This window comes from Alkalihalobacterium elongatum (genome assembly GCF_019024285.1).
GTDB classification, from domain to species: Bacteria; Bacillota; Bacilli; order Bacillales; family Bacillaceae_F; genus Alkalihalobacterium; species Alkalihalobacterium elongatum.
Genome location: NZ_WMKZ01000022.1, coordinates 1 through 57671, shown reverse-complemented (window position 1 = coordinate 57671; position 57671 = coordinate 1). Strand labels below are relative to the sequence as shown.

The 57671-nt window shown below is 34.3% G+C and carries 44 protein-coding genes, 4 tRNA genes and 1 pseudogene (1 of these 49 running past the window's edge); 14 read left to right on the top strand and 35 right to left on the bottom strand.

Annotated features, from left to right (window positions below; translation table 11 throughout):
- Positions 1 to 811, bottom strand: partial view of a PrkA family serine protein kinase gene (locus GKP30_RS17555; RefSeq protein ID WP_216830769.1) — the 5' end (the start) only. It extends 1085 nt beyond the left edge of the window; only the first 811 of its 1896 coding nucleotides appear in the window; it begins with the start codon at positions 809 to 811; its stop codon lies beyond the left edge, outside the window.
- Between the two features lie 410 nt (positions 812 to 1221).
- Between GKP30_RS17555 and GKP30_RS17550 the strand changes: the two genes are divergently transcribed.
- Positions 1222 to 3084: a transglycosylase domain-containing protein gene (locus tag GKP30_RS17550; RefSeq protein WP_216830768.1), complete on the top strand. Its 1863-nt coding sequence runs from the start codon at positions 1222 to 1224 to the stop codon at positions 3082 to 3084.
- Between the two features lie 136 nt (positions 3085 to 3220).
- On the opposite strand, the gene GKP30_RS17545 is transcribed toward GKP30_RS17550, so the two are convergent.
- From GKP30_RS17545 to queG, 6 genes are all read right to left on the bottom strand, one after another.
- Positions 3221 to 3778: a DUF5366 family protein gene (locus tag GKP30_RS17545; RefSeq protein WP_216830767.1), complete on the bottom strand. Its 558-nt coding sequence runs from the start codon at positions 3776 to 3778 to the stop codon at positions 3221 to 3223.
- Between the two features lie 111 nt (positions 3779 to 3889).
- Positions 3890 to 4195 (bottom strand): antibiotic biosynthesis monooxygenase family protein, encoded by a 306-nt coding sequence (locus GKP30_RS17540; protein WP_216830766.1) that lies wholly within the window; start codon positions 4193 to 4195, stop codon positions 3890 to 3892.
- 364 nt (positions 4196 to 4559) lie between these two features.
- Positions 4560 to 5033, bottom strand: a complete 474-nt coding sequence (gene trmL, locus GKP30_RS17535) for a tRNA (uridine(34)/cytosine(34)/5-carboxymethylaminomethyluridine(34)-2'-O)-methyltransferase TrmL (RefSeq protein ID WP_216830765.1) — start codon at positions 5031 to 5033, stop codon at positions 4560 to 4562.
- Positions 5034 to 5219: 186 nt separating this feature from the next.
- Positions 5220 to 6110, bottom strand: a complete 891-nt coding sequence (locus GKP30_RS17530) for an amidase domain-containing protein (protein WP_216830764.1) — start codon at positions 6108 to 6110, stop codon at positions 5220 to 5222.
- Between the two features lie 170 nt (positions 6111 to 6280).
- Positions 6281 to 6811 carry a methylated-DNA--[protein]-cysteine S-methyltransferase gene (locus GKP30_RS17525; RefSeq protein WP_216830763.1) on the bottom strand — a complete coding sequence of 177 codons (531 nt, stop codon included), beginning with the start codon at positions 6809 to 6811 and terminating at the stop codon, positions 6281 to 6283.
- A 69-nt stretch (positions 6812 to 6880) separates the two neighbouring features.
- A complete protein-coding gene (queG, locus tag GKP30_RS17520) occupies positions 6881 to 8020 on the bottom strand; it encodes a tRNA epoxyqueuosine(34) reductase QueG (protein ID WP_216830762.1) in 1140 nt (379 codons plus the stop codon).
- 86 nt (positions 8021 to 8106) lie between these two features.
- Here queG and GKP30_RS17515 point away from each other — a divergent pair, with 86 nt between their 5' ends.
- Positions 8107 to 8775 carry a B3/B4 domain-containing protein gene (locus tag GKP30_RS17515; RefSeq protein WP_216830784.1) on the top strand — a complete coding sequence of 223 codons (669 nt, stop codon included), beginning with the start codon at positions 8107 to 8109 and terminating at the stop codon, positions 8773 to 8775.
- Between the two features lie 98 nt (positions 8776 to 8873).
- Positions 8874 to 9314 carry a Dps family protein gene (locus GKP30_RS17510; RefSeq protein ID WP_216830761.1) on the top strand — a complete coding sequence of 147 codons (441 nt, stop codon included), beginning with the start codon at positions 8874 to 8876 and terminating at the stop codon, positions 9312 to 9314.
- Between the two features lie 161 nt (positions 9315 to 9475).
- Here the strand turns inward: GKP30_RS17510 and GKP30_RS17505 are convergent, their stop codons facing one another.
- A complete protein-coding gene (locus GKP30_RS17505) occupies positions 9476 to 10579 on the bottom strand; it encodes an alpha/beta hydrolase (protein ID WP_216830760.1) in 1104 nt (367 codons plus the stop codon).
- A 333-nt stretch (positions 10580 to 10912) separates the two neighbouring features.
- On the opposite strand from GKP30_RS17505, the pseudogene GKP30_RS17500 reads away from it, so the two are divergent.
- Positions 10913 to 11829 (top strand): annotated as a pseudogene (locus GKP30_RS17500) (LysM peptidoglycan-binding domain-containing protein).
- Between the two features lie 432 nt (positions 11830 to 12261).
- Here the strand turns inward: GKP30_RS17500 and GKP30_RS17490 are convergent.
- Together GKP30_RS17490 and GKP30_RS17485 are read right to left on the bottom strand one after the other, a co-directional pair.
- Complete coding sequence (locus tag GKP30_RS17490; protein WP_216830757.1) at positions 12262 to 13866, bottom strand: ABC transporter permease; 1605 nt, start codon at positions 13864 to 13866, stop codon at positions 12262 to 12264.
- A 1-nt stretch (position 13867) separates the two neighbouring features.
- Complete coding sequence (locus tag GKP30_RS17485) at positions 13868 to 14782, bottom strand: ABC transporter ATP-binding protein (protein ID WP_216830756.1); 915 nt, start codon at positions 14780 to 14782, stop codon at positions 13868 to 13870.
- A gap of 180 nt (positions 14783 to 14962) precedes the next feature.
- Here GKP30_RS17485 and GKP30_RS17480 point away from each other — a divergent pair, with 180 nt between their 5' ends.
- Entirely contained in the window at positions 14963 to 15550 is a 588-nt protein-coding gene (locus tag GKP30_RS17480) for a TetR/AcrR family transcriptional regulator (protein WP_216830755.1), read from the top strand.
- A gap of 191 nt (positions 15551 to 15741) precedes the next feature.
- On the opposite strand, the gene GKP30_RS17475 is transcribed toward GKP30_RS17480, so the two are convergent.
- Entirely contained in the window at positions 15742 to 15921 is a 180-nt protein-coding gene (locus GKP30_RS17475) for a hypothetical protein (protein WP_216830754.1), read from the bottom strand.
- A 495-nt stretch (positions 15922 to 16416) separates the two neighbouring features.
- On the opposite strand from GKP30_RS17475, the gene GKP30_RS17470 reads away from it, so the two are divergent.
- Positions 16417 to 16950 (top strand): DUF6241 domain-containing protein, encoded by a 534-nt coding sequence (locus tag GKP30_RS17470; protein ID WP_216830753.1) that lies wholly within the window; start codon positions 16417 to 16419, stop codon positions 16948 to 16950.
- A 586-nt stretch (positions 16951 to 17536) separates the two neighbouring features.
- On the opposite strand, the gene GKP30_RS17465 is transcribed toward GKP30_RS17470, so the two are convergent.
- The 6 genes from GKP30_RS17465 to GKP30_RS17440 all read right to left on the bottom strand — a co-directional run bounded on the left by GKP30_RS17465 (position 17537) and on the right by GKP30_RS17440 (position 22293).
- Positions 17537 to 17833 carry a helix-turn-helix domain-containing protein gene (locus GKP30_RS17465; RefSeq protein WP_216830752.1) on the bottom strand — a complete coding sequence of 99 codons (297 nt, stop codon included), beginning with the start codon at positions 17831 to 17833 and terminating at the stop codon, positions 17537 to 17539.
- Between the two features lie 2 nt (positions 17834 to 17835).
- A complete protein-coding gene (locus GKP30_RS17460; RefSeq protein ID WP_216830751.1) occupies positions 17836 to 18201 on the bottom strand; it encodes a type II toxin-antitoxin system RelE/ParE family toxin in 366 nt (121 codons plus the stop codon).
- Between the two features lie 344 nt (positions 18202 to 18545).
- Positions 18546 to 20285 carry a DUF2326 domain-containing protein gene (locus GKP30_RS23910; RefSeq protein ID WP_216830750.1) on the bottom strand — a complete coding sequence of 580 codons (1740 nt, stop codon included), beginning with the start codon at positions 20283 to 20285 and terminating at the stop codon, positions 18546 to 18548.
- Positions 20276 to 20518, bottom strand: a complete 243-nt coding sequence (locus tag GKP30_RS17450) for an ABC-three component system middle component 6 (protein WP_216830749.1) — start codon at positions 20516 to 20518, stop codon at positions 20276 to 20278. Before GKP30_RS17450 ends, GKP30_RS23910 begins: the two co-directional genes overlap by 10 nt.
- Positions 20515 to 21426, bottom strand: a complete 912-nt coding sequence (locus tag GKP30_RS17445) for an ABC-three component system protein (protein ID WP_216830748.1) — start codon at positions 21424 to 21426, stop codon at positions 20515 to 20517. Before GKP30_RS17445 ends, GKP30_RS17450 begins: the two co-directional genes overlap by 4 nt.
- A 567-nt stretch (positions 21427 to 21993) precedes the next feature.
- The gene (locus GKP30_RS17440; protein ID WP_216830747.1) at positions 21994 to 22293 is read right to left on the bottom strand and encodes a hypothetical protein; all 300 of its coding nucleotides are present in this window, start codon (positions 22291 to 22293) and stop codon (positions 21994 to 21996) included.
- 475 nt (positions 22294 to 22768) lie between these two features.
- Between GKP30_RS17440 and GKP30_RS17435 the strand changes: the two genes are divergently transcribed.
- On the top strand, positions 22769 to 23407 hold the full coding sequence (locus tag GKP30_RS17435; protein WP_216830746.1) for a site-specific integrase: 639 nt from the start codon (positions 22769 to 22771) through the stop codon (positions 23405 to 23407).
- Positions 23408 to 23643: 236 nt separating this feature from the next.
- Here GKP30_RS17435 and GKP30_RS17430 read toward each other — a convergent pair whose 3' ends face one another.
- From GKP30_RS17430 to GKP30_RS17415, 4 genes are all read right to left on the bottom strand, one after another.
- Complete coding sequence (locus tag GKP30_RS17430; protein ID WP_216830745.1) at positions 23644 to 24051, bottom strand: DUF3970 family protein; 408 nt, start codon at positions 24049 to 24051, stop codon at positions 23644 to 23646.
- 248 nt (positions 24052 to 24299) lie between these two features.
- Positions 24300 to 29069: a DUF3883 domain-containing protein gene (locus GKP30_RS17425; RefSeq protein ID WP_216830744.1), complete on the bottom strand. Its 4770-nt coding sequence runs from the start codon at positions 29067 to 29069 to the stop codon at positions 24300 to 24302.
- 904 nt (positions 29070 to 29973) lie between these two features.
- Positions 29974 to 30540 carry a hypothetical protein gene (locus GKP30_RS17420; protein ID WP_216830743.1) on the bottom strand — a complete coding sequence of 189 codons (567 nt, stop codon included), beginning with the start codon at positions 30538 to 30540 and terminating at the stop codon, positions 29974 to 29976.
- A gap of 690 nt (positions 30541 to 31230) precedes the next feature.
- A complete protein-coding gene (locus GKP30_RS17415; RefSeq protein WP_216830742.1) occupies positions 31231 to 31527 on the bottom strand; it encodes a hypothetical protein in 297 nt (98 codons plus the stop codon).
- Positions 31528 to 31860: 333 nt separating this feature from the next.
- Between GKP30_RS17415 and GKP30_RS17410 the strand changes: the two genes are divergently transcribed.
- On the top strand, positions 31861 to 32829 hold the full coding sequence (locus GKP30_RS17410) for a site-specific integrase (RefSeq protein ID WP_216830741.1): 969 nt from the start codon (positions 31861 to 31863) through the stop codon (positions 32827 to 32829).
- A gap of 162 nt (positions 32830 to 32991) precedes the next feature.
- Here the strand turns inward: GKP30_RS17410 and GKP30_RS17405 are convergent, their stop codons facing one another.
- The 7 genes from GKP30_RS17405 to GKP30_RS17375 form a co-directional block, all read right to left on the bottom strand.
- The gene (locus GKP30_RS17405) at positions 32992 to 34017 is read right to left on the bottom strand and encodes a restriction endonuclease (RefSeq protein WP_216830740.1); all 1026 of its coding nucleotides are present in this window, start codon (positions 34015 to 34017) and stop codon (positions 32992 to 32994) included.
- A gap of 400 nt (positions 34018 to 34417) precedes the next feature.
- Positions 34418 to 37024 carry a TnsA endonuclease N-terminal domain-containing protein gene (locus tag GKP30_RS17400; protein WP_216830739.1) on the bottom strand — a complete coding sequence of 869 codons (2607 nt, stop codon included), beginning with the start codon at positions 37022 to 37024 and terminating at the stop codon, positions 34418 to 34420.
- Complete coding sequence (locus tag GKP30_RS17395) at positions 37017 to 38894, bottom strand: site-specific DNA-methyltransferase (protein WP_236035167.1); 1878 nt, start codon at positions 38892 to 38894, stop codon at positions 37017 to 37019. The genes GKP30_RS17400 and GKP30_RS17395 overlap by 8 nt, the downstream gene beginning before the upstream one ends.
- A 16-nt stretch (positions 38895 to 38910) precedes the next feature.
- The gene (locus tag GKP30_RS17390; protein WP_216830738.1) at positions 38911 to 41775 is read right to left on the bottom strand and encodes an ATP-dependent helicase; all 2865 of its coding nucleotides are present in this window, start codon (positions 41773 to 41775) and stop codon (positions 38911 to 38913) included.
- 144 nt (positions 41776 to 41919) lie between these two features.
- On the bottom strand, positions 41920 to 43749 hold the full coding sequence (locus tag GKP30_RS17385; protein ID WP_216830737.1) for a competence protein CoiA family protein: 1830 nt from the start codon (positions 43747 to 43749) through the stop codon (positions 41920 to 41922).
- Positions 43750 to 43865: 116 nt separating this feature from the next.
- The gene (locus GKP30_RS17380; RefSeq protein WP_216830736.1) at positions 43866 to 44849 is read right to left on the bottom strand and encodes a helix-turn-helix transcriptional regulator; all 984 of its coding nucleotides are present in this window, start codon (positions 44847 to 44849) and stop codon (positions 43866 to 43868) included.
- A 498-nt stretch (positions 44850 to 45347) separates the two neighbouring features.
- Entirely contained in the window at positions 45348 to 45665 is a 318-nt protein-coding gene (locus tag GKP30_RS17375) for a nucleotidyltransferase family protein (protein WP_236035169.1), read from the bottom strand.
- 123 nt (positions 45666 to 45788) lie between these two features.
- Here GKP30_RS17375 and GKP30_RS17370 point away from each other — a divergent pair, with 123 nt between their 5' ends.
- From GKP30_RS17370 to GKP30_RS17360, 3 genes are all read left to right on the top strand, one after another.
- Positions 45789 to 46001 (top strand): hypothetical protein, encoded by a 213-nt coding sequence (locus tag GKP30_RS17370; RefSeq protein ID WP_216830734.1) that lies wholly within the window; start codon positions 45789 to 45791, stop codon positions 45999 to 46001.
- Between the two features lie 260 nt (positions 46002 to 46261).
- Positions 46262 to 46633 carry a hypothetical protein gene (locus GKP30_RS17365; RefSeq protein ID WP_216830733.1) on the top strand — a complete coding sequence of 124 codons (372 nt, stop codon included), beginning with the start codon at positions 46262 to 46264 and terminating at the stop codon, positions 46631 to 46633.
- Complete coding sequence (locus GKP30_RS17360; RefSeq protein WP_216830732.1) at positions 46626 to 46820, top strand: hypothetical protein; 195 nt, start codon at positions 46626 to 46628, stop codon at positions 46818 to 46820. Before GKP30_RS17365 ends, GKP30_RS17360 begins: the two co-directional genes overlap by 8 nt.
- Before the next feature lie 1730 nt (positions 46821 to 48550).
- Here the strand turns inward: GKP30_RS17360 and GKP30_RS17355 are convergent.
- Positions 48551 to 50917: a phage NrS-1 polymerase family protein gene (locus GKP30_RS17355; protein WP_216830731.1), complete on the bottom strand. Its 2367-nt coding sequence runs from the start codon at positions 50915 to 50917 to the stop codon at positions 48551 to 48553.
- A gap of 897 nt (positions 50918 to 51814) precedes the next feature.
- Here GKP30_RS17355 and GKP30_RS17350 point away from each other — a divergent pair.
- Complete coding sequence (locus tag GKP30_RS17350; RefSeq protein ID WP_216830730.1) at positions 51815 to 52147, top strand: hypothetical protein; 333 nt, start codon at positions 51815 to 51817, stop codon at positions 52145 to 52147.
- 1387 nt (positions 52148 to 53534) lie between these two features.
- On the opposite strand, the gene GKP30_RS17345 is transcribed toward GKP30_RS17350, so the two are convergent.
- Both GKP30_RS17345 and GKP30_RS17340 read right to left on the bottom strand, forming a co-directional pair.
- Positions 53535 to 53702: a hypothetical protein gene (locus tag GKP30_RS17345; RefSeq protein ID WP_216830729.1), complete on the bottom strand. Its 168-nt coding sequence runs from the start codon at positions 53700 to 53702 to the stop codon at positions 53535 to 53537.
- Positions 53703 to 53889: 187 nt separating this feature from the next.
- Complete coding sequence (locus GKP30_RS17340) at positions 53890 to 54078, bottom strand: hypothetical protein (RefSeq protein WP_216830728.1); 189 nt, start codon at positions 54076 to 54078, stop codon at positions 53890 to 53892.
- A 682-nt stretch (positions 54079 to 54760) separates the two neighbouring features.
- On the opposite strand from GKP30_RS17340, the gene GKP30_RS17335 reads away from it, so the two are divergent.
- Positions 54761 to 55081, top strand: coding sequence for a DUF771 domain-containing protein (locus GKP30_RS17335; RefSeq protein WP_216830727.1), 321 nt, complete (start codon positions 54761 to 54763; stop codon positions 55079 to 55081).
- 622 nt (positions 55082 to 55703) lie between these two features.
- Positions 55704 to 56831, top strand: coding sequence for a tyrosine-type recombinase/integrase (locus GKP30_RS17330; RefSeq protein ID WP_216830726.1), 1128 nt, complete (start codon positions 55704 to 55706; stop codon positions 56829 to 56831).
- Positions 56832 to 57189: 358 nt separating this feature from the next.
- On the opposite strand, the gene GKP30_RS17325 is transcribed toward GKP30_RS17330, so the two are convergent.
- From GKP30_RS17325 to GKP30_RS17310, 4 genes are all read right to left on the bottom strand, one after another.
- Positions 57190 to 57274 (bottom strand) — tRNA-Leu (locus tag GKP30_RS17325).
- A 47-nt stretch (positions 57275 to 57321) separates the two neighbouring features.
- Positions 57322 to 57410 (bottom strand) — tRNA-Leu (locus tag GKP30_RS17320).
- 25 nt (positions 57411 to 57435) lie between these two features.
- Positions 57436 to 57510: transfer RNA gene (locus tag GKP30_RS17315), tRNA-Cys, on the bottom strand.
- Between the two features lie 8 nt (positions 57511 to 57518).
- Positions 57519 to 57593 (bottom strand) — tRNA-Gly (locus tag GKP30_RS17310).
- Positions 57594 to 57671: the final 78 nt, after the last annotated feature.

The following is a 57671-nucleotide window of genomic DNA, read 5'->3' as shown; positions in this document are numbered from 1 at the left end:
TAAGAGATAGTAAGTGCCATAAGAACTTTTCATCACACTTTAACATCTCCTGGAACTCCATTATCCCTCGGTTCGCCTTATTTAATTCCCCGTCAAACCGATAGGCACGAGGATCAGATTCCGATCCATATTCAGCAATCGTTGAAAAGTCAATACTTCCTGTTAGATCTGCAATATCCTGTGATTTTGGATCTGAAGGACTAAACGTTCCAACACCAACACGTCTATCTTCTGATAAGAAAATTCTTTCAATTAGAACATCCTCAATTCGGCCACCGTATTCTTTTTCAACCCTCATCATATTAAGAGGAGATAGATTCCCTTCTATTTTAATTCCATACTCTTCATAGAAATCCCCTCTTAGATGCTGTGGAATTAAATGAAGCGGATCCTCATGCATTGGACAACCAGCAATGGCATAGACAGCGCCTGCATCTGTACGTGTATATTGTTCTAACCCACGTTTTAGCATTGTAACTAGCGTCGATTTACCACCACTTACAGGTCCCATTAATAGCAAAATACGCTTTCTTACATCTAAACGCTTAGCGGCGGAATGAAAATATTCCTCTACAAGCTTTTCAATCGACTCTTCTACCCCATAAATTTGATCACTAAAAAAGTTATACTTTTTCTTGCCGTTTTCTTCTTCAACACCTGCATCTTTAATCATATTGTAAACACGAGAATGTGCAGTTTGAGCAACCTGTGGATTTTCCTTAATGATCTGTAAGTACTCAGCAAATGTACCGCGCCAATGTAGTTTCTCTTCTTCTTCCCGGTGGTACCTAATTCTACCTAAAATATCCATATATTTGGTCCTCCTCTCAAGTCTAAACATTTGCCGTTGTTAATTCATCCTATGCACGCAATAACATAATCATGCCCTTGATTCTAGATTCATTGACAAGTAGGATACTTTTTACAAGATAGATAAAGTGAAAATTTTTAGTGGGCGGTTTCTCACTCCTCAATGAAAATTATTTGAACCAATTGGGTTGTTACTGTGCCCTACGTAGGTCACACACGTCGCTACAGGAAGTGGCGATTTTAGTGAGTGTTCCATCGTCTACCACTTAGTCGCTTCCCCAAGGCTTGAAGTGGGAGTCTTAGTACAAGCTAAACAGAATAAACTGTCGGATTGCGTTAAAAGAACTAGTTTCATAGTCCTAAATCATATAAAATATGAAAGATAAAACACTAAAGAGAAGAGTGAACAACATGCGTATCGGAACTGGTTTATTTCTAACCGCAGTCCTTTTAGTTATCTTCTCATTCATGACGATTAACACTGTGAATGAAATGTCCAATATACAGTCAATCCAATCCGTTTTAGATGAACACATTAAAATAAAAGAAGTTCAATTATCAACTAATAGCTACATGTATGATCGCCATGGAAATTTAATTTCAGAAGTATATCAAGCTGTAAATCGTATTTACTTACCTTTTGAAGACATCCCCCAAACCGTTATTAATGCATTTATTGCAACAGAAGACAGGCGATTTCTTGAGCATAGAGGATATGACCCTGCATCGATCGTAAGGGCTTTTATAACAAATTATAAGAATAATAGTATTGAAGAAGGCGCAAGTACTATTACGCAACAGCTTGTTCGAAATTTATTTCTATCCCATGACCAAACTTATGACAGAAAACTTAGTGAACTATTATATGCTTACAAACTTGAGCAATTGTATACTAAAGAAAAAATTATTGAGCTTTATATTAACACCATCTTTTTTCACAATGGTGTATACGGTTTTGAAGCTGCCAGCCACTATTATTTTAGTAAACCGAGTAATGAATTAACTCTAGCTGAAATTTCATTTTTATGTGCGATACCGAATAACCCATCTCACTACAATCCAGTCAAAAACAGCCAAAATACTAAACTACGGCAACAATGGATTTTAGAAAAAATGTTAGAAGCAGAAGCCATTGGTCAAAAAGAGTATGAAAAAGCAATTGATGAACCAATTCAATTAGCATTATCGAAGAAAGTTGATCTCTATCCTGACTATGTCACGTATATACACTATGAACTAACCCAGCTTATTGCCTATAAAGAAGGGTACAAACAGCAACTAGAAAATGCTACTTCCGAAAGTAAACGAGCTGTACAACAAAAGTTGGACGAACGAGTCCAAAAGATGTACGAGAAAGGTATTCGAATTGAAACCGCTTTGGACCCTGATCTTCAGCGCAAATCAATTGAAGCGACCGAAAGAAATTTGCCAAATAACGATATACAGAGTTCAGCTGTCATCATTCACCACCCAACAAAAGAGATTGTTGCCATCACTGGCGGCCGAAATTATAAAAAGTTTGATTTCCACCGTGGTTATCAAGCATTTAGACAACCTGGCTCAACAATAAAGCCTTTGCTCGTTTACGCTCCTTATATTGCTGAACATAGCGTTTCTAATCAAAGTTCAGTGAATGCTGATAACTTTTGTAAGAAAGATTATTGTCCGAAAAATTTTGGTGGGGCTCAGTACGGTATTGTTTCGCTTGAAACTGCCTTTAAGCATTCCTATAATACTCCTGCTGTTCGAATTCTTGATAGAACTGGAGTTGATACATCTTTTCGCTATTTAGATAAATTCAGTTTCAGTCGTTTAATTCCTAATGATTATCGTTTATCTGCTGCGCTCGGTGGATTTACAAACGGGATGTCACCTCTTGAGTTAACGAAAGCGTATACGACTTTTGCGAATGATGGAATATACCAAAGTTCTTATGGCATACGAAGAGTTACAGACCTTAAAGGAAATGTTCTATATGAATGGAATGAAACTCCGCAGCATTTATGGAACTCGAGTGTCAATCAACAAATGAAGGTTCTCCTTAATAAAGTAGTAACTGAAGGTACTGGTAAAAGAGCAAATCAACCAAGCACATATATCGGTGGAAAAACGGGGACTACAAATTCATTTCATGACATTTGGTTTGTCGGCATCAAAGACGATTACACTGCGGGTGTGTGGGTAGGAAAAGATCAGCCTTCCTCCCTTCAATCGATTTATAGTAGGGGTCCACACATAGTAATTTGGAGAGATATTATGCGTAATATAAAGTGAAACTTTTTTTGAGTGGGGGTTTTCCTTCATCCCCCACTATCAAAGTAAGTTTTTCCGTTCCGATTTCGTGGAGAAACGGCTGTTTAATTTAATAATCTCGACGTTATGGAACTGCTTTTTATTTTAACTCGAATTTTTATAAGGGTAAACTGGCAATAAAGCTGTTATAAAGCTTTAACGTTGCATAAGCAACACTAATAATAAAAGTAAACCAAAATAGTAAGTGAAACATAATCAACCCAAACATATGTAGTGGTGTTAAGGAATGACTTAATTTATATAAAAAGAATACAAAATAGAAAAAGGTAGCTGTAACAAAAACTATAATAATTACTACGATAGAATGAAAAAAGATAAGTGCAATCAGACTAGATATTAAGTATATCCAAGTACCCGAACGGATTTTGTTTAGTTCATCACCTTTTTCATCCTGAGAAAAAAATAACAAAGACAGCTGAACTACTGTATCAGCAATCAATTTTAAAGCCGAAAATACCATAAAGAAAAATAGTAATAATAAAAATAATAACGTTATTTTAATTCCACTCTCAGAGAAAAATTGCATCATCCCATCATATATACCTAATATCTCAAGTTGATTAACAATAAATCCTTCCGTAAAAAGGGCGATCGAAGTACTATAAATTAAGATTGAAAACAAGGGAAAGTGGCTCGTAATATACTTATTTTTCATAAAAAATAACTCTCCTAATCTTTTGCTGCCTTGACTCTCTAATGAATGATCACCAATAAACAAAATGTCAGGCTACCAGATAAACTGGTGCCTGACTAAAACATTGTACCTTTATGTGTGGTGAATAACACGATATGCGTTTAATTCATTTCCTGTAGCTGGGCCTTTTTCTTTTGATTCACGCTTTTCCTGATGAGCACGTTTAAATGCATCACTATGTAACCATGCCTCATAATCTTCTTTTGATTCCCACTTCGTAAACACAACTTGTTTACCTTCTTCTGTTTCATTGTCTAAAAATAAAAATTCTAAACAGCCAGGAACATTTTTCATATTCTCAGAACTTTTTCCAAAACGATCTGCTAAATGTTGCTTTGCTTCTTTCGGTACGTGAAGCTCATTCATTACTACATACATATTGGTCCCTCCTTTATTTTTACTCTCCTATTATACACAAAAGTATGTCAATTATAGAAATTAATGGACAGTTCATAGAAAAATCATATTTCTTTCGAAGAAAACTTAGCTACATACATTCACAACACGATTATGATACATTATAATAAGGAAATAGGTTTGATTGCTTTTAAGGAGGAAAATCTACAATGGGCTTACTACTTATTCTAGGCGTTTGTGTAGCATTTCTTTCAGCTATCTTCACTGCTGGTTACGAAGAAAAGCCTCACAAAAATTAATACTTACCTAAGATAGACCTATTCTCATTTTGAGGATAGGTCTATTTTTGGTCTATGTTATATTCACTTATTATTGAAGTTATAAATTACACTAACCCACGAAACCCTTGCTGGCGGATCGCTTCATATATAACGATAGCTGCAGTATTCGAAAGATTTAAAGAACGTATTTTTTCATTTTGTGGAATACGTAGACAATAATCCTTTCGTTCCTCTAATAATTCTTTTGGCAATCCAGTCGTTTCACGACCAAAAACAAAAAAGATGTCTTTGCTTTCATCGCTATAGTCAAATTCACTATAATTTTTTGTTCCAACAGTTTCAATAAAATAAAAAAGACCTGCTGGGAATGTATTAAATAATTCATCCATAGAGTCATAATAATTTATTTTTACATTAGGCCAGTAATCGCATCCTGCTCGTTTTAGCATTTTATCATCGGTTGAGAAACCTAATGGACGAATTAAATGTAAGGAAGTATCTGTTCCCGCACATGTTCTAGCAATATTCCCAGTATTTGCTGGAATTTCAGGCTGATATAATACAATATGTAATCCCAATTTATGTACACCTCAATTAAATTTAATTTGCTATGAATTATTATACCATTTAGTTTGGGGAAGAAAAGAATTAGGATACTTATTATATTCCCATACCCCATTGCAAACACCACTATTGAGAAAAATACTCAGACAAAAAAAAGATACCCCAAAAGTTTTCTTGAGGTACCTAGTTCATTCATATGACTAAGTAATTCTGAAAAATTTATATTTGATGTTAGGCGTCCAGGCTGTTGAATCCTCGTATTTCCAATAGCGCATTCGACTATTTGTAGTTTGTGCATTGACAAGTGGTTCACCATTCTCGTCTCTAGCAACAACAATTGTAGTATGTTGCCATCTACCATCACCATTAAAATCATAACAAATCACATCACCTGGAGACAGTTCACTAGCTGACGGCATTTCTTTTCCCCTTAAGCCAGATTTTGCACCACTTAAATGCCAGCGCATGGAATGAGCAACAGACCAACTGTAGCTCCAGTTCTTGTTTTGATACCACCATCCTCTTGACCGATTAGGGTTCCCAACCATAGGGGCGCCTCCAGCTCTTAAGCATTGTGAGATAAAATTTGTACAGTTATCCGTAAACTTACGAAATTCTGGGTTGTAATCGTTCCACCATCGTTCAGCATAACGTACTGCTTCTCTCCTGTCATAGTTCCAGCGCTCTTCTGATTCCTCAACATCTGGTATCCGCTCAAGATTCGGGGTTGTTTCTTCTACATTAGAGGGTATTATTTCAACGTCATCCATTAATTCATTGCCATTAAAAGTGGCAATTCGGTGTTGAATAGATTCCTCTATATAAAAATTCCTTCGTTGTTTAATCGATTGTTGATAGTGTAGAGCATATTCTACTTTAGTTTCGTGATCGTAAGTTTGTTGCCCAAGTACCTGTGCATTGACGGTTGAATTAACTAGTTCACTATCTCTTGAATGTAAGCTAGTTAATTTTCGATCTAGACACTTCTTGTCAATTTCTGAGATGATTACATCCTCATTTCGTTTACTATCTACAAACATGTAATTTCTTTTCTCAATCAAGTGTTTCAGCTGTTCATAGTGATCTGTCATTAGGAGCAGTCCCTCCTTAAATCATTTTTCCTTACAGAAGATCCATATTCATTACTAAGAAAAGAAAGAACACTTGAAGTGGATAGCCTTGAAATCCTTTAGGAATTAAACGGTTGACCAATACCTATAAAAGACAAAAAAGACAGGATCATCTCCTGTCTCCCTAGGCTTTATGAAATTTTTTCAATTGCACCTTCCATTTGTAGGAGAATTTCTTTTTTATCTAGTCCTCCACCGTACCCTACCATAGCTCCGTTGCTACCGATTACACGGTGGCATGGAATAATGATTGGAATAGGGTTTTGGTTATTTGCTCCCCCAATTGCTCGAACTGCTTTAGGAGCGCCAATTTCTTGTGCAATCTGCTTATATGATCGTGTCTCTCCATACCCTATGTTTCTAAGTGCTTCCCAAACTTTCTTTTGAAAACCAGTTCCATAAAGATCGATCGGAAGTTGAAAGTCGTGACGTTCACCTACAAAGTACTGAGTTAGCTGTTCAATAATTGGAGAAATCTTTTCTTTATTTTGTTCAAGTTCTCCTTTAATTCCTTGCTTTTTCATCCACGCTTTAAGGGTCGGTATACTATGTTCCGATGTACCAAAGTGGATATGACATACGCCTCGTTCAGTTGCAGAAATTGTTAGCGTCCCAATTGGACTTTCCATTTCATCATAATACACCGTTGACTGAGCCGACATGTTATCCCTTCCTTCCAACTCCAGTCTTGTACCTATCTTACTGAATAAACAAAATCTTTTCCACGAACGTCAGAGCTCTTGAGAGATGATATTTAGCCCTCTATTTATCTCATCTATAACATCCGTGTCTTTTTCTTGGTCTTTCGCCTGTTTCAGCTGTTTTTCTACAGATTTGCCTCCAATAACTGCTAGTGCCCAGGCTGCAGTTCCACGAATTACAGGGCGAGGATCTTTCTTCATTAATTCAGTTAAAGGGTCAATTGCTTCAGTTTCTTTAAAGTGTGCTAATGCGATAATAGCATTTCTTTGAATTGGCTTTTTACCTCTCCATGCTCCTGATACATGACCAAACCGTTCTTTAAATTCTCGGTTACTCATCGATAACAACGGTAAAAGAAGCGGTTTTGCAATTTCTGGATCAGGCTCCATTTCTCCATGAATATGAAAATCTTTTCCTTTATTTTCTGGACAAACTTGTTGACACGTATCACACCCATATAAACGATTTCCTAATTTAGTTCGAAACCGTTCAGGTAAAAAGTCTTTTGTTTGTGTAAGGTACGCAATACATTTTTGAGAATTAAGCTGCCCACCTTGAACGAGTGCACCTGTTGGGCAAGCATCTATACATCGAGTACATGAACCACATTGCTCCTCAAGTGGTGTATCAGGTAAAAATGGAATAGATGTAATTAACTCCCCTAGGTATACATAGCTACCAAACTCTGGGGTAATAATGGCACAATTTTTTCCGCTCCATCCAATGCCCGCTCTTTCAGCTACTGCTCGATCTGAAAGTTCTCCTGTGTCTACCATGGATGTAATGTGAGCATTAGGTACTTTTTTTAAAATAAACTGTTCTAATAGTTGAAGCTTTTCTCTTAAGATATGATGATAATCTTTCCCCCACGATGCTCTACAAAAAACTCCTCGCCTCTCCCCTTTCTTACTTTTAGGGGGATCCTTCATTTTTGAAGGGTACGCTAATGCAATTGAAATAATAGACCTAGCTTCAGACATAATATTTTTTGGGTCAACTCTTTTATCTAGGTCAGGCTCTTCAAATCCAGATTCGTACCCTGATTCACGATGGGTTGTTAGTCTTTCTCTCAATGTTAAAAATGGATTAGCACTAGTGAAGCCAATTTTATCTATGTCAATACTTTTACTATATGCAATAATTTCATCTTTTAACTGGGCATATGCCATATAAAAAACCCTTTCTTTCTAAGTTACATCAATTATATGCTACACTAAATGAAAACTAAAAATAAAGAGGTGTTCTTTTGGAAGATATGGTGCAGCTTACAATAAACGAGGAAGTTAAAAGCCTTATACCTCAATTCAGTATCGGGGCTATTACCTATCATTCAATTGTCGTTTCTGATACTCCGCAAATGTTAAAAGGGCGAATACGCTTTTTTCAAGAAGAATTAGCTATTCAGCTGGAAAATAAGGAGTTAAGCGACTTTCAAGGTATTTCTGAATGGAGACGCACTTTTAAAACCCTAGGTATTGATCCTGGCCGTTACCGACCGTCATTCGAAGCTCTTTTACGAAGAATTAAAAAGAACGATTTCTTACCTTCCGTTAATTCTGCTGTTGATCTCAATAATTTTCTCTCCTTACGTCATCAAATTCCTTTTGGTATATATGATTTAAGTGCAATAGGTAATCCTGTTTTTATCCGTATAGGTACTCAAGAAGATCGTTACCTAGGAATTAATGGACGTGAGAATAATATGGAAGGGAAACTTCTATCAGCTGATGAGAAAGGTGCTTTTGGCAGTCCCATTGTCGATTCAAAACGCTCGATTGTATCTGAAGCGACCACCGCTGCCCTTCATCTCGTCTATCTCCAGCCATCGATGGATCAGGATGAATGCGAACAATTGCTTCAATCGGTTGGAAATATGTTTACTCAAGTTCATGGTGGCAGCTTTCAATGTTCAATCGTCACATAATTGGAAAATAATTCACAGAAACATTGTAGAATTTGGTTTATTTATTCGCTAAGATGGGAAATAGTAAGGTGTGACGACAATTGAAAGGATGATAGACCATGACACAAGAAAAAGTATCCGCAATATTAAATAAGCAAATTGCAAACTGGAGTGTATTATTCGTTAAGCTTCATAATTATCACTGGTATGTTAAAGGGCCTCAGTTCTTTACATTACATGACAAGTTCGAAGAGTTTTATAATGAGGCTGCTCTACATATCGATGAATTAGCAGAAAGATTATTAGCACTAAAAGGACAACCTGTTGCTACGATGAAAGAATACTTAGAAACAGCATCTGTTTCAGAAGCAACTGGTAATGAAACGGCTGACGATATGGTATCATCGATCATTCAAGATTTTGATACATTAATTGATGAATTAAAAGAAGGAATGGAAGCAGCTGACACACTTGGCGACGAAACAACAGCTGACATGCTTCTTGCCGTTCATCAGTCATTAGAAAAGCATAACTGGATGCTCCGTTCTTTCTTAAAGTAATAAAATAAGTGATTAAAATCTGGTCTCTTAATCGAGAGACCAGATTTTTTATATTCGTTAACCCTTGTTCCCTTCTTTTGTTACTTAGTGGGTTTAATTTCATAAAAAAGCTAGAACTCCCCTTGTTATTCACAGGAGTTCTAGACAATTAAAAGTTAACTCTATTTATTCTTACTTTTATTTTGAAATGAAGAAACCTCAACTAACTTATTAATTATTAATTGGAAATCATCACGGTTCGGATAATGCGCAGACTGCTCTAAAGTAATAAATGCCTTTCCTGTTGGTACTTCAATATGGTCGTAAAATTGCTTCGCTAGCTGATAGTTTGTTGTTTTATCGTGTTTTCCTTGGATGATGTAGATGGGAATATCGAATGTTGTGATTGTTTTCAAGTAATTTTTTTTACAAATCTCTGCTTGTAATGCTTTACTTTCAACTAAACTAAATTTAGCCCCAGAGATAAGTGCTTTCCAAATATCGGCTAGAGTATAGTCGGGGGATATAAAAGCTCCCCTTACAAGGTTAAAGAGATTAGGCCTCTTTATATTTTTATCCTCATAAAGATCACCTTTGTACTTAGAAATTAATTTATCAAGCTGTTCATCCTGCTCTCCCAAAAACGGCGCGTCTCCAATTTCGTCAATTACCTTTAGTGCCTTAAGATCTCCTGCATATTTAGCCAATTCTATTAACCAAGATTTAGCTAGCTTTTGAGACTCTGTGTCATGAACAACTTGAGATATTCCAACATACGCGTGAATTTTTTCTGGATGCCGCTGGGCTAATTCCGTGCCAAGTACAGTCCCCCATGACATACCTACTAAAAAAACTTTATTTTGATTAAATTTTCCTCTTAAATAATCAACGATTTCAATGATGTCAGCTAAAAATTGTTCTATTTTCATTGAAACAGGGTCTATGTCTTTAGAATAAGTCTTTCCCGCTCCCCTTTGATCATAGTAAACTGCTAAAAAACTTTCAGTTACTTCAGGAAACAAGCTTCGCGAACTAACACCAAAAGGAAAGGGAGCTCCAGGTCCACCATGCAAAAATAAACATAACGGTAAATCCTTTCTCTTTCCTTCTATTAAAATATACTGTTTAGTCCCACCAATATATAATTTTTCTAACTGACTAACTCCACCACCATCTACAAGCTGTTTACTTCTATTAACGATTCTTCTTTGAAAATAAACTCTTAAAATAAGTAAACTACTAAACACCATGAAAAGGCTGAGACAAACCGCAAGAATTATTCCCAAAACTATCTCCCACCTTACCCGTTTTGTCTATTGATCTTGTTTATTGCTCTTGTTTTCCTAAGAATAATTAAGCTATTCCTATAATAATCGACCATTCCCTTCCAATATAGAAGATATTTCATTGAAGAGAAAAAAGAACAATCAGTGTAAATTTCATACCTTTTACACAACATTTTACTTTTTTAGAGGAGTTTACGATATCAAGTAATCGTTTGTTCATACGACCGTTATTCGTGTAAAGGAATTGTTATTAGCTTGTTCTTTGTCCTAGATTTTTTTGTGCTATCATAAAAACCACCAAAGGTAGTAACAACAAATATTTGGAGGTAGCATATGAAAAAGAGTATTGTTTCTTTAGTTACAGCAGCTGCAATCTATGGCACTTTTAGTTTCGGAGCTAGTACATCAGCTAAAGAAGTTATCATTGAAAAAGGTGATACGTTGTGGGGAATTGCCAAAGCAAATGATATATTAGTAGAAGATTTAAAAGAATGGAATGGACTTACTAGTGACATTATCTATCCAGAGGATCGTTTAAAAGTAGCCCTGACCGAAGAATATCTTATTGAAAGAGGCGACACATTATCTGAAATTGCCACACAGTATGAAGGAATCTCTTATCATGCTTTACAAGAATGGAATCAAATTAAAGATGCCGATTTCATCTTAGCTGGCGATACTCTAACCGTGTATTTAAAAGGAAATCCACAACAACGAAGTACACAAAGGACTTCTACCAATGAAGCTCAACCAGAAAGTACATCTGTAAATGAAACTGCGAATGTTAATGAAAATACCGTCAATCTAAATAAAGAAATCGCAACTGCTCAAGATAAAAAAGCTGAAGAGCCAGTTAGTCAAGAGCAAGAGCCAGCCCAAGAAGCTGCAGCAGAGGTGGACGAGCCTGTAAAAGAAGAAGAAGAAGCACCTAGTAATACAATACCACAGAAGATGGTGTAGCTATGGAGCTTACGATGACAGCAACTGCTTATACTGCATCTTGTGAGGGTTGCTCTGGAATAACATCGACTGGAATAAATTTAAAAGATAACCCAGATAAAAAAGTAATTTCGGTTGATCCAAATGTAATCCCATTAGGATCAAGAGTATACGTGGAAGGTTACGGAGAAGCGATCGCTGGCGATACTGGTGGTGCTATCCAAGGAAACAAAATTGATATTTTCATCCCAGATAAGCAAGATGCCATCAACTATGGTGTTCAAGAAGTTAACGTAAAAGTTTATAAATAACGAAGTGAAGCTACCATATTAAAACGATATGGTAGTTTTTATTTTTTATAGACTAGCTTTCTTTTCATCAAAAAACCTTTCCTTACTTTTTTGCATACAATAATGAACAATAAAAGTAGCTGTTCTTTATGATCAGTTCAAAGCGTATTTATGATTAATAAGAAAGGCTGGTGAGCGATAAAATGATGAATTCACCCTTTTTTTGCAGTCAATGTGGAAGAGACTTAATAGTCCAACCTAACAAAGATCAAACGAAATATTGTTCAGAATGTATGCCAAAAATGGAAAAAGTTGAAAGTAACACTTATAAAGGTTTATTAGGAGAATCCACATGGTGGCAGGGGCGCAAATAAAGCGCTTTTTTTCTTGACCGCTTCTCCATAAACGAAGAGCCTCCCAATGTAACAATACCCGAAAGACTCTCCTATCTTTTTATCCTTCTATATCTCGTTTGTTATATCCAAACAGCCCTAAGACAAAAAGAACTCCAGCTAAAAATCCCATAATAACTATAGGTAAAATCTCCATGTCTTCTACTGGAATTTGTGGAACATGAGCAAAAGGTGATATTTTCTCCATCCACTCTGGAAATTGAAGTAAAGCTCCTAAATAAACGACAAAGAACGAATACCCTAAATACAACCATGTTATACTAGTGAGTCTTGGGAAAAAGCCTATTAACAGTACGGCAAGCCCAATCATAACGTACATCGCAGGTAAATAAACGATACCTGCATTAAAGACCGAAGAAAACAATATCGTTTCCTCCATTACCGAATCCCCAGCAAACCATAAACCAAGGATAGCAAGAAATACGACCATTGTTCCAAAAATAAGCGAAACTAACAAATAGCTCCCCATTAATTTCGTACGTGATACAGCTCTAGCTAAAATATGTTCGGTCATATCCTTTTTTTCTTCGTTTCTAAGCTTTAGTATAAAAAGAAGGGCTGGAACAGTACATATAATTGATATAATTAACATTAACATCGGTAAAAATTGGTCAATTAATGAAAACCCTTCAACTGGATTTAAAAACTCTGCCATCATTTCATTACTTTCAAAGAAATATTCTAAATCCCCAAATACCGAACCATACGAAGCGCCTAAAATAAACATCCCAATTGCCCAAGCTATTATACTCGTACGCTGTAATCTAACAGCCAAACCAAATGGACTTTGCAAAAAACGTGATGCATGTTTATTACCTGGCTTAGAATGGATGAACCCTGCTCCTAAATCACGGATCGTATTTAAATATAATGTAATGAACAGCAGTACCGTGGCCACACCCAAAGTTAAAATAATCGGCCACCAATAATTGTTCACATAGGCTTGCGTTCCTACAATCCATCCGAGTGGTGAAAACCAAGAAAGAACCTCATTACTAACATCACCTACTGCACGTAATAAGTAAGCACCACCTAATACCGCAAAAGATAGACCAATCGCTCCTCTTGAATTTTCCGAAAGCTGTGCAAACACTCCAGTAACACTGGCAAAAAAGATACCAGTGGCCCCTAATGCAGCTCCATAAAGGAGAGAACCTTGTAAATCGATGCTTTCAATTTGCAAGGCAAACAACCCAAAACCCGTTAGTAAAGCTAAAATAACATTAGCACCCGATACCACAAGTACTGAAGAAGTAATATTTGATAATTTACCAACAGGCAATGATCGAATAAGCTCAATACGCCCCTCTTCTTCATCGGCACGTGTATGCCTTGTAACAAGTAAAATACTCATAATGGCTACAACGATTGCCGTAAATAATAACATCTGATGGGCTAACATGGCTCCTAAAGTGTAATTGTCTAATCCATAACCTGGACCAACCATGGCAATCATCGCAGGGTTTTTCATTGTTTCTGCAATCACTTGTCGCTCTTGTTCAGTTTGATATAAACCAGTAAAGGACGAAGTTGTAATAACCGTAATAAAACTGATTGCAATTAACCAAATAGGAAGTCGTACCCGATCCCTTTTAATAACGAGACGAGTAAGTACTCCTGTTTGATTGAATAGATCCTTCCACATTCTAGACACCTCCCACTCCATTGTTTGAAGCGGTCCCTGATCCTTCATAATGACGCATGAATAAATCTTCTAAAGTCGGAGGTGAGCTTTCTAGTTTAATTAAACCAAACTGACTAACATGCTTCATAACGGAATCTAATTCTTCCCCATCAACTTGAAAAGAAAGCCCCTCCCCTTTCTTTTCAATGTCATAGACACCTTTTAATTCATTTAATGACAAGATAGGTTGTTTCGTTTCGACAAGTAATTGCGTTCTTGTTAAGTGACGGAGTTCTTTTAATGTACCTGTCTCAATAATCCTTCCTTCTCGAATAATGCCCACTTTATCACATAACTTCTCGACTTCTGATAAAATATGACTCGACAGTAGTACACTTTTCCCTTCTCTTTTCGCCTCATTCACACGGTTTTGGAATATATTCTCCATTAACGGATCAAGTCCAGAGGTTGGTTCATCAAAGATATATAAATCCGCATCAGAGGCAAAGGCAGCAACTAGCGCCACTTTCTGCCGATTACCTTTGGAATACGTTCTACATTTTTTCGTAGGATCCAATTTAAATAGCTCGATTAATTCTTCACGGCGATTTTTATTTGTTGTTCCGCGAAGCTTCATAAATAAATCAATGACTTCACCACCAGTAAGGTTAGGCCATAAGTTTACATCACCTGGTACATACGCTACTCGCTTATGAATTTCAACTGCATCCTTCCAAGCATCCAAGCCAAAGATCTTTGCCTCTCCCTCTGTTGCTTTCAAGACACCTAGCAAAACACGAATAGTAGTGGATTTTCCAGCTCCATTTGGACCAATGAAACCGTAAATTTCGCCTTCATTCACTTCCATATTTACACCATCTAAAGCTTTGAAATTCCCAAACTTCTTCGTTAAATCCGTTGTTCTTAATATCGTCATGGGCGATGCCTCCTCTTACCTTCCTGGAATACGTTGGTTCATATTATTTAGCTAGTTATGAAATTTTTTAACTTATATAGTTCATAATATATATATTTTGTTTACTTTACAATATACTTATGAAATATTTCATTTGTTTTATTTCAAAATTTTTATTACACTTACATTGAGGTGACATAAATGGATGGGTTTCAACGACGTAGGGAATTAAAAAAGAATAATATTTTAGAGGCAGCCCTCGCCTTATTTATGGAATATGGCATTCAAAAAGTCTCCATATCTGAAATTGCCAAGAAAGCAAACGTTTCGCAAGTTACAATCTATAACTACTTTGAAAGCAAGCATAAGCTAATCCAAGATGTCTTTATTTATTATGTCGACAAAGCAGCGACTGATTTTGAACAAATCATATATAGTGACTTACCTTTTCCGGAGAAAATTAATAAACTAATCTTTGCGAAAAAAGAGGTTAGCACTCAAATCCATCAAGAATTCTATCAGTTTATGATGAAAGAATATACAACAGAGGGTAATTATATAGAAAAGATATATATTGAAAAGACGATCCCTTATTTTAAGGAATTAATTGAAGATGGCAAGAAACAGGGCTATATAGATCAAAACCTATCCCACGAAGCCATTTTGTTTTATATAAAAATGTTAAAAGATTATATGCAACAGGAAGAGGTATACCAAAAAATCTTACCGCTAACCGAAGATATTACAAACATCTTTTTTTATGGGATCTGTGGGAAAAAGGAAACATAGGCTTGTCTTACCTTTTTTTCCACGCCTGTATCTTGTACTTTATCTGTGTTAAATGCCATTCAGGAACTGAAAAAATCAAAAAATGGAATGAATGGAACGAGCAAATAGACTCTCTTATAAAATTCATTCCACCCTCTATTTTTGGCCCGAAATTAACCATCAATCTTTATCAGCACCTCTACACTAAGTCCTTACTCATGCTCATTTTCCACCAAATGAGTGTACCATTCATGAGCTCCCTCTGTGTCTTCAACAGTCTTTGTCAAAATCATATAACTCATTTCTCTTAGTAACAGTCTCACTTGTGATTTAGAATAACCTAACTCTTTACATGCTAATAACATGTAACCTAGCGCTTCTCTATTATCCAAACACTTTTCCCCCTCATTTATTATTTCACCTCTATCTTTTCCTTCTCCCTAGCATTTCCCTTTAGAAAAATTAAATTTGACAAAGATAATTATAAACTCAACCTTCCCCTTCAGTTTATTAGACAAAGTTGGGATCAGTTCCTTTACGTTTCAGTTGTTATATTTGAAAACTTTTTTACATTTATCTCTTTTCTATGCTGGTGTTCTCGAGTGCTTGTACGTCAGTTTGTTAGAGACAATAGATTGGGGCGTTTGGCGAAGGCAATTACTAAATGACTTACATAAAATTCAACAAATTTTTAAATTCGTGACTCCTTTTGCTTTCAGTTACGTCTATACCAATATGTAGAAGAATCAGATTATTGGGATAATCCTACTAGACTTAAAGACTCATTATAAAATTATTAATAATTTGTAAATAGATTTTTAAAAGAATAATTACAAGAATTATGTGGAAGTTTCAGTTAAAATAACAATATATAGGGGGAAAGATCTATGAAAACAAATAGAATCGTATTAATTGCCATCGCTTTACTTATAGCTGTAGGACTTTATGCTTTTACCTCACTATCAAACGAAGCATCGACCGAAGACATAGGATCAACGGGGACAACTGAGTCACCCGAGGAAAGTGAACAAGTCGAACAAGATAACGAAGAACCGATAGTAGGGGATATTCCATCTGCTGAAGAAGTAGCTGAAGAATTTCCTTTAGACTTATCAGAATATGAAGTTCAAAAAGCCATTCATCACATGTCTCATCAAAAAGTCGCAGCTAATAAGAAATGGGGACATAAGCGTATAACCGAAGAGAGGATTGAAAGGTTAATAGAAGTAGTCGAAGCAAACAACTATACCTATAGGAATACTTATCTAGACATACTCAAAAGATGGAAAGCTGGAGACTTTCGTCAAGCCGTCGAAGATCATAATCGCATCTGGAGGATCCAAGGTGGAACTGTCGGAGAAGCGACAAGATTATTTACAGAAAAGGAAGAAGCAGAATACATTAAAAAGCATTTTAAATAGTAGATGTCTTAAAACCATGGGCTCGATTGAGTTGATGGTTTTAATTATGTTCTGAGAAGATTGAGGGGAAAAAGAAAAAGGTTTCTGCAACTTCGCAAGAAACCTTGGTTAAATTCGTGTTTGTGTAAAAGTTAAATATGGTACCGGTGGTCGGTCTAGAGATAGCCATGAAAACCCTTATTTACCAAGGGTTTATAGAAGCTTTGTGTAAAAATTGTGTATTGGAAATTTTAGGGTTACAGAACTTAATTTTCCTATGTGAAGTTCCCGCAACTAAATTGACTGGAATATGTAAAATTGGTAACTCCATTCTTATAATGAGATATTATACAGTGTTCTCCTATAGATTTAGTGAAAGATTGTCTTTTTTTACCCCTTACATCAAGCGCCCATTACTATAGGCTCTTTACTTAAATTGCTATTTATGAAGTGTCGAGTTATTCATCGAGGTCCAAAATTATAGAAACTGGACTTATTCTACATTCATTTGTTATTTTTTCTATAACATCTATAAACAAAAAAGACCTTCATTAACAAAGGCCTTTTTTATTAAACATTGTTATTCAGATTCCTCTTTTTGATCTTTTCAACTAGTTACAGGTTCCTTTAATGTCAAATCAATCTTTACACTCGCTCCAGCTTTTCTTGCAATATCTTGCAAGGTTTGAATTGAAATATTCTCGTTGCCATTTTCTAAACGTGATAAATAAGGTTGTTTCACGCCGATTATTTTAGCAAATTGGCTTTGATTTAAACCAAGGCTTAATCTTAATTCAATTAATTGAGCAGATAATTCACGTTGCAAACGACCTTTTTCCCATTCCTTTTCGAATTCATTATCAAATGACGAACGATGTTTCATGTAACGTTCTGCAAAACCCATATTTACACACCCTTCCCGTGTCTTTCTATCCAATCGTCACGATAAGATTTGGCTCTTTTAAATTCCCTCGGATCCATCTTTTGCCCCTTTTTATAGTACCCGTTGGTTAGAACAAGTACAGTATGATGCCATATAAAAAAGAAGGTTCTAAAAATATCGCTACCATGTTTAGTTCGTAATTCGTAAATGTTTTCTTCGATGTGATCCACATGTGGCATTCCCCACCTTGGGCCAAACCGTTCCAGTTTCTCAATATCCTCAGTGACTTTATTGGCTTTTTTCGTAGGTAAGGTATCCAAAAACTCGTATACGGGAACTACTCCATCTTCTTTTGTATATTCTATTGTTTCCCATTGTAAATTATCCATACCTATATTATAACTTATGTATTATATCTTGAAAAGAGACTAATTTATACAGAAATAGGCACTTACATTATAGCGATTTCCGCGGTTACCCACTTTAATAATATTGTTATAATCGGCCGAATTAAACCCTTAACTTAAAACCGGTTCATTACGTAATACTCATATGTCTGTATTAGCTGAGGTAGGGGTAAGTCTTCCACAAATAAGGATTAGGACACAAGGATGAAGACACAAGCAAAAATGTTTATTGTATGTAACAAATGAGGATATTATCTTTGAAAATCATAAAAAATACAGCCCACCATATTCATTATGATGAGCCTTTTGATACCAAAATATAATATTTAATTATCTTCTATATCCACTTGGATACCCAGCAATTTCTCTGAAGGATCTTCGTCAGTTAATATAAGAACTGTGTTATCCTCAATTATGTCTTTATATATATCTTCACCTAATATATTATACATTTCATTGAGTTGGTTCTGATTTACTGTAGCAATATACTGTCTATCCGTATTTGAAAACTTCTCATGAAGAACTTTCGTAAGTTCAGCCTTTTGACGTTCATCAATTCCATCAAACAATCGGCTATCATGAAAAATAACATTCATATTATGGTTTTGACCTTTGAATAACAGTGTCAAATCATAACAAAATATTTTCACATTATTAATTCCATCGGAATTATCCGACTCAATCTTAGCATCAATATCGTATCTTTGCAGATTGTCACGGTCGTTACTTTCAATGGTCAAACCCGCTACGCTTTTCGGGTAAAACCTTTTAACGAGATTACGAAAATAATTCCGCAGCTCACTAATTTCTGACTGCATTCCCTTTAAATAATCGTCCGTTACCTCAGATTGTTCAATTTGATCTTTTTCAATTTCTCTTAATTTTTCTTTATATTCTGTTTGAAGAACTTGATATTTCTTCAAATTATCACGTTTGGACTTTAAATTTGAACTTTTTTCGCTCAGAGCAACAAAAACATCTAAAGCTTCGTGATCCCCAAGATATTTCATGAGGTTGTCAAATTTAGTTTGCAACTTCTGAGCATCTTCAGACTTTTCATCAATTTCTAATTCAAGTTTGTTTTTCTGCTCCAGCAACCTTCTTTTACGATTGGCAACAAGTTTTTCATAAAACAATTCTAAATCAGATAAGGTTTTTGTTACAGAATCAGCAAAATGTACATTTACTTCTTCATAAATTTTTTGTATGTCATCGAAGTTATCTTCACTTGGCTCGATTTTTAAGCTCTTCTCAATAGAAGCTATATTGTTTTTCAGTAATATTATTTTATTGTTTAATTGAAATAATTTCCTCTCGGTTTTGTCCGCTTCTAATTGAACATCATAGTAATCATCTGCCACCTTGAAATTTTTCAAACTTTTCGCTAATTTTTCTATTTGTTCATCTAGATCATCGATAGTTAGAGAAACATCTTTCTGTCCGGAAAAGAAATCCCTTAATAGATCATCCTTCTTAAAGTTCGTTTCCAAGTTCTTAATTCGATCTTGCTCTTTTTTTAAGTGATTCTTTTTTTGCGCTAAGAATACATCCAAACCTAACAGGAATGCATTGTACAGCATTTTTTGGTATTGATTATGAGTTCTTGAAGCTTCATCAAAACTCACATAACTTTTTTTGTTAGGTCTAATAAAGAAAGGCAGCAATGACCTAAAGGATAAATTGGCAACTTCATCAGGGATTTGAAAACAAAGATCTTCGAGCTTTGCATTAAATTTGGATAAAGTTAATTCTTCACCATTTAACTGAATTCTATTCGGATTAACCGTTGAACGTGTTGCAGTATAATGAGTTTCTCCTACTGCAAATTCTAAGGAAAATTCCCAACCAGGCAATTTATCACAAAAGGAAGTGTAATTTTTTGTGCTAGACCCCAGGCAAAAATGAATAATACTAATTAACAAAGATTTCCCAACCCCATTATAGGTCTTCCCAACATCCTTGTTTTTAGCATCCTTCTGTTTAGCTACAATAAAGTTTAAGCCACTTTTATTAAAATTAACTGTTTTAAAAGTAGGTTGATTCGCAGACACTTTTATTAGTTGCACTTTACAACACCTCCACCCCGTTCTTCAATCGCTCCAACGGAATGAAGAAATACAAGAGTGAGTAAGAAATTGTCAAAGTTATGCTTTGCTGTGAAGTGTTTATTAGATAAATCTTTTTGATACTCATTCCACAGTGAATCTATTGTTCTTTTGGAATTAAGTTTCTTAAGGAGATACCCACCGAAACCAAGTAAAGATTCTGAAAAATGGGTATGTTTAGTTGGCATAATCATCTTTCTTCCTCCTTCTTTGGTTCTTCAAAAATATCGCAGGTCTCAAAGTATTTCGCCATTATAATAATAACCGTATTCTGGTATGGCTGAGTCTGTTTGGGGCTAAGTTGTTCAACCATAGCAATAAATAATTGATCGCCATTTTTGTTTTTCTTTTCTTGTTCATAAACTTCATTTATTTTATCTCTCAACGCATCTGCAACAAAGCTACTGTTATCCGATAAATATGCTTCCAAATTATGAAGCTGAAATGAAGCTGTATTCAGATACCCTGCCACTGCATCAGACAAATTATTAAATTGTATTTTATCATCCCAATCAGGTAACACCATTTTCCCATTTAATTCAGATTGTATTGGTAGTTCCATTATATGCGCAATAACTTCATTTAATATGGAGTAATCAATATTTTTAATATTACTTGGATCTGGTAGCATCCCTACAACACTAAATATTTGATCCTCTTCCAACTCAAACAAAATGTTTTCAATATCCTTTGCAGTAAGGATTCCTGCATTCTCTAGATTATGATCTTCTTTTATTTGTTGAATTTCTTGTTCTGCATCAGCATTTACGCCTTTATATTTATCATTTATAACAAAATAAAAGCTATTCACTGGGGACCACTGATCAATTAATCCGTTGAAATCTGTATGAAGTTTTTTCACGGTGCTCGGATAAGATTTTTCAATTTCTTCTGGTGCAAAAACCTGATAGTATGTTCCGGTCGGTTTTACATAACCATCATTTTTTCTGTCTCCAATATTCCCCCAAGGTTTAATGGATTGAAAGTCTTTCTCTGCATAATTCATAACAGATGTAAATAAATCCTCAAATGATTGACCATCACATTTGTATATTTTATTTTTAAACATTATTCTTAAAATCGTCTTTTCTTGTGAATTCATGCATAAACTCCCTCATCATTAAACAATTAGCTATTTACTTCATTGAACATTATAATGGTAATTTCTGTTGCTCACCAACGAACTAGCCCCCTCAGTGGCTAGATTATCAGGTTATTACACTGTTGCCCAATAACATTTAATCGTATAGAACTTTAAATGACAAGGTAATCGTCAATCTGCAAGCGACCTGTCACCCATAGTCCATACAAAGTATCATTTTTTTATATTGCCTAACCACCATGTGGCGATGATGGTTAGCTGCGTTGAAGTCCTAGTCGGTTAATATAACTACTAGGACTTCAACGCAGCCAACAACTTCATAAAGTTGCTATACCTTCAACAAACTTGTCACTATCTAAATAGTATTCCATCAATGAAACTGTTTCAAGTATAAGAACATATATCTCTCTTTTTAACTACGCCTAATTGAAAACCAAGATTGTTAAAATCAAAATTTCATTATACCCGCTCCTAATTTCAAAACTAATGATCAATTCTTCATAAAGCCCATTTTTCTTCTACTTTCTGTTCATCTCTTCTTATTCTGTAGTTTTTGTTATTCCTGTGTTAACGTTCTGATAGGGCTTGTCTTGTGAAAAGTAGGTTAATGTTGTTTCGTTTCCGGATAACTCTTCTAGTCGCTTCCATTACTTTTCGATAACGAAGAATATGGTTATAAGAAACTCTGCACCCTCTCCTTTTGATATTGACGAAAGCCCACTCTAAACAGATTTCTGAAGCATATGCTCGTTGTGTATTTTTTGCTTTTGAATTTAGAAGATGTTCTTTCGCTTCGGAGTGAAGCTCTTGGAAATCGGTAGATAACTCATTTGAATTTTGAAATTGTAAATCAGAATAATCGGTCATTTTTTGATTCCCCCCTTTTTCTATACCTTGATTATATCGGTTATCGAGGTATAGAGCTAATGTTTGCAAACAATAATCTATCTTTATTTTATCAATCCAAATTCCATTCTGTAAAAAACTAGGTAATGTATTTTGGAGAATTTTTTGGTTTTTAGATAGGAAGGGCCTTTGAGTTTAAATATTCCTTCTATTAGTAAGTAATGAATTAACAGCAAATGCTTGTTACCGTTAAAAAGGCATAAAATTATTTTTTCTCAAAAATCCGCTCCTAATTTGGTCGCATTTTGAAGAGTGGTGCAAATCTAATTCATTTATGTCAATACCTTCAAAACCACAAACTATTGTTTATTACAATAACTATATTAGGAAAAACAAAAAAACATCGACTATCAAACGAAAAATGGCTTCCATTTCCCAACGCCACGAAACAAAAGGATATCAAAGTCCTTGCAAAACACCTTTAGTCAAAGGTGTTTTGCAAGGATTACAGCGAAAGATTGGTATAGAAGAAAAAGGAAAAGAGGCACTTTGGCTTCATGAGTTGCGCCAAGTGATTGAGGCTCTTCCCACAGACAAACTCATTGGCATTCGGAATAGTGCTTTGTTAGTCATCGGTTGGGCTGGTGCATTTCGCCGGAGTGAATTGATTGGGATAAATATTGAAGATATTTCAAAAACACGAGACGGTTTAATCATCCATTTAACTAAAAGTAAAACAGATCAAAAAGGAGAAGGGCAAGATGTCGCCCTTCCTTACGGCAGCAACTCTTTAACCTGTCTAGTTCGCGCCTTCGAGGACTGGGTTTCAGCCTCGGGAATCACAGAAGGTCCATTATTTCGAAGAATGGATAGACACGGTAATGTTATGGGAAGATTGACCCCAGCTTCTGTTCGGATGGTTGTGATGAATTCTTGTGAAGAAGTTGGATTGGACCCAAAAAGATATGGTGCACATAGCCTAAGAAGTGGATTTTGCTCTCAAGCTGCGAAAGCTGGAAAAGCAGAGCATCAGATCATGCAACAAACTCGACCTAAACAAAGTGATCCGTTACAATGTTATATTAAAAAGGCCAGTCTATTTGATAACAACGCTGCAAGTGGAATTGGTTTATAAAAATAATAAGTAGTAAAGATGTTAAATTTCAATGGCTGTAATCACCTATTAAGACTTGTATTAAAAACTTTTTTGATGTGGGTGCCTATTTCCCCCGAAAAAACTAGCCAGGATTTAGATTATTACACGAGAATAATTGTCAATATAAATACCCACTCCTTTCCGTTTAAGAATTGGAGCGGGTATAATGATTTAAATATAAATCGAAACAGTGCTTTGCGAAATTTAAATTTAAATTACTCTTTTCTCTTCAACTCGTCAATCACATCTAAATGTTCTTGCTCTGTCATGCGGTTTTTTCCTGGATACCATTTATCACAACGTGCTACCGTATAAATTTCATCTGCACGAATGTGACGATTCGGCTCCTTGCGAATCTTCTCAATCTCAGCTTTTAGATGTGCTTTGCGTTTTTCGCGCTCTCTTTTTCTTTCTTCGTTTATTTGTCGTTGGGATTTTAGTTTGATAGTTTCAACCCGTTTATTGTTATTTTTTAATCTCATTTCTATATAAACTTGAACATATTGAGTGTTTCCACTATTTTTATATTCGTCACTTACGGCCAAAACATCATAATTTGATTTTAATAATTCAATCATTTCATCAACTTCGTCAGGTAAACCTTCGAGCCTAATTTTAACCAAATCCCCTCACCTCCAACCGCTTCATTTTTCTTCGTATAAACTTTCTTTAAGTTTTTCCAGCCGCTCTTGCGTAATATCTAGCGCTTCCATAATGAAATCATCTGATTTATTTTTTGAAAGATGTTTCTGTAGTTGTCTCAAGAGTACTTTTCATTTTTCTCCTTCTTTGTGAAGTTCCTCGCGTACCCTTTTAAAATTCCATTTTCTCTGCGTATAAACTCTTCCAGCTATTTTAAGCCTACTCTCAATTATTCCTCATCAAACCTAATAACAAAGCTGCTATTCTCGACACTAAACCGCGAATTGTGATTGAAGGATTCGTCTTTTTTATATTTAAAAAATTTCGTGGCCCTGCGAATCTCCCTTTCCTCTTCTGATTTTACGTTACTTACAAAAAATATCTCATATGCATCTTTCATTACTTCACCGAAAGCTACCTCTTGTTTACTGATATGAAAAACGAAATCTGTACCTACACTTGATTTCACTTCCACGTATCTAAGCTTTCCATAGCCGTCTTTGTAACGAATATCATAATTCTCGCTGTTATTCCCATACTCATTTACTTTTGCCCTTTTCGCATTTTCTGAGACCCATTCTACATTCTCGTTCCCATATCGATTGCAAAGAGAAAGATAGACATGGGCTTCACCGAGGAAACCAATTTCCTCGGTTGATTTTTGACTAGGAATCTTTACGCCTTTACTACCTTTGCTACTTCGGCCATTACATTTCTTCCGTTTGTTTTTGTATGGAACAGGTTTGATGGTTTTAATCGATTGCCCATCGCTTTGCTGTTTCAGGAAAACAAATAGATTACTGTAAGATTCACCGGCGCTAGCAGTTTCCTCTATACCTTTGGTCGCGGCAACTTCACCTACCGATCCACCTGATCCAGTCTGTTTCCTCCATTCAGTAAATTTCTTGACTATAGCTTCAAGTTCCCCAAAATAAATCAAGCTGCGAATCTCTTTTTTTTCAAGAAATGCTTCTACTTGGTGCCTACTAACCATAGATGATGCCAGAAGTTTTTCTTGGAACAACTCTTCATTATTATTAAAGACCTTATTCAGGTCAAGTGAAGAGACCGCTTTTAATTCCTTCATCTTGATGTTAAATTCTTCTTTTAGAAACTGGGCGAATGTCGCCTCACAATCAAAGGAAATAGAATTATTAATTACGAAATCTGTGAAATACATATACCTGTCACGTTCCTCAATCAACCCCTCTTTCTCCTCGAGGGAACCCTGCTTTAGCTGTTGAAACAAATGAGTAAAGATTAAAGCTTTATAATCTACTTTAAGCCGTTCCAGTTCATTTCGATAATAGTGTGTTAAATCTATTTCCTTTAATGTAAATTGATTGAACTGGGCGCAGTCAATACTGATGTCCTTGAATAATGAGATCAGCAACGGGGCATTACTGTGGGCATCGATTTCCTCACAATCTAAAGTTGTCCACACCCTTTCCAGATAGGCATCATCAAGGTAAAGATTTTCCGAAATTGATTTCTTAAACACTGTTTCACTTTCCATATCAAAGTCTGGTTTTACCTTTGCTGCTCTCAACACTGCCAGCCAAAAAATCCGTTGTGGGTCTGTCGTGATTTTGAGCAGGCCTCGCGACTGATTTAACTTAAGTAGCTGTGGATCTTCTAACTCAAGCCGAATCAATTCTTCCCGTTGAGGAATTTTTTTCGAATACATCTCGCGAAAATCCTTTCGGTTCTCCTCGACTTTTAGCACGCCTGAAATTATATCTGAAATGGCCTCATTAAAAAGTGTATCTTCTCTTAATTCTTCCAACGTATGAAATTGGTCTTCATCGAGTTTTAAGTAAATTTGCTTTCCTTTGCCGACAGAAATATATTCATAGTTTTGAACGTCAAAAGGCTTTTCTTGCTTCTTATGGATAAAAGTCGCATTAATTTCTGTACAGAGGTAAATTCTTAGATTCTTCAACCGTTCCAGTTCTGAACGTTTATTGTCTTTTTCAAGACGATACGCATAGATGTAAGGTTTAAATTCCTCTAAATCTAGTTGAAACCGTTCATCTAATCGATGCAACTTAGGCTTCGTCGTCAACTTAAACTTTAATCCCTCTAATGGGTGAACGCCCAAGACACTTTTTACCTGTTTATTTCCCAAACGTTTATCCAACTCTAGAATCGGAAATTGCTTCATAATTTCCTTACAGAAGGTTCTATTTTCAACATAATACGCCTCGTTTACAGGAACATACTTCCGCTCGCCTTCAGTCTTGACGAGTACCAAACCTTTATCGATAAAGGTTTGATATGCCTGGTTCCCCCCATGGATTCTAGGTTTACCGATAATGATCTGTTTATAAATAGCTCTAGCCACTTTTCCGTGCGGATCAAGCTCAGGTAGTTTGCACAAAATTGTATATATAGTCTCGTTAGAAAATGAACGAAGATCAGGACCAATCCCAATTTTAAGGAGAAAATTCTCAATCTCCATCAAGGTGATTTTATGTTTAATCCACTTTTCCTGATTTTCATAAACGGCTGGCACCTCTATCAAAGGTGAAAACTCTGGTCCTATCGCTCTAGACAAACAGCAAATTCGGGTTTCCACTTTTTGTTTATCTGCGTTTTCAATCCATTTTGACGTTTGGAGTTTCCAGACAAGGAATGCCTTTATCTTTTGTGGATTCAACCTGCGATAATTTAATTTCCTTTTCAAATACAAATTGAAATAGGCCTTATTGCTTCTTTCATGCCCTTCTCTAATCAACTGGGAAACAACAGGGTCCTTCATGAGCCAAACCAAGATATCTTCAAATGCAGCTTTAGCTAAAATATCGTCAAGCATGTCAACCGTTTCTACACACATCCTGCTTGGCCCGGTAATCTCATTTACAAGCTCTTCGGACGAGCGAAAGGTTTCTCCCTCAAGAGTGATTGGATACGGAATATGCTTTAATACATATTGTTCGTAGTCCCGGTTAGTCACTTCTTTCACCGTCATTCTTGGGAATTCAGCAACTCCAATCCACTGCAAAAACCGTCTGGTGGCACTCTTCTCATAAGTATCGAGACCGAGAGTTTTCAAAGAACCTACAAAATAATTGGATGAAACTGACCCAAGTAGATTTTCCATTAATCCCCAATCATACTCTTTGCCGAAGTATAATTTCTTGGAATCGGTGACTTTCCGATGCCGGTTCATTAAAGGTACATTCAATTGACCTGGGAAATCTTCACCCTCTTTACCCTCGATAAAAATCTGGAACAAAGCAACCAAAAGTTCACTGATATACTTCTTCTTTTTCCCCTTATCTGCTTCAATGAGCTCCTTTGTATTTGAAATCGTTCGGCGAAGGACCGTCTCTAAACTGTATTCCTGAACATTGAATAAGACAAGATTATTAGTAAGGGCTCTAGTTCCACGAATAGCAAATTCCTCTAATAACGCTTTGTATAGACCTTCATGAATGAACTTGATGTTTACAAAATCAGGAATTTTAATTCTTTTATTCTCCGGTGGCAAAAACAATTCCGTATTCCCACTGATTGGGTACCCATTGTGGTCAATAAATAAATTCAGCAAACAAAGATTTTCCTCTTTTTTCAATTCGTCTCCATAATCTTCTATTAAATAACGAATACACGCAGCACGCTGTTCCAAGGTTAAGTCTTCTGAAACATCACTTAATGTTCTGAAGAAATGTTGTGGTTTATAGTAATAACGACCGATTTCTTCAAATATAAGTTTTTGAAGCTTTTCATTATTTGTATGTAAAGTTAAGTTGGGGAACTTCCCATCTGGCAAAATATAGGAATAGGGATTTTTATACGAAACTGGCTTGTCATGGTAGGTGATATATTTGCCACTTATCACAGGAAACAGGGGGTTTTCCTTAATCTTTTCAATTAATCTTTCATCAAACTTCATATTCAGAAAGTCTTGATCCAAATTATGATCAAACATAAGCAGCCTCATTGCATCCCATGATACCTTGCGATCACTCTTGGTTATTTCAACTGCCGTGTCAATCATCAGTTGAATCAACTCATTCATCAAAAACTCATTCGTTTCTGATACTATCAACTGATTACGATTCCCGGTTAATTCAAATGTCCCATGAAAAAGAGCTGGAAATGGTAATCGCACATTGGTCCTAAAATAGGAATATAGCAATTGAATATGGTCATCCAGTTCATCAGTATACGCCATTTTCAATTCATAGTTTTTCCCTTCAACCGTACCAGTCCGGTTCCGGACATTCCAGGTTTTTTTCTTTACGATTTCGTAATCTTCTTTAAGTGAGATAGAAACCCGACCTTCCCCATGGTTTACTTTTTCTATCACTCTTGTTTTTTCGGCGCTTTTTAAAATCACCCTTTCAAGGTGCTGTAAGAATAATAGAACCTCTAGTTCAACGCTGTCCATTTGCTCCTCAATATCTTCCCGGCTCTCCTCATTTATCTCCAATACAATGTAGGTGTCAAAAAAATTGAATTCTGTCCCAATTTCCTCCCTCCATTTTGGAGTTTTTAAAATTGAGATGGGATAAGGCTCATCTGTTTTTTTTCTCAGTTTCTCCTGAATAAATGGGTGCTCCCTTAGTAACTCTTTCAAGAACTCGATTGAGTTAGGGCGTGAGAACTCGACAGACAACCCTTTGCTTTTTATATAAACGGACTTGGCCCAGCTTAGGATCGAACGAAAACCAGTCCCTTTATGCCCAATTTTGTTTTGTTGCAGCGCCTTTGGACTGACATTGGAATAGATTAATGATTCTAGACCCCCTTTAGAAAAGGGATTCCCATTATTCGCTATCACTAGGTGGGATTTTGTCAGCTCAATATAGGCTGTTTTTTCAACCGCTGATTCTGATTCATCGTCTGCATTTTGAAGCATTTCCAGGAGCTGGCGGCCATTATAGTCCTTCATTTTTTCTTGTTCGTTTTGATAATCGCTCATGATGGTCAAAGGCAGGTTCTCATAATTTTGCTTCAGCTTTAATAACTCACTTTCAATAAAATCCTTCATCGGGTTCACTCCAATTCGTTAAAAATGAGATTCCTATATAAAGACAAAAATATATTATTTTCGAAGGTTAAATCCAATCACTAAGACCTTTTATAGCAAGATTTAACCCTATTTTACTACAAAAGTTTTATTGAATTTAAAATTGTTTAAATTTTAAATTCATCTTTTTTATTTCATTATCATTTTTGTATGGATCGTTCGGCTCTCCCAAAATTTTCCCTAAATGATTACCAGGTCTATGTAAGAAGCTCCCACGAAAAAACAGAGAAAATAAATCTGACAGCTCTTTTTGTTTTGCATTTATATTATTTTTTCTTTCTTTCTTCTCTCAACTTTATAAATCCATTACTGATTAAAACACAATTTTACCGTATTCTATTAATTTATTTTTCAAGCGTTCCGTTCTATTCTCGTTCTTCTCTATATTTATTCTTGATAGTTGTTTTTTTGGTTTGTTTACTTCGTTTATAAAGGTATACTTTTAGACTCTTTAGAAGCCCTAGCAATTTACTTTTTCTAAGGTATGGTTAATATTTTATAAACAGTTGTTAAGAACAGCCTGCCTTTATGGCTGATTTAATATAAATAAAGGAAAATAGACAGAGAGGGTAACTCATCTGTGGAACACTAACGCTTTGTATGATAAGCAAGGTTTCTCATTGTCATGTCCTTTAAAATCTAGACAAGTCTGAAAGTCCTCACCTTCACATACTAAGGTTTGTTCCTCCTCGTGTAATTCCTCAATAATTGTTATTCTTTTTCTTACCATTTTCTACACCCTTTAAATATATAAATAAGAGGTAGCACAATATTTTTACGCACACGATTATAAGACACGACTAAAATAAAAAAGGATTGCGTGTCCAGTCATAAGACTAAACTCACAATCCTTGTTATATCTCACCTACTGTTTACGAAAAAAGTAATACTTTTCCCCATCAGCTTTAACCACTCTAAATTCCTCCGAATAAATTGAGATTGTTTCATCTAACAGGCACTTAATTTCAAGACTACTCAAATCTTCTAGATATTCACACATTTCTAAGTGAAATAATAATTCTTCTTCTACTATATACTGGACTTTTATTCCAACATCTCGGCCGTCTCGAAATAAGAACTCTAAGGTTTCTTTTACTATTCGAGTGAGTGAGATAGGAAATTTAATAGGGAATTGATGGATAGAGTAAACGAGCAACAACGAAGGGACAAACAGTAACCGACTAAGCTCACTATTATTGTTTGGAGTATAAATGTAATAATTCGATTCTCCTAAATCAACAGGTCTAACGAATGGAATATCACTCTTCTCTGAATTGCTAAATACAGACTTAATTGTCTCCTCACTTGTCTTACTAAAATCATTTATTATCAACTGTACATAGACGGATTCTTTGATCATCATAGGATATACCGTTCTTGCAATATCAGTAATTTTTGTTCTAATTTTTTCTAGTTCTATTAGCTCTTGCATTAGTGTCCCTCTCTTACTAGCTATATTGAATTGACACTTTTATTATACAAATATAATGGGTCTTACGGTTAACATATTTTATAAAGATTTACTTACCTTTAGTAATAAGTATTCAAATTAACGAAATTGTGCTTATTCACTAACAGGCATAGAATGACAACTAGTTTAATATCACTGGTTGTTATCAGCACTTTTCTCATACGAATATCGATGTTTTTCCTTATGGGGTATTTAAAAGGCTCCTAGTCAAAACTCAAAAACGCTACCCAGTCTGTTGCTATCTATATATCTAAAGATCTTTTATACTACAGGTAACGATGATTACAGGGAAGTGATAGGAATGGTTTTGGGGCATGATAGTCGTGGGAATATGTTTGTTGAACTTTACTCTTCAGACTATGGTGGAAAAAAGGAGTTTTTTCGTATTACAGGGTTGAAAAAGAAATAGGTAATCCATGTTTTCGATTTCAAATTCGTGAGAACAATGGAAGATTAAGAGCGATGGGTCCAGAGATGCCAATTGCTGGACTTGAGGCGTTGATAAAGGGGTTAAGTCATAATCCAAACAAGCCCTATAAGGAGCTTTATTAGGGCTTGTTAATCTTGAGAAAAGTGTAATAGTTCCTATAAGAGGAAAAAGCATTAAAATTTTATCCAGTGCTTTTTTTATTTTGTTTCTACATTATTATTTCAATTCACTTTTAATTGATATGCAACTTGTCCATCAAAATAATTTAAAACAATATAATTTGCAACTTCTTCAAATGAAAAAAATGAATAAGCATTAGGAAATTTCCTACTACAAATACATTCATCTTCACTTTCACAATTAGATAAGCACTCATCCTTATCACTTTCACCTAAATAATAAATGCCGTTATCCCCTAAAGTTATATAAAAATCACCAAAATCAATAACAACAATCCCTCGCTCCTTTAAAACTGAAAGTTCTTCTTTCATTTCTTTAATACGTTTTTTAACATTCATAAAACGTTCCCCCCTGAATTGTTTATTTGCATTACTATCAGTACTTTAATGTGAAGAATAATTTTCATAACCTAACATTCTAATCTAGATGTAATCCACTGGCGACTACTGTTAACAACGATTCCAAATTCCCCTAAAATAACGGACAATAGTCTCAAAACTAAAAGTTATTCGTTTGCGTATATAACAAAGTAAGGTTCCTTATTAAATTTTTACAGATAAGTATTTTAATTGATAAAATGAAATATATAGGGTTAATCTTTAAAAATTTTTATTCAATCTAGCTAACTATTGATAACCAAAAGTACCAATATATAGAAAGGAGGAAATCCTATGTATTCAGAACTAAAAAATCAAGAAGATCACTCCCTGTCCATCGAGATATTAGAACTTCAAGAGGAAGCGAAAAATCATTTAGCCAATTCAAAAGCTGAAAATACCAAACGAGCCTATCGAAACGATTGGACCCAATTTTCCGATTGGTGTAAAAAGAACGGATTTCAATACCTCCCGGCTAATCCAGAAACTCTCGTCTACTACATTACGTTTCTAGGGAAGTCATTCAAAGCATCCTCCATCAAACGAAAAATGACTGCCATTTCACAACGTCACGAAACAGCTGGATATTTAAGTCCCACAAAAACAGCGCTAGTAAAAGGAGTATGGGACGGAATTCAACGATCCATCGGAATCAAAGAAGAAGGGAAAGAGGCACTATGGCTGGATGAACTTCGTCAGATCATTCAGGTAATTCCCCAGGATAAGATAATTGGTGTGAGGAACCGTGCCTTGTTAGTCATAGGTTGGAGCGGGGCCTTACGAAGAAGTGAATTGGTTTCTTTAAATGTTGAAGACATTTCCATTACACGGGATGGAGTCATTCTCCATTTAGGTAAAAGTAAGACCGATCAAAAAGGAGAAGGACACGATATCGCACTTCCCTATGGAAGTAATCCATTAACTTGTCCAGTTCGTAGTTTAGAAGATTGGTTGGCAACTTCCGACATAACAGATGGTTCGGTGTTTCGAAGAATTGATCGGCATGGAAATATTATGGGGAGATTAACGCCTCAATCGGTACGCTTGGTTGTTAGGCACTGTTGTGAAAGTGTGGGGTTGGATCCCGAGCGGTATGGAGCACATAGTTTAAGGAGTGGTTTTTGTAGTACGGCTGCAAAAGCTGGTAAAGCGGAGCACCAAATTATGAAACAAACTAGACATAAGAGAAGTGATTCGCTGCAGCGATATATTAAAAAAGCGAATCTATTTGATGATAATGCAGCTAGTGGAATTGGTCTTTAACATCATATTTTATATAAAGGCAATGGTTTCAGTACCATTGCCTTCACTCAGGATATTTAACGAAAATCTCCATCAGCGTACCTTTTTTTTATTCATTTGGTAGTGATGGTAACCAATCTTCCTCATTAAAATGCGTCCCAAAGTCCAGCTGGTTTTCCCGCTCTAGTCTACTTCAGCATCTAACATCCATACTCTTTTAATAGGAATTTCTTTTTTAACCTCATCACTTAACTTTTCATAGTTCTCGAATATTTGTTGAATAATAGTTTTTGAATCCCAAAGACGTACTTTAAAAAATTGCTTAGGTATTTCTTTTGTAACTGATGACTTAAAGCCGCTCCATGAAACTAACAATCCAAAATCAGCACTATAATTACTCATTGTACCTATCAATTGATCTAATGTTGGTCTATCAAGAGGTGTATCAGATGATTTTACTTGGACACAAATCCTTGGATTTCCAAAACCTAATGTGTTGGAAGCTGCCAAAATATCTACACCATGATCGGCACCCTCAGGACTTCTATACGTGGTAAAACCCTTGGCTTTAAGGATGTCCTCAATTAAGTTTTCCATTTTATGTCCCTTGAAACGTTGAATAATTCTCTCAGAAATTTGATCATAGATATATTCTTCTAAATCAATTGAGACTGCTTCTTCATTTTCTTCAACTAATTCCTTAACATTTTTATTTTTGGGTACACGCCAATTATTACTTCGCATTTCATTTATACGCTCTTCAGCATTATTTCTATGAATTTTACAAACTGTCATAAATGCCCCTAATGAATACAATATATCTTGATCAAAACGATCTCTAGGGATATCTTTAACAATCCACTTAACACTACGATAGTGATAATAAGGACTACCGAGTGATTCATCATACACGTAATCACCAATCACTTTTCCTATATGGATTGTTCTGTTGAATTTTGAGGGCAAGACGACTAGATCATCCTTCTCCATCGCATGTGCAATTGGCCAGATTTGGGATGCCCAGTTTATTGCAGTCTTCTCTTTGTCTAGATCATAGTGTTCAACTAAGCGTTTATATAAGTTTTCCTTTGAAGATAGTTGCTTTAAATTAATATTAAGGTCATCCCACGTTAGATAGATTTTTTCATCATCTAAAAATTTATTTTCAAATTCCCCGTGTTTTCCTGCACGAAATAACCAAACAGTCATAATGAAACTCCTTTTAGATTTAATATGGATTTTTTTCTTATTCTATTTATAACTCACATAATAAAAGGTCAGCCAAAAAACTTTCTAGAATGAATGTCACTGAGATTTGATGTCTATAGCTGAATATCGATACTAGATTAATTTACTGATTATTCATTGGAGGCAAATTTCTTGCTGATAAGATGATTTTTGAAAGTGATTGACCTCTATTAAGTCTTCAACAAAAAACCTATCATTTCCTTCTACTTAAAGTCAGGTCTAGCTGAATCTATTGTTTAAAGTGATTACTATTATAATCTTCTATATGAAAACCTTATGCTCACTAATGTATTTCAACTTGCAAAACAACCTAAGTAATTAATAAAAAAATCAAAGGCACTATTGAGTAGTGCCTTTGATTTTAATTATTTATAATTGATTTTGAAAAACCTTTATTAACCTCACTACCTGCAATGATTCGGTATACCATTTCACTCGCAGAAGCAATTTCTCTAGCTGCTTTTTCTTTTGCTTGAACAATCGGATCATCGATTTTATTATCACCTTTCACTTCAACAATTAACATTTTTCCATCATTCTTTTCAACTAAAAAGTCTGGGTAATAACTTCTAACGGTATTTGATTCTGGATCAATGTATTGAATATAAAAGTCGGATTGTCCGTGCGTAAGCATACCAGTAAAATATACTTTCTTAATATCATCTTGACGCACAATTTCTTCAAAGAAAAGCTTTTCTGGATTGGAATCAAAACAATACGTATCCAAATGAAAGCTTTTGTTAATAAAGTCTTTAAAACGGGTATCACTTATTTCAACAACTAACTTCGGATTAGCCGTAACCTGGTAGTAACCTTCCTCAGGTTCCTTAACCAGCTCAATTTCTCTTGTTTCTTTCTTCTCATAGCTTTCTAGTGTATATATTTCATTAAATAACTTAGGAATGATCCAGTCGTAAAGAAGTTCGTTGTAATTATTTACATATTCAAGTATAACAGAGTAACCCTGCTTGGACTTATCTAGAATTTTGTCTAACTCTATACAAGAGCGATTTAAATATCTTGATATTTCAGCAACAAGTGTAAGTTGACTAAACTCTCTTTTGACTCGATACTCTGTTAGATCTTCACTTACATTTCTATAGATTTTACCTGCAATTAACCCTTTTTGCTCAGTATGAACTAATTTATATTTACCTAGTTCCACCTTTTCAAATTCAAAATCAACCGAATGTGTTACCTCTTTTTCCTTGAGTTCATGGAGCTTTTTCTTTCTATTTACTTTTATCTTTACTGGTGGCGGAACTAATCGTATTTCGTGCCGTTTATTAGTGTTGTCCTTTTTCGACAAATCGTTTATACTCATTCGGAAATTCTGTTCAAGTTCATCCTCAAGTATTTTCATATTATCTTCGGAGAGATAAACATTTGCCATTTCTTGAACTGGCCCAATAGCTCTTAAACACCTCATTGTAGCTTGCAATACAAAAATCTTAGATTTTGGCTTTCTAAATAAGGCAACACCAAATAATGATCTACAATTCCACCCTTCTCGTCCTTTGTTAACGAGTAGAATAAATTGCTTTTCTGATGAAGGGGAATCTAAGCGGTTAAACTCTCTTATATCGTCATTGGTTGTTAATTTATCATCGCCAACGTTCACCAGTATTTTATCTAATGGTATATTTAGTTCGTTTAATACTTCTTCGAGAACTGGTTTTAGCTCATTTTGAAGTTCATCAATCGTACTTGCAAAAATAGCAAGCTTTGGCAACAAACCTTCATAACGTTCTCCATTATATTTATCCCAAAAGCTTCTAACAGCTAAATGAATAAATTCTTTTGATTTAGGATTAGAGTACCCATTTACGGTGACTTCCTTTAAATATTTCTTATCGATAGCATCCTTTAATCCGTACGCATACACAACTTCTGGAAAGATTTCTTTACCCGCATAAGGTGTACCAGTGTAATTATAGCATGCTACTACTGATGTACCCGCTTTCTCTAAGGCCTTGGCTAATTCATTAATTGTTAGTCTCAAACTAGTTTTAGCAGCCTTTAAACCCATGTCTTTTGCCAAGGCATTTCCAAATGAGTGGTGAGCTTCGTCAACATAAATGCCCAATTGCTCAAGCCGAGTTAATTTAGAAAAACGTTGATTGTCAAGCAATTCACCCTCATCTTCTGGTTGATCAAAACCATACAAGTCTGATATGTCATCATAAGCTGATCCAGTTTCAAAAGCAGGCACGCTAAAAAGTTGATCAACTTTACTTTTTTCTTTATGTTGCCTCTTCAAAATAATCTTTTGTGTATTTGAAATGATTATATTATATTTTGATCGGTCAATTGTATTTAGTGTAGTTCCAGAGTCTTCTAGGAAATGAATTTTCAAATGAGTATTTAACCAATTTAAGTACTCTGGTGGTACAACTTTCGACCGATCAAAAGTCTGAATTTCTTTTAGTGATTGTAAAACTGTTTTATCAGGAGCGAAAACTAAAGCATTATGACAATACTTTTTATCTTTCGGAAACTTATTTGCTAACAAAAATTCATAAAATATACATGTAGCCATCAAGATCGTTTTTCCTGTTCCCATCGTTAAAGCGAATATATAATTTGGGTATTCTTGAGCAAATTTTTTCATTCGAGAAAAAACAGATTTATATTGATCTGCATCAATACCAAAAAGAGTTCCTTGTTCCCCTTCTGTAAAACCTAAATCACTTCGCTTTTCAAAACCATTCCTCTTATAGTACCAATCCTCAAAGACTTGATGAACATGCTTGTTATCTATATATTCCTTTAAAAAAATATACATTTCTAATGCCTCAAACTGTGGAGTACGGAGGTAGGAATGCGGATTAGTTGAATCATTAAAGTCTAAAATCTTCTTTGATAAATTTCTATAGTGGTTTCTTATCCGCCCTCTATTCTCTTCATAAAAATCTCTTAAGTAATTAAAAAATGCAAAATCTAATGCAAAGTCTTTTGTTTTAGCCATTATTAATATTCACCTCAAATGACTCTGAAAGAAGGTCAGTGATTTTAATTCTAATCGTTCCAGCATCTTCTGGAATTTCATATGTACCCGCTACTTGTTCATTTTTAGCTGGAATATCAACCACCGTAGGTTCTAAAACTGCACCATCATAATTCCAATCAATCATCACTGACTCAACAAGTTCTGTCCAATCTTCTACGTTTTCTTTCATAATACTTAATTTTTGTAGCAGATTCATCGGATAGAAATTCTTAACCGTTATCTTTCCACCCTCAACAACAACTTCAGCTTCTGAATCACGTTTGAACTCAAGATTTGACTTATCTCTTAGAATATCTACTACCTCAACATCAAGCTTATAACCAACTTCCTGTTCTAGAGCAGCTGCTAACTCTGGCTCATGTCCCATACATACCAATAATAATTTTTCTACTGGTTGGTTTGGATATTCCTTTTGTCGTTTCTCAAATAATTTGTAATCAAAATTGGTGATTAACTCATTAAGGTCGGCTTTAGTTGCAATGCGATTAACCGACATTATTTTAACCATTCTTCCATCTTTTTCACCATCATAAAAAGCATTGTTATGAATTGGTTGTATTTCTAGTGCTTCAATAAGTAATTCTTTTGCTTGAATAGGGTTGCGAAAAATCTCATAATTGTTAACATTATATACTTCAAGACCTGGAAATTTATTTTTATTTTCATTCGAAATTTTTATTAACCTTTTTGTAGTAGTTTGAACAGCACCTAAATTTATATCTGTTCCAAGAAATTTACGTCCGTTTTTTAATGCAACTGCTTGAGTTGTCCCGGACCCCATAAAACAATCTAAAATAATATCGCCTACATTTGAAGAAGTTTTTATTATACGTTCTAATAACTTCTCTGGCTTTTGAGTAGGATAATTAATTCTTTCATTCGACGTTGGGCTTACTCTATTTATATCGTTCCATAAGTCTGTTACAGAAATCCCCTTAGCATCTTTTAAGTATTTCTTTCTACTCAAAGTCTTCCCAGTAGACGAAAGTACTATTTCTCCTGCCTCATACAACTCTTGCATCTTCTTTTTTGAATACCTCCAATAACCAGCAACACCTAAAAATTCATAAAAAGGATTCCCTTTTGCAGCTCCACCAGGACCATCTACCGGCACTAGCCTATACCTTTCATTATTTTCATCAAAATACTTGTAATCTCTTTCTATTACTTCATCAGAATATGCTTTATATTGAGGGTTGAATACATGATTTTCGGTTTTAGAATAAATGAATATATAATCACAAACTCGTCCAAAGTGCTTTGCTCCTTGGCCAGTATCACCGTGTGCCAACGACCTTTGCCAAGTAATAACATTTACACAATTTTCATATCCAAAAATCTCATCCAAAATACATCTAAGGTAGTGCATTCTATGTGAGTCACAATGAAGGTACAATGTACCATCATCTGTTAACAACTCTCGCATCAATAGAATTCTTTCATACATAAACTGTAAATACTGATCATTATTCCATAAATCATTATATTGTTTTTCTTCAAAACTATTTTGATCATTCTTAACTGATTTGCCCTTTGTTTTTATTGTCTTTTTATACTCCGCTTTCGAATCAAAAGGTGGATCTATATAAATTAGCTTTATTTTCCCCCTATACTCCTTTAACAAATGACTCATTACTTGCAAGTTGTCACCCCAAAAAATTTTATTAAGCCATCCATCAACCATTTCCCCATGTGTTTCTTTCAGTTGTGCTGGGTAGTATTGCGTTGAACGGAAGGGTCTTTTCCCCTTCCAATTCAACATTGGGTAACCTTTGATTGGTTCAAACTCATACTGTTCTACATTCAATTCTTGTTCATCTTTACTCAATTTCCCTGTCACTCCTCTATAATTTTCGATCACAATAAAATCGCATATCACAGTTCCTACAGTGCTTTGTTGGGCGTTTTTTTATTGTGAAATCTTTACCCTCTATCCTCTTAACAATCCCATCAAACGTCGAGATAGTTTTATCGATTGCCTTTGTATCCTTTGGAAAAGTTACATATGGATTACTATTTTCCTCTCCTGTATAATACAGGTGCATTTTGCTCACTTTTTGCTCCGTTCTTTCTTCTACTAAATGAGCATATACCTCAAGCTGTCTTTTATAATGGTACAACATTTCTTCTTCCTTAACCAAGTCAGGTTTTTTCTCTGACTTAAAGTCGATAATCTCAACAGTGTTATTTTCGCCCTTAATCAAGTCAATGGTCCCTTTTAGAATGTAATCATCTTTAACTAAAGAAACATCAACCTCAGCATCTTTAATGTGCGACCAATTATTACCTTGTTTTTCTACGTAATTTTTCACCTGTTGTAATGCGGCTTTCTGAGTTTGAGGGGCAAGGTAGACTCGTTCTTTTTTGACTAAATTATTATAATTTGAATTAAACCAATCTTCTACATTACCTTCTGTTATTTTTTCTTCTTCTCCACGAGTTGCTGCTTTATGAATATCCTCAATTGTTTGATGTACTATCGTCCCGAAAATCGTGGCTCCTTGACGTACTGGTGAAAATTCAAACTCCTTATAAAACTTATATTGAAGTGCACAAGTTTCAAAAAGGTTAATATGAGAAGTAAAGGAGTATTCTTTCTTAATATTAACGTCCTTTACATTCTCTAACTCTAACTCATAGATGCTTTTAACATCTCTCCAACTTTTCAATGGACGATAAGATTTAACAAATGGCTTCGATGGAACATTTCTAGAACCTTGTCCACTTGCTTTGTTTTCTTGACAGCTCATTACCAATAGATTTTGGGCTCTTGAAAACGCAGTATAATATAACCTCCAAAAGTCATAATATTTCGTGAGATCTAATGGCTCAAATGGTTCCTTGTGATAATAATTTTCCTGAAGAATTTCATCTAAATCAGAATACTGTTTCCGAGGAGTAGTATTTAAAGAATCAACAATTACAACTGGAAATTCTAATCCTTTGGATTGGTGTATTGTCAAAAAAGATACGCAACCACTAGGAGCATATTCTGCATCATCTTCATATTCATTAATACCCCCATTGATCAAAAAGCGTAAATACTGGTTGAAGAAAGTAGTTAGATTTTTATTAATTGTTTTTGGGGTAAATACTGTTATGCGATGAAGATATTCAAACTTAGTTAAGAGCTTAGAAAACAATGACAAGTTTCTTACCGCTCGACTATCCTTAACCTTATACGAATCTTGGTCTAAGTAGCGGCTAAATAATTCAAATTGTAGTAACTGATAAAATAACCCCGAAAATGAATAATCAGTGTTGTACTGAAGGTTCATATGATTTTTAGCCCGACTTTGACACCATTTTAATAACGATTGGTTCTCTGGTCTTCGTAACTCAACGGCGAACTCTCTCAAATAAGTATCATATATTTCCCATTCATGAAGGTGAGCACTTTCATCCCATTTTCTTACTGCTGAAAATTGTGGAAATAAGAACAAAATTGCCCCTATTAACATCCTGATTTCTTCTCTGTCAAAAAACATATTTGAGCGTGGCGAATAAACCGGTATATTCCTTTCTTCAAGATAATTCGCTAATGCAATAACTTTGTCATTTTTCACAGAGCGGAAAAGGAAGGCTACTTGGTTCCAGTCTGTTAATTTCCCTTTTGCTTTCATAGAGTTGAGAAATTGGTAAACTTCCTCTTCCCAATTACCAAGCCCGTCATCCCCTGACACTTTTATAACAGTGCTACTATCAGAATGATCTCCTTCCATAGGTTTTATTATTTTGTCGTATCTAAATGACTTTCCTTCATGTTCCCATTGGTTTTGTTCCATCCACTCGTTATAAAATTGAATAATTAATGGGTGTGAACGATAATTGGTAGATAGCTCAACTTGTTCACATTTCCCTTTCTCAAATTTACTTGGAAATTCTAAAATGTTTCTAATAGTAGCCCCTCTAAAACGGTAGAGACCTTGATCATCATCACCAACTACGCAAATATTTTGTCTTTCTCCAGCTAATAACAAAAGTATTTCCTCTTGAATTGTGTTGGTATCCTGAAACTCATCAATCATTAGATAATGTAAGTTCTCATTTAGTTGCTCAGTTATATCGGGACAATCTTTCAACAATCTGTATGTTTCTAATTGAATAGTAGAAAAATCAAGGGCATTTTCTTCTTCTAAATGTTGTTGATATAGTTCATAACAATAACCTAAAGCCTGCACTTGAGGTTCATATGAACTTTTTAAGCGTTTTATATCCAACATTTCCTCACTTACTTTATTAACCCATTTCAGCAATGTCTCCGCTTTCTTCCACCTTGATTCTCTTTCATTAAATAACAAACTAGCATTAGGGAGATTAACGTAATCATATATTTTCTGATAAAGAAAATATTGTTGATCAAACTGATCCATTAACATAAAATTCTTTTTTAAACGTGTAAACTCGCGGTTTTCTTCTAAGATCCTTAAACAAATAGAATGGATGGTACCTAAATACATCTCATTTAAATTAAATGAAATATTTGCCTCATGCAGTCGGTTTGAAACACGAGTCATTAGTTCTTGTGCGGCTTTTTCTGTGAAGGTAGCTACTAGGATATTTTCAGCTGCAACATTTTTTTCAGTGATTAAATAATAAATCCGCTCAACAAGTGTATATGTCTTTCCTGAACCTGGTCCTGCAATGATCAATAACGGACCTTCTGTTATTTCAACTGCTTTTTTTTGATTTTTATTAAGCCCTTTCATCTATATCACCTCAGAAAAATAGTCCTAGAATGCCTAGATTTTTAAAAATATTCGAAATTATATACATAACAATCTTTCCGATACTCTATCTCTTAGTATAGATACTTTAGTAAAGCTTATTATACAGTTAAATTTATCATCCTTTTAAAATAAAGATAATTGCGTTAGTCTCTCATATTGCATTGAGACGTTTCTATGAATCTCCCTGATCTCTTTTAATTTTCTTTTCCTTAATTCCTCAATACTTTTAACAATCGAAATACCTGTGTTATTCTGCATTTCTTCAATCTCTTTGCATAATTTGTCCTTTTGTTTATTTTCGTGAATTAACTGCTCTTCATTTAATTTATGATTTGAATTATCATATACCACTTCATCCTTTGTACTTAAAGTATGATCTGTTCGCTGTGTCTCATTTTTCCCCTGTATTACACTTTTTAATATTACGCCCATTTCAACTGCTTGAATTTCGTAAATATCAAACACTTCATTACTTATTTCTTTAACCGATTTCTCCAATTGCTCAATCATGTAATTGAATAGGGATTCTCTTATATAAGGTGAATACTTAGATACATAAGGTATTAGTTGATTTAAGGATTTCTTTTCAAATTTCTTTTTAACTTCATTTAACAATAAGCTTTTTACTCTATTATTCTTTTCAGTATAGTTATTTGATTTACCTTTTTTTAGGTTATCTCCCTTCTCTACTTCGTTTTTCCTTTGCTGTTCCAGTAGACGTAACTTTTCCTGATCCTTATCTAACTGACTTTTTTCGATCTTCTTTCGGTACTTATTTTCTATATCTTTAAATTGTCGTTTTAAACTTTCCTCCAAATGGCTATAAATTGAACAGATAGCTAAATTCTCATCATTTAAATTTAGTAACTCCTGATTTAAGCTATCCAATATCAATTTTTTCTTAGCATATAGCTTTTCTCTTTTTTTCGTTTCTTCAATTACTTGTATAATATCTATCGGCTTATCATTCTTTATTTGTTCTTGTTCTTCCTCAAAAGCCTGATTAAAATCAATGTTATATCCTCTTAGGACTTTCTCTCCTTCGTATTCTGTTTCATCTGAGTGGATCCCTTCCGTATGTTGTAATTCATAAATTGGTTTTTTATCTTCCCTTTTCTGGGAAGTATAATCGATTGTCTTTATTTCTGTATTTAGTAACGAATCAACTACTTTATCTTGTTCCATTCGGAATATTTCAAGAGTATTCCCTGTGACATCAGTTCTTCTTATCACAAAAAAGTGCCCTTCGTGATTGACCGCGATAATATACTTATAGATCTCTAACAAAAAATTAAAGCTCTTTGGAGTATCCACTGTTATTACAAAAGGTGTTGCTTTTGAGTATGGAAGTAGCTTTTCCTCATAGCGTGATGTACCATCCTCATTTTTCACAAGTATTTCTTCCTTAGTAGAAGTGAAGTTACCTTCGCCAAAAAAGGAATCCAATACTAGAACCCAAGCAGTCGGTATTCCATTTTCTGAATAAGTATTTGTTCTCTCTGCAATAGTAGATCGCTTGATCGAAGCACTGGCTTGTACTTCTATTGCTAGGACATCACTCTTTTTTATTACAGCTACGTCTGTACGAACCTGTTTTTGATTTGATCTGAAAACGCGTTCGACCGAGACCTCATATCCTCTTTTCCTAAATCGTTCATATAAATCTTTTTTTACAGACGAATGAGCTAAACTTTCCGCCTCAAAACAATCCTTTCTACTAATATGAGCAAAATGATTATGTCTGTTCGTTAGTTTTCTGAACTTCATTTTAGAATCACATGAAAAGCAGTAGAAACTTTCTTTAAAACTATTCTTGATTAAAGAAAGTTCTTCATCTGAAAGAGTAGTAGAGTCAACTTTAAATACTTTCTTTCCTCTAAACTCATCAGTTTCAAGATTGTATAATTTTGTCTTATATGTATCATTAAACGGGATATATGCATATCTAGGCACTTGATTACCTCCAATAACACGTTCTACTTTTTGATATTCATCGAACCTCTAACTATCTGTAATAAATATACAAAAATAGGCGCACGAAATTTCGTACACCCTTAAAAATTTATTACTTAATATTGTTGAAACATTTTTTTCACTTCTTCTGTAACTAATCTAACTAGTGAGATTGGTGCAATAACCTTCGCATCACTACCCCATGTTAAAATCCAAGCGACTAACCCATCACTCACAGCTGCTTTTGTGTTTAATAAAAAATAGGAATCGTCTATTTTTTTAATATCTACATCCAGCCCAAAGCGGTCAAATACTACATTGATTAAATCATTCTTAAAACGTATTTTTATCCACTCTTCTTTACCTGCATACATATGAAATGTTTTATGGACATGTTCAGAAATATTAACTGGCATTCTTTGAAACGATTTATTTGTGACCTCAACCTTCCTCATTCTGTCTACCCGATAAGGTCTCAACTCCTTCTCATCTTCAAAAATACCAAGTAGATAATAAAAATCATTGTTCCAAACAAGTGCATATGGTTTAACTTGATAGAAAATCCCATTTCTTCTATACTCAAATTCTTTATTCACATTATATTTTCCGTACTTAAATTTCACTGTCTTGTTCTCAGTTATCGCAATATGTAAACGGTCAATATCTACTTTTATGGGATAGTAGTTACCTTTAACAGATTGATCATAGAATATTTGACTTGGGAGATTCTTAGCTAAATGTTTACTTGTTAACTTTTTGATTTTTAAGATTAATGCCTCTGAATCCTTTTTAGTAATAAATCGTGCAGAAAGTATAGCATCAATTAATAACCTTAATTCATAGAGTTCAAATAGCCGAGATTGATAACTATAATACTTCTTCCCAAACTTCCCCAGATGTTCAATGACCTCAAAATCACATCTAGACAAACTTTCAATGTCATCTTTAACAGCTTTTTTATCTACACTAAAACTATCCCCGAATTCTAATCTCAACTTCTCAATAATTTCGTCAATTGCTAGCTCATGGCTTTCATCGGTTTCTCTTTGCAATAAATCTTTTATCTTTAGAAGACGATCTTTTCCACTAACATCCCTCAAGCCAATGCCCCCTTTACCAATTTACCATTATCTCAAATTTCCATAAAATCAGCTTAACTAATTTTGTAAAATATTACTATCTTTAATACTAATTACCACTTAGCTCCTAATGAATTTAGTGCCCTGATCACCCTATACTAACAATTACCTAAGATGCATCCCTAAACCCGCTCCCTATTAATGAACTAGAAATACAGGTTTAGATTATAAGGTAAAGCACCTTTCTTCCATAAGGTGATACCTCCTTCGTTCATTAGTACCAATCAATTTAAAATACACTTTATTATGTTCGGAAGGGTAGGTGGAAAATTGACAACTATTAGCTTACCAAACTCCTCAAGATCATTTTTATAACAATAGTCTAAAGTAGACTAGTTGATTTTAGACTATTAAATTAAACTTTTTAATTTATGACACAAAGCTATAAAGTTAATCTTCATCGTAAATATCCCTAACGTCCCTTTTGCGATTAAACAAATGTTGTCACTCTTAGTTTAGCTACTTCTCTTCCTTCCACAAGTAAACAATTTCTTTTAATATTTGATCTCGCAATTCTGGCTTGGCCAAAATCATTGCTTCGGTGGCTAAATCAACATTTAAGCCTAATTTATCTTCCAGGTAATATTTAATTGAAAGGAATTCAAATCCAAGTGCCATGTCAGATTTAATAAGAATATCTATATCACTACAAGAGGTTTGTTCATTGCGGGAATATGAACCAAATATACCTAATACCATAATGCCATACTCTTCCTTCAAAAACCTTTTAGATGCCAGTATTTGATTTTCTATAACCGCTAAGGCTGCATTCCTCATTTCCAAAACTAACCCGCTCCTTTACACTTCTTTTAAAGATTTACTTTCAAAAATACTGCTATTCATAATTTTAGTCATGATACTCAAGGTGTTAATCTATTAATAGAAATGAGGTGAAAAGTAATGAAAAACACGGAAGCTACTTTTTGGTTAGTTGTCTACAATCAAGAAACACGAGATTTTTTAAACGATACCCTCAAGATAGATAGGGATTTGGATTTAGATGAGATTGTCGAGGATTATGAGAACAAAAATAAAAAGTATCAAGTAATACACGTAGGTATAGGAGAATTGCCTCCTAAAACATATCGTTCTTTAAAGTATGTAAATGACTGACTAAGATAAGCACACATTTCCCCTAGTAAAGAGCTCAACCAAAATTCTGTATAGGTTCACATTGAAAAAGGATGGAAAGAAATTTCTGTCCTTTTTTATTTATAATTATCTTCTTGGATAAACCATCAACATATTAGTTAATTATAGAGTATATAGGTTTTACTGTATAAATTTTTAAACATTGAAGAGTATAATATATTTAAAGTAATACCCAATTAACTCTATTAATTCTATTAAAGTTCAGAGGAGTTGTAACACGAATGGACAAAGATAAAGAATTTGAGAGCTACTTTAAGAAGAAGTTAGAAGAAGATCAAGAAATAATTGCATCTTTGCCATATACAAAAGATGAAATTAAAGAAATTTATTACCAAGATTACAACGATATTAGGAATAAACATAGTTTAGAACTTAAATTAGAATCTCAAGATTTAGACTTCGATACTGCCCAGTCTTTTCTCCCTCAAAAATGGGAAATGCCGCGAGAAGGGAAGCTCCTCTATAATGATGACGAATTGATTGCAGTTTTACAGTTAATTATTTTTAACATCGGGGTAAAGAAAAGCCTAGACATAATTCCCTTATCTCTCATTGAAAAATATGTTTTAGAGAGACGTGATAAAAATGAATAAACTTTACAACCATTCTCTCAAGAATGGAGACTGCGTAATTTTTAAAACAAACATGCCAAAGGATGAGATAGCTTTATTAACCGCTTTTCCTAATCAATATAGATTTATTGATTACTTTAAAGAACAAGGTTACCAATTAGTCATTCATTCTATTATTAAACAAGGACCATATAATAGTAAAAGCTAAGCCAAGCACAATTCCAGAGTAACTAGTAAATTTTTATTTGTTCGTCTTGCATCATTTTTGTCGTCTATAAGAAGTGTCCACTCTCTGGCGAGAAGAAGGAGCGGGTGTTTGCATGGACAAAATCTTCATGAGTTATTTAATATCTTTCTTCATTTTCTTTCCATTTTTAGTGAGATACACATATTTCTTATTAGATTTTACACATACTTAATGTCATAATAACTGTCTTACATGGCCACAGTTACTAATTTCACACGTTTGATGATTATAGGTAATGGAATACCATTTATCACAATAGGACTGGTCTCTGATCGCCTGTTTGAACTCTCCTCCAACCATAGGATAGATACTATATAGAAAGAATTAGAATAGTCTAAGTTAGACTAGTCCAACTTAGACTATTTTTATATTTAACTACTACATAAATTATATTTCTATATGGTGTATAACATCTAAAACTTCAAGTTTCATATATTTCACCCTAAACATTAAATCCTGACCTTTTTGTTTTCCACTTTTCTCTTTAGTTAGTTCTATTTACCGTATAACCTTTCCATCTGGAGCGGGTGTTCCAGTACTAAATCAGAAAACAGATATCTGTAGCCAATAGCAAATGTTCCTAAAAGAATTTACTCTAGTCTATATAAATATTAGATACAAATTTTTTGTTATACGGTACTAATTAGCAACATTTTTTTAAATTTATTTCCAACACACAAAAAAACGTCCAAAACATATGATATATCACGATTTACAACTACTTAAAAGTGGATAAAAAGATAGATAATCGATGGATAATAATTATCGGCCGATTATCCATATTTTTATTTAAAAAATATCTAGTCTCGAACAAATACTCAGACCCTGCTCTTGGCATCAGTTTCTAAATTTTCTTTGTCATCATATATAATGTTTTTATTGTTTTATTTCGTTAATGCGAAAGGGAAAATTTTCACAGTTTATTTATAAATAAAATTCCTTTTCACTTTAAAGGTCCTCAATTGACTTACAGTAAGCTTTCAATTCTAAAAGTATAAAAGGCTTAAAAGTTATTGAAATAAACAGATCGAGCCATTGTGAGAAGGATTTAAAGTATAATTTATAGAAGGCTAGAATATTAATGTCAACTGCCCTCCAGTTAGTAGGGGCCCTTCATAAAAGAGACAATTACGCTTCATCTAACAGCTGGTTGTTTATAACGTTATAAATACTTATGGAGCAGAATAAGCTTCATCCTTTTTAAGTTTATCTGTCTTTGAATTTCATTTTCGAGAATTCGATTTTTATAACCTGTACTTTTGATAATCTCCGTCTTTCAAAAGAAAACTGCCAATAATATATGTTCTATTATCTAAAAAAGCTCATTATACATATTTCCTGGTGCTAATTCGCGGAATATCTAAATTACACGAATTTAAAAAGTTTATTTCTGTAAGATACGCTCGATACGGTTGATATCCTATTCATAAACTCTTTGCCTTTTTATATCTTTTTCTTTTTTCTTCTTTTCACAAGAAAAATGTGACCGTATCGACCGTATTAATTAGGAAGGAGCTCAACAGGAGTAAGGCTTTTGTGGTTACAGTCATTATTTTTTTACCGTATTGACCTCAATGTTAATCCCATTTTATTTATATCAATTTAAATAGTCCAAATCAAAATGATTTGGACTATAATGAACAAAAGAAGGGAACTTACCTTTATTCAGCTATTATAGGGTAAGAATTATTTTATTTATTACCTTCTCCTCTTAGCATCGTTATTCGATACATCCTGTTTCTACATCGCTCGATTTCTATTCCAAAAACTTTTAGCAAAGGAGTTACACGTACAATCCTACTTTTTAGCCTAGTACTATGAGGCCATCTTCTAACACCAGGATTACGGCTTGCTAATATCGTAAGCAACTTTTCCGAGTTCCCAACCCATTCTTTATGCTGGTTACTCTTCATCAACTTATATATACCTAAAGCAATCTCATCATTTTCAATACTTGTATAAGCATTCTTTTCTTGGTTCTGACTGTAAGATTTCATAAATTCACCAGGCTGTAGTCCACAAGATTCTTCCGCTGCAGTTGCCCACCTAGCGAAATCAATCATACGAGGATTTTCTTTTAATTGAACATGGGGTAAATTTCGTAATGCAGAACTTATACAATCAAATAGAGCACCCAAAATTCTAGGCTGAGCGTCAGCAAAATTATTCCACAGTTCCGATTCAGCTCTACGGTCTTCTTTCAATATACGCGGCAAATTAATAACAACTGCACGATCAGCTAAGTCTCCTCGTTCAGCTATATCATCAATACCATTTAAAATTACTGGTCTCTTCATAGTAAAAATTTGTTCTATATCGTCAGTATATAGTTTCTTATCCGCAAGTGATCCCCCCGTTGACAAACGGCAAAGTGCATCTGACAAACTAGAAGAAAGACCAGATAGATTATCAAAAGCTGGGCACCAATTATTATTTGCCGCTAGAGCTATACCTTTTTCATCTTTAGGTAATGATCTAAGCATTGCTTCCGATGGATCTATTAGACTTTTAACTATTCGGGAATGTGTACTTTTTGCACTTCCTTGTCCTCCTTGGAAAACAAGGAGTGGATAAGGTCCTTCCGGATGAAAGCAACTCACTACATAGGAAATAAATAAAGGCCATTCGTCATCTGTTACATTTACAAAATCTTTAATTTCTTTAACATCACCACCGCTAACAGGATAAGGAAGTGGTTTCTGTAAGCCTTGGACTCGTTTGAAATTTACTGGAGGGTTATCGATAATTCTCCAACCATCTGCTGTAATTTCAACAGCTTGCCATAGGTCATTAGCTAGATCAACATAGATTTTATTAAAATCTCCAGCGATTCTAACATGAACAGGTTTTTTAGAGCTAAAGCCAAAGGAAGCAACAGCTACTAGTTGATTAATAGCATCTTGTATTGCCTGTTTACTTGGAATCCTTTTTGTCTCTTCTGAGTATTTTAATCTAAGCCATTGATTGAAGCGTTTACTCTCTACATCACAGTTCTCAAAGTGGTTATTCACACTAAATTTAGCATATGTATTACCCTCTGGAGTAACAAAATATTCTGCTTGTTGAGCAATTTCAACTAACTTTTCAGCCTGTGACATTTTCTCCTTTTTCGCATTTTGTTGTGGAACTTGTTGAAACGAACTTTCCCCTACTGCTTTGTTAATCGTCAACTCTCCATAAGTTTGATTTCCACGAAATTCATCCCATTTTGGACGATAAAGCAACGTCTGACGGAACATTCTATCCATTCGTTGTTTATCGTTGTTTGTATACATTGATAAATAACTACAAAGTGCCAGATCAGCTGAAGAATGATCATATTTATAATCAGAAATTTGTCCATTGTACAACCGGTTTATTTTATCTCCGGATGTACTTGAAAACATATTTTCCCATATTTCTTGATCAACTCCGTTACTCTTAGCTTCTTTTGGAAAGTTATCAGGCTGCTGTAGGCTCACTGATTTTTTGAGAATATATCTCTCCATAAACTCACCAATTTCGCCTTGACAACTTACTATATTCTCTTCTTCACCAAAACACCAACCGGTAAAAGTGAAAAATCGACCTTTATCGTAAATCTCTAATCCTAACTTAGGGTTTTTCTTACCTGTACCCTCTATATTTAATTTCCCTTTAACAATTATGTGCATCCCTGTTTTCGATGGGGAGAATTCTGTATATGAACGAAAAAGATTTCTAAGGTCTACTGACAACTGCGAGAACTCTTCATTAGAATAACATTTATCAATATCAATACCACAATAAGGATCTGATACCGAAAACATAAAACCTAATCCAGTATAGTCACCTTTTTGATAAACTCCTAAAGTCTCTTCAAATGTAGACCATGTATTTGGATCGTTAGGCTTTGCTTTACTTCCAGTAATCATATACGGAACTTTGGTTAACTTTCCATTTCTTTCTTCAAGTTTCCACAGTACCCACTGCCTTAACATTTTTAATTCGGCAGGTATCTTACTAAACGAATAATTAAAATTGTAACCTTTATTTACTTCGACCTCTAGCTCAAAGGTTGTTTTATCTAAATATTTCATAAGGGTTCCTCCTCTATCTTTCAAAAAAATATTAGAACTGATCTTGTTAGGGCACGATGAGAATTGAATTACTTAACCAACAAAGCTACTCCCTCCAATTAGTTGTTTTTATTTGTCTAATCTTTGTACTTAACAATCACTAAGGAATTGCTGTCTCCGCAAAGTCAAAAAAAAAGAACTCGAACAGAGCCTGTTTACAGGCATCTGCCCCAGTTCTTCTGGCGGCAACAATTAATTTTGTTGAAGTAAAAATGTTATCAAGTACATTAGTAGAAAAAAGCTTAAACTTCACTCAGCTTCTTACCTCTTCAATAAATAGCTTATATAAACTAGTTACTATAAGGCTATTACAAGCGATAAAAAGTTTTTTAATAATTTCGTATCGGTATGGTTTAACTTATTTAATCTTTTTATCTACAATTCATAGGTTACATCACCGTTTGCGTGAAGGCTACTACAAGCGATAAAAAAATTTTCAATAAATTTCTATCGATATTTTGTGACTTATTTAACCTTTTGTATCTACAAATTATAGGTTACATCACCGTTCCACGTGAAGGCTATTACAAGGGATAATAAATTTTCCATTAAATTTCTATCGATGTTTTGTAATTTAATTAACCTTTTTTTATCTACATTTCACAGGTTACATCACCGTTTTCGTGGAGGCTATTATAAGGGACAATTTTTTTATTAAAATACCTTACTATAAATCCCCAATTCTTCACTAGTTTTTTAAACTATACAAGTTATAAAAAACTCACTTTAAGCATCGCACCCAAGAGAGTAAGCAGCTTGATACGAATTAAGTGGAAATCTTTTTCATTTTTTATTAAACACTTTATTAAAATGGTCGATATATACATATAACAACCAACTATTAGGGAGGTGTATATAATGGCATTGAAGTTCTATCATAATCCTTGTCGTAATGCTGTAATAGGTGATTATGTTCAGGTAATTTATTCAGGGGAAATATATGATGTACATGACGTAGATGATTCCGGTAATGCATTTATTGAAAAAGAGTTTAACAAAGAAACCGAACAAATTGAGGAAAGATTTTTACCTTCAAGTCAATATTGGGTACTCGAAAGAGAAGAAATTAAATTGATACGTTGTACGGATGTGATGGTCTCCATGGATAAACTTCCACAGATGAATGGAATCTCAATAAACTTAAATTTTACTTTGAGTACCTCATTAATATTTCACCTCAAATACTCCTAGTTCTCGACATATTCAGATAGCTTTTATACTTGTTACTCAAAGTTTATATCCATGGGATTTATTCTAATTTTTCATCAGGGGTCACAAGGAATCCAAGCGGCACTTCAATAACTACCAGTATAATTAACAAGCACTACCTGCCCTCTTCGTTTTTGTATATAGTTTCATGGTTCCTTTTAATTATTTCGAATATATTTATTGCCCCTAAAAATTTTCTTGAAAGTTCCCTATTACCCCAATACAATCCCGTTCCTTTTTACTATCTTATCTCCGTACAAACGATACAATAAACCAAATTATGAGTAGTTTCTATGGCATCTCTTATAGCTTTCTTTGATCTTTGTGTAGGTTACATTTTCTCATAAAATTTCAACTACGGTTACACAGACAGGCTTAATATATCAGCGACAGCGGTAATGTAATGTGACGAGAAAATGTTGTCCTCCCTGCTTACTAATTCAATAAGATAATCAGAAGTGAACCTTATAACCACCAAATTATTAATAATTCACATAAAACAGCCCTTCTTAAAATTTTGCCTGTAACCTTTTTACTTTAATAATATTAAAGCAAGCGGTAAGCTTACCGCACTCTCTCCTTTAAAATAAAGTAATAATGAAAAGCCCGCTCCTGATCAACTGACCGAAAGTGGGCATCCTTTTCTATTAAATAGTATCCTTGTACTGTACAGCAAATAGATCTGTGGTTTTTTTGCCTTTCTTATTAGAAATAAGCTTAAGTGTCGTTTGAATGCGCATAGTTTCAATGGATTAAATAAATAATAATCGTTGAACTATATCCCTCAGAGACAGGAATGATACGGTTGTTTAATCAAAATGTTGTAAAAGGATTAATGTACAGCACAATTATGTCCTCGGTTTTCAGTGTCGTTATTATTGGGTTGACAATTTTTCATCATTTTAGAGTGACAAAGTTACTGGAATCAATCAAAAACAGATAACCAGCTTTTGTGGTTATCTGTTTTTGTTAATTGTTGGTTAAAGCTATATCGCATTTATCATCTTATTCCACATTACCGCTTTGTTAGCGTAAGTACATTCTTTTCACAAAGTCACTTAAAAAATACAGATATTTATTGCGCAGTATTTAGTCTAATACGAAAAAGACCACCCAAATAAGAATGATCTCTTCAAATGATTATTTAATTACCAGTCGTTGTACTGTGTAGCAAAAGATTAGCTGTAAATGATAGCTCTTTTCAACTACGTTCCCCGTTATACATAAGATAGTTTGCTTTTAATTTTACAAGAAATATCATTTCTTTTTTCGCTTATAAAGTGAATAAGCAACCAATATATTAATGATTGTACGCTTATTTTTAAAAAAACCTACAATTATGGAAGGTTATCCTTATCTAGTATTCTTATTAAAAATCTTCATCTTCGTTCATAGAAATAATATAACAACGTTTACAAACATTATCCTCGTTTAAAGTTGCTTCATCACCACAGGCTTCACAATCACCTTTATGATCGTCGTTAAATTCATACTCTTCTTTACCTGTCCACCAATAAACGGTTTTCTTTGGATCCATTTTAAAATCTCTCCTTTTCTCTAAGCCTCATAGAAAACTCCATAACCATATAATCTACGTAGATATTCCTAATTCTTTTCTTGATTTAGCAGTGTGTTTTTCCAAATAATTGTGAATTTAAAGCATAACCACTACGTTCATCTCCTTTTTATTATCCGGCTCCTTTAGTTTAACATTAATTTCTTTTTTATTGGATAGCCCACTCTCCTTTACAATCAGGGCATTTCCATTTCACAATTCGGTCTCTCTCAATATCTGAAATTCCAATTTTTCGAGTAAAGTGTGTAGCCTTGTAAGAACCTTGATTTTCTTTCAGTATAGAGTCTCCTTGCAAATCAGCATTACAAAGCGGACAACTTTCTTTATTGTTCTTCATTAGTTCATATCCTTTCAGTTACTTTACTTCTTTTCTACTACGTATTGTAATGGTTAATTACAATCTAGCCCTGTTGTATTTGATAACTAATGTATTATCATTGTTTAATGAACTCTTCTATAGCATTACATGAAAAAACTACTTGGGTGAGAAAAAACAAATCAAATTTTGTACTTACAATATCCATCATATTTAGTTCATGATATTCTAGTTTTAGTAGTTTCTAAATTTTTATATAATAGCTACTTCGAATTAATAAGAAAATTTTAAAATTTTTATCACTTACAATATCCATCCTTTTTTGTTCATGCTAATCTGTATTTAGACAATTCACTTTATAAATCAGTTTTTACGCAAAAACTACTTGGGATGAATAAAAAGTTTTAAAAAAAGTTTTTCGCTTATAATATCCATTACAATAAATCCGTGCTAATCTAGCATTAACACTTAGTTTAGAGACCTTAATTCATTAGATCTACTAGTGTAATAATCTAAAAGGAAAATACTCAACGCTATAAACTCTGTGATAACAATTGCACAGAAAATAAAATCTTAAACAAATAGAATATTTCGAGAGCGGAAGCACCGCCAGACTTTTCCATTAAGATTCTTATTCTTATGGATGTTCTGGGGTGCTTTTTATTTTCCCAAAGATTTATAAACTTTTAAGGAGGAAGTAACAATGCAACAGCTATCAGTAAATTTAACTATCCCAGTTCCTTCAGACTCTGTACTTATCTCAAAAGTAGAACTACAGGAGTTGAAGCAGCAACAACTAACGGGTACCTGGTGGACAATGGAAGACCTTGAAAGGAGAATAAATCTCAAACATGAGTGGATCAAAGAAAATATTCTTTATCCTTCTAAATTCAGAAAAGTTCTTGATGTAAAAAAGGGGGGATTTGTACGTTACCCAGAATCGAAAGGGCAAAAGTGGTCATTCCAAGCCTCAAAGATGGCAAAATTTTTAGATGAACATTTTCAACAAATATTCTCTAAATGAGTGTTAGAGAAACTTCCTAACTACCAAAAAAATGCTGTTGAAAATTTCACCTTTATTCTTTTAAAGGGTAAGATTTTATAGAAATAAACCATAGAGGTGATAAAAAATGGCGAGTTTCCGAAAACGAGAACAAACGTGGGGATATGCAGTTAGCCACACAGTAAACGGCAAAACAAAGTAAAACACAAAGACTAGGTTTAAGACGAAAGCAGAAGCACAATTAGCAGCTTCTAAAATTGAAAGCAACTTTTAAAAAAGGAAAAATTCATTGCTTTAAAAATAGAACAACTAACGAGAAACTATTGAACTTGCCAATAGTGAATTAGTAGTAAGTGAGATTAAGAAAAGAATCAATAATGAGTCAGACCAATATTTACTTCTATTAGGCTTATCTACTGGTATTCAACATAGTGAGTTTAGTTGATTTTATGTTACAAGACTTTGAGTTTGCAATTTAAAAGTTGAATAACTATTACCTAGAAAAAGTGCATTAAGCACACTCAGAGATGCCTAGAAGTAGTTTCTAATAGCTACCAGGAAACTTATTCAAATTTGTATTAGCAACCTATTACGTAGAATTTCTGTAAAGTTCTCACAATGGGTTAGAAGAGGAGATGAAAAAATGGCTAGTATTCAACAAAGAGGAAAAAAATCGTTTCAATACACAGTAAGTCACACAGTAAATGGTGAAACAACTGTATTTAGAAAAAGTGGATTTAAAAACAGAACAGAGGCAAAAGCCGCTGCTACAGAACTTGAGGCAAGATTATATAGGGGGATAGTACCTCATTTAAAGGATGCTCCAATTGATGAATATTTTGATAACTGGGTACAGTTATACAAAAAAGGTTTATCAGATGTAACACTAAGCCATTATAAATACACATATGAACGAATTAAAGAACATTTTGGTAGTAAACCATTGCAAGAGATTAATAAAAAATCTTACCAAGCATTTTTGAATGAATTTGGTGAAAACAAGGCTAAAGAAACCGTCGAAAAGCTTCATGGCCATATACGCGAGTGTGTTCAGGAAGCAGTGGAGGAACAAATTATTCCTCGTAATTTCACTCAAAAAGCCAATATATATTACACGGTACTTGCTAAGGATGAAAGTGAAAAACACTTAAACTATAACGACAGCAAATTAGTGTATAAAGAATTACTCAAGAGGCTTCATGAAGATATAGTGTATTATTTATTGTTATTAGGTTTAGAAACAGGTTTACGTTTTGCAGAACTTGTTGGTCTCACTTTTGAAGACTTTGACTTTGATAACAACAAAATCAATGTTGATAAAACGTGGGGATATAGCAATAAAAAAAAATTGGGATTTGGACGTACAAAAAAGAGGTCTAATGGAACATACTGTGACAGAATAATTAGTGTCAACATAAAAACAATGAGTGTGTTTAAAGATTTATTTGAAACACTACCGGACAATAAAAATCGTTTGGTCTTCTATAATTCAAAATCTAAGTACAAAGTGATCACAAATGAGCGTGCGAATAAGTTATTAAAAGAAGTTTTACTTTACTTAAACATCCTTCCGCTTATTGGTGTGCATGGACTAAGACATACTCACGGTAGTGTACTGATACACAAAGGTGCAAGATTACATTATGTAAGTAAACGTCTAGGTCATAGTGATATTGAGACAACTTATAAAAAATATATTCATCTTTTAGAAGAATCAGAAGAGGAAGACGAGAAGATTACAACTGAAGAGTATGAAGGTTTATACGATTAAGGTGATTGAAGCAAATAAGATGTGGTCAAAGCTTATCAAGTAATAATAACTTGATAAGCTTTTATTGTATTGCCTTTGCTAATTCTTAAATAAAATTTATGATTGTATTGCTAAAGAGACCTTAAGCTAAACACTTATTACTATTTTGTTTTACTTTTTAATCCTATTTAAAGGTGCAGATTTGTTTGTGTAAAAACTTGTGTAAAAAATATCAGCCATGTGTAGAATCTCGTGTAAAAACAAATCGCGTTCTATCTGTTTCTAACTTATTCTCTAAAAAACAAAAAACTCAGAAGTGTTGATAAATCAACATTTCTGAGTTTCTAATCTGTTTTAAACGTAACTTAACTTTATGTAATGGTACCGGTGGTCGGGGTCGAACCGACACTCCAGAAGGAACACGATTTTGAGTCGTGCGCGTCTGCCAATTCCGCCACACCGGCATATAGTAATAAAAAAACACAGTCAAACTGTGCAGGAATTAATTGAATGGTGCCGAGGGCCGGACTTGAACCGGCACGGTAGTCACCTACCGCAGGATTTTAAGTCCTGTGTGTCTGCCAATTCCACCACCCCGGCTAGGACTTTGTTGCTATTAAACTTATGGAGGCGGCAACCGGATTCGAACCGGTGAATAAAGGTTTTGCAGACCTTGGCCTTACCACTTGGCTATGCCGCCATATATTCTGGAGCGGAAGACGGGACTCGAACCCGCGACCCTCACCTTGGCAAGGTGATGTTCTACCACTGAACTACTTCCGCAAAATGGCTGGGCTAGCAGGATTCGAACCTACGCATGACGGAGTCAAAGTCCGTTGCCTTACCGCTTGGCTATAGCCC

Excerpts from the sequence above, each read along its gene's own strand:
- GKP30_RS17550 (WP_216830768.1), top strand. The coding sequence starts at position 1,222 with ATGCGTATCGGAACTGGTTTATTTCTAACCGCAGTCCTTTTAGTTATC.
- GKP30_RS17545 (WP_216830767.1), bottom strand. The coding sequence starts at position 3,778 with ATGAAAAATAAGTATATTACGAGCCACTTTCCCTTGTTTTCAATCTTA.
- GKP30_RS17540 (WP_216830766.1), bottom strand. The coding sequence starts at position 4,195 with ATGTATGTAGTAATGAATGAGCTTCACGTACCGAAAGAAGCAAAGCAA.
- GKP30_RS17530 (WP_216830764.1), bottom strand. The coding sequence starts at position 6,110 with ATGACAGATCACTATGAACAGCTGAAACACTTGATTGAGAAAAGAAAT.
- GKP30_RS17525 (WP_216830763.1), bottom strand. The coding sequence starts at position 6,811 with ATGTCGGCTCAGTCAACGGTGTATTATGATGAAATGGAAAGTCCAATT.
- queG (WP_216830762.1), bottom strand. The coding sequence starts at position 8,020 with ATGGCATATGCCCAGTTAAAAGATGAAATTATTGCATATAGTAAAAGT.
- GKP30_RS17515 (WP_216830784.1), top strand. The coding sequence starts at position 8,107 with ATGGTGCAGCTTACAATAAACGAGGAAGTTAAAAGCCTTATACCTCAA.
- GKP30_RS17510 (WP_216830761.1), top strand. The coding sequence starts at position 8,874 with ATGACACAAGAAAAAGTATCCGCAATATTAAATAAGCAAATTGCAAAC.
- GKP30_RS17490 (WP_216830757.1), bottom strand. The coding sequence starts at position 13,866 with ATGTGGAAGGATCTATTCAATCAAACAGGAGTACTTACTCGTCTCGTT.
- GKP30_RS17485 (WP_216830756.1), bottom strand. The coding sequence starts at position 14,782 with ATGACGATATTAAGAACAACGGATTTAACGAAGAAGTTTGGGAATTTC.
- GKP30_RS17480 (WP_216830755.1), top strand. The coding sequence starts at position 14,963 with ATGGATGGGTTTCAACGACGTAGGGAATTAAAAAAGAATAATATTTTA.
- GKP30_RS17470 (WP_216830753.1), top strand. The coding sequence starts at position 16,417 with ATGAAAACAAATAGAATCGTATTAATTGCCATCGCTTTACTTATAGCT.
- GKP30_RS17465 (WP_216830752.1), bottom strand. The coding sequence starts at position 17,833 with ATGGGTTTTGCAGAACGTTACATGAAACATCGTTCGTCATTTGATAAT.
- GKP30_RS17460 (WP_216830751.1), bottom strand. The coding sequence starts at position 18,201 with ATGGATAATTTACAATGGGAAACAATAGAATATACAAAAGAAGATGGA.
- GKP30_RS17450 (WP_216830749.1), bottom strand. The coding sequence starts at position 20,518 with ATGATTATGCCAACTAAACATACCCATTTTTCAGAATCTTTACTTGGT.
- GKP30_RS17445 (WP_216830748.1), bottom strand. The coding sequence starts at position 21,426 with ATGAATTCACAAGAAAAGACGATTTTAAGAATAATGTTTAAAAATAAA.
- GKP30_RS17440 (WP_216830747.1), bottom strand. The coding sequence starts at position 22,293 with ATGACCGATTATTCTGATTTACAATTTCAAAATTCAAATGAGTTATCT.
- GKP30_RS17425 (WP_216830744.1), bottom strand. The coding sequence starts at position 29,069 with ATGAAGGATTTTATTGAAAGTGAGTTATTAAAGCTGAAGCAAAATTAT.
- GKP30_RS17420 (WP_216830743.1), bottom strand. The coding sequence starts at position 30,540 with ATGCAAGAGCTAATAGAACTAGAAAAAATTAGAACAAAAATTACTGAT.
- GKP30_RS17415 (WP_216830742.1), bottom strand. The coding sequence starts at position 31,527 with ATGAATGTTAAAAAACGTATTAAAGAAATGAAAGAAGAACTTTCAGTT.
- GKP30_RS17410 (WP_216830741.1), top strand. The coding sequence starts at position 31,861 with ATGTATTCAGAACTAAAAAATCAAGAAGATCACTCCCTGTCCATCGAG.
- GKP30_RS17405 (WP_216830740.1), bottom strand. The coding sequence starts at position 34,017 with ATGACTGTTTGGTTATTTCGTGCAGGAAAACACGGGGAATTTGAAAAT.
- GKP30_RS17400 (WP_216830739.1), bottom strand. The coding sequence starts at position 37,024 with ATGGCTAAAACAAAAGACTTTGCATTAGATTTTGCATTTTTTAATTAC.
- GKP30_RS17390 (WP_216830738.1), bottom strand. The coding sequence starts at position 41,775 with ATGAAAGGGCTTAATAAAAATCAAAAAAAAGCAGTTGAAATAACAGAA.
- GKP30_RS17375 (WP_236035169.1), bottom strand. The coding sequence starts at position 45,665 with ATGAGGAATGCAGCCTTAGCGGTTATAGAAAATCAAATACTGGCATCT.
- GKP30_RS17370 (WP_216830734.1), top strand. The coding sequence starts at position 45,789 with ATGAAAAACACGGAAGCTACTTTTTGGTTAGTTGTCTACAATCAAGAA.
- GKP30_RS17365 (WP_216830733.1), top strand. The coding sequence starts at position 46,262 with ATGGACAAAGATAAAGAATTTGAGAGCTACTTTAAGAAGAAGTTAGAA.
- GKP30_RS17360 (WP_216830732.1), top strand. The coding sequence starts at position 46,626 with ATGAATAAACTTTACAACCATTCTCTCAAGAATGGAGACTGCGTAATT.
- GKP30_RS17355 (WP_216830731.1), bottom strand. The coding sequence starts at position 50,917 with ATGAAATATTTAGATAAAACAACCTTTGAGCTAGAGGTCGAAGTAAAT.
- GKP30_RS17350 (WP_216830730.1), top strand. The coding sequence starts at position 51,815 with ATGGCATTGAAGTTCTATCATAATCCTTGTCGTAATGCTGTAATAGGT.
- GKP30_RS17345 (WP_216830729.1), bottom strand. The coding sequence starts at position 53,702 with ATGGATCCAAAGAAAACCGTTTATTGGTGGACAGGTAAAGAAGAGTAT.
- GKP30_RS17340 (WP_216830728.1), bottom strand. The coding sequence starts at position 54,078 with ATGAAGAACAATAAAGAAAGTTGTCCGCTTTGTAATGCTGATTTGCAA.
- GKP30_RS17335 (WP_216830727.1), top strand. The coding sequence starts at position 54,761 with ATGCAACAGCTATCAGTAAATTTAACTATCCCAGTTCCTTCAGACTCT.
- GKP30_RS17330 (WP_216830726.1), top strand. The coding sequence starts at position 55,704 with ATGGCTAGTATTCAACAAAGAGGAAAAAAATCGTTTCAATACACAGTA.